Source organism: Kaistia terrae (assembly GCF_026344005.1).
GTDB classification, from domain to species: domain Bacteria; phylum Pseudomonadota; class Alphaproteobacteria; order Rhizobiales; family Kaistiaceae; genus Kaistia; species Kaistia terrae.
This window is the reverse complement of sequence record NZ_JAPKNH010000009.1, coordinates 1-57,671: the sequence shown is the minus strand read 5'-3', so window position 1 is coordinate 57,671 and position 57,671 is coordinate 1. Positions and strand designations below refer to the sequence as shown.

Sequence of the window (57,671 nt, the reverse complement as noted above, 5' to 3'; positions counted from 1 at the left end):
GGCTCGCGGATTGCCTCGCGCATGGCGAGCGCGATCGCGACCGCCTCCTCCTGCTCGGTGCGGGCGACGACCAGCGCGACATCGCCGATGGCCGAAGCGGCGACGGGCGGCGCGGTGGCCCAGTCCTCGGTCGTCTCGGCCGGGCGCATCGCCTCCGAGATCAGGCGGACGCGCTCGGCCATGTCCGGCGTCATGGCGCCGAGCGAGACGATCTCGTCACGCTCGACGCCGATCGTCTCGATCAGCTGCTTCAGCCCATATTGCGGATGGCCAGGCGCCGAACGAGCCGGCGCTGAAAGCCCGCCGATCGCCACCCAGCCATTGGCATCGAGCTCGGTATCGATGCCGGGCATAACGACGGCGCCGTTCGGCAGATGGGCGATGACGGACAAAAGCTCGGCGACGGCGGGTATCGAGCCGGTCGAGCCGGCGGCAATGACCAGGCCGCGCGGCGGCGAGGCTTCCAACCTGGCAGCGGCGGCGCGGATCAGGTGATCGCGACGGACGGAGGGATCGGCGAGGCTGCGCTCCCTAAGGAAAGCCGGCCATTGCTCGCCGACGATGCGCAGGAAATCGAGCGAGATCTGCCAGTAGCGGGCGAGATCGTCGGGGACCAGCGTCTCCAGCTTCTCCCAGGCGATGCCTGTTGTCTCGATGTCGTCGATCAGCCGTGCGAGGTCGCCGGCAAGATGGAACGCATCGGCGGCCGAGGCCGGCACCAGAACGCGATCATCTTCGGACAGCGACAGCAATTCGCGCCGGACCGCGCGGCCCCAGGCGAGCGTCAGGCGCGTCAGCACCAGCAGCCGGTCGAGCCGCGAGATCGCCTCCGGCAGGACGAGCCGGCCGTCCGGATCGTCGGCGGCGGCCTCGAGGATCTGGTCCTCCTCGTCGACATCGCCGATCGGCCGGATCGCCGGCAGGATCGCGGCGCGGCCGCCGAGACGCTCGAGGATTTCGGCATGGAGCGAACGCGCGGCGCGGCGCGTCGGCACGAGGATGGTGATATCGGCCAGCGCCAGCGGATCCTTAGCCGGATTCGGAATGGCTCCGAACCGGCCGGAGAACAGCGCGTCGACGAGGGTCGGCAGGAAGGGCGTGCCCGGCGGGATCGTGAAGACGCGCGGGTCCGACCTTGTCATCGTGCCTCAGGCTGCGCTTTCGGAAACCGACATCTCGGCCTCGCGGATCGCTTCCGGCGTGCCGACATGCAGCCAGGTGCCGTCCATGCGGATGCCGAACAGGCGGCCGGCCTCGATCGCCCGATCGAACAGCACGTTGAGCGAGAACGAGCCCTCGGGCGCGTCGGCGAACAGGCGCGGCGACAGGATAGCGGTGCCGGAATAGACGAAGGCGGCCACAGTGCGCTCGACGCGACGGGCGAGCCGGCCGTCCTTCTCCATGATGAAATCGCCGAGGCCGGGATAGCCGATCGCGGTGACCGTCGGCGCCAGCATCAGCACGGCGTCCATCTTGCTGTCGTCCCAGGCGCGGGCGAGCCAATCGAGATTGGGGCGCGGCCCCTCGATCCAGAACGAGTCCGAATTCATCACATAGAAGGGCTCGTCGCCGAGCAGCGGCAGCGCCTTGGTGATGCCGCCGCCGGTCTCCAGCAGCGCGCCGCGCTCGTCCGAGACGATGACCTTCGGGGCCTTGCGCTTCTTCACGTGGGTTTCAACGAGATCGGCGAGGTAGTGGACGTTCACCACCGCTTCCTCGACGCCAGCGGTGGCGAGGCGGTCGAGCGCGTGGTCGATCAGCGAGCGGCCGGCGATCTCGATCAGGGGTTTGGGAACCGTTGCCGTGACGGGCCGCATGCGCTTGCCGATACCGGCGGCGAGCACGATGGCGCGCTTCGGATGGATCGGCGTCTTGGAGGGGGAGGTTGGCATATCGGTCTCGGGCAATTCCGTTGTTCTTGGCTCTCGTCGGCCGCCCCGGGGGCGCGCCGTCAATCGTCGAGCGGCAGGTATCGTTCATACCAGAGTGCCAGTCCGGAAAGAACCGGATGGCGCAGGCACCGCTTCAGATAGCCCCTTACACGGGGAATGTGACGGAGATATTGGGGCTTGCCGGCGGCGACCGCCAGTCGTGCAAATCCGCCCAGCACCTTAGTCGCCCGCTGCGCGCCCGAAATCGCGTAGGCCTCGCGGAAGGCGGCTTCGTCAAACGCACCCAGCGCCCGGCGCGCCGCGACATAGCGATCGGCGAGGGCTGATTCCAAAGCCGGCTCGACCGAAACGCGGACATCCTGCAACAGCGAGGCGACATCATAGGCCGAGGCGCCGATCATCGCATCCTGATGGTCGAGGATACCGATCCGGCGCAGGCCCTCGTGCTCCGGCAGCCAGAGCAGGTTGGGCGAATGGAAATCGCGCAGCAGCCAGCTCTTTTCCGCCGCGTCGAACCGGACGAACAGTTCGCGCCAGACGGCGACGAATTCGGCTTCCGCCTCGGCCGACAGGCGCGCGTCGGTCAGATGCTTCGCGAACCAGCTTGGCAGCAGGTCGACCTCGATCATCAGCGCATCGGCATCGAAGGGCGGCACGGTATGGATCGTACCGTCCGGCAGCGGCACGTCGCGCGGACGTGGCGCGGCGTGCAGCGCCGCCAGAACATCGACGGCGACGCCGTAGCGCTCGGCATCCGGCGCGCCATCCTGAAGCACGCCCTCGTTGCCGAGATCCTCGACAAGCAGCAGCCCCGCCGGCAGGTCGGCTGCGAGGATGGCGGGCGCCGAGAAGCCGGCGGCGCGCAGGCCGTCGCTCATCGCCACGAAGGGACGGACATTGGTCGCCCGATGGGCGAGATCGTCATAGGTGCGGCCGTCGCGAACCGCCGGGCCCGGCGGCCGTTCGGCTGCGTCCATCAGCACGGCGCGAGCGCCATCCGGCGTCTCGACCCGCTCATAGGCGCGCGTCGAGGCGTCGCCCTGCAGATGGCGGCGGGAAGCCAGGGCAAAGCCGCCATGATCGAGGAAGGCGCGAATCGCCAGCGTGCGTTGCAGGCGCTGCGGCCAGTCGCCACCGCCCGAAAGCGTCGCCATCCGCCCGGCGCCATGCATGTCGAGCGCGATCTCCAGCCGGTTGGCCGGCAGATATCCCTCAGCCCGCTCCGGCCATTCGACCAGTACCACGCCCTCGCTCACCGCCTCGTCGAAGCCGATCTCCTGCATCTCGTCGATGGAGCCAAGCCGGTAGAGATCGAAATGCGCGATCGGCAGGCGGGTGTCGTAGGTCTGGACGATGGTGAAGGTCGGGCTCGGCACTTCATAGCCGGCATCCGCCGCCACGGCCCGGATCAAAGCGCGGGCGAAGCTGGTCTTACCGGCGCCGAGATCGCCCCTGAGCGCGATGACATCGCCAATGGCGAGCTTGGCCGCGACATCCTCGGCCAGTCGGATGGTCGCCTGCTCGTCGGGCAACTCGACCCGGATCGGCTCCAGCGCACTCATTCAGCGGCAACAGCCAGCTCGGTCGGCCGGATCGGCAGATGCACGCTGACCTCTGTCCCGCGTCCTTCCTCGGAGCGGATGCTGACGGTGCCGCCGTGCAATTCGACGAAGCTCTTGACGATGGCAAGGCCGAGGCCGGCGCCACCACGCGCCGAACCGGCGGCACGGCTCTCGAAGCGGTCGAACACAGAATCGAGGAATTCCGGCGCAATGCCCGGTCCCTGATCCTGGACGCTGAAGATGATCGCGTCGGCAGAGCGGCTGGCGTTCAGCACAATCGAGCTGCCATGCGAGGAGAAGCCGACGGCATTAGAGAGCAGATTGTAGAGGATCTGGCGGACGCGTTTCTCGTCGGCGACGAAGCTGCCGATGCCGCCGGGGATATTGGTTTCCAGAACCAGCTGCGATTCCTGCAGCCGGTCGCGCACGCCCTCTATTGCCGCGGCGACGGTGCGCTCGACATCCACCTCGCCGAGATCCAGCGCGATGATGCCGGCATCGACGGTCGCGAGATCGAGAATGTCGTTGACGATGGCGAGCAGCGAACCGCTCGAGGACAGGATGTAGCCGGTATATTCCTGCTGCTTGTCCGTCAGCGGACCGATCGAGACGTCGGAGAGCAGCTGGGTGAAGCCGATGATGTTGGTCAGCGGCGAGCGCAGCTCATAGGACACGTGCTGGATGAAGGCGTTCTTCAGGCCGTCCGCCGCTTCCAGCGCGTCGTTGCGCTCGGTCAGCACGCGTTCGACCTGCACCGTGTCGCTGACATCGATGAAGGTGACCATGGTCTGGCCGCCGGGCAGTGGCACCGTGGCATAATCGATGACGCGGCCGTCGGAGCGTTCCATCCGGCCCGAGGTCGGCGCCCTGCCCTCGTCGAGACCGGCCACCGAAGTGGTGAAGCGCTTCCAGGCCTCCGGCGCGTCGTGCAGGCGCCGGCAGGCGCGCTCGATCTCGCCGATATGGGGATGCGTCGCCAGGAACTTCTGATCGAGATGCCAGATCCGCGCGAAGGACGGGTTGTCGAGGCGCAGGCGGCCGTCCGAGCCGAACACCGCCACACCTTCCGCCAGATGATCGAGCGTCTCGCCCTGCACCCGCGACAGAGCATTGTAGCGGCTTTCCAGCTCCAGCTGCTCGGTGACGTTCTCGTAGATCCAGGTGATGCCGCCCTGCGGATGCGGATTGGCGAGCACCCGCAATGTCTGCCCGTCCGGCAGATGCCACCAATGCTCGCGCGCATCCAGCGATTGGTAAGCGACCAGCAGGTCGTTGCGCCAGCTCTTGAAGTCCGCCTGTTCCGGCAGCTTGCGGCCGGCGCGCATGCGCTCCAGCACGGCGCTCTCGTCCGGCAGGGTATCGAGGAAACTGGCGTCGAGGCTGAACAGCGAGCGGAACGCAGCATTGTAGGAACGCAGACGGCGATCCGGTCCGAACACAGCGACGGCGGTCGCCAGTTGGTCGAGCGTTCGCGCATGGAACTCGACCAGGCGCTTCATCTGGTTCTGGACGGTTTCCAATTCGGTCGCATCGATCGCGATGCCGGCGCTGCCGGTGCCGGAAACGACATCGACCACGTCGAAGATACGACGCGAGCCGGCGACGATCGCCGGCAGGCGGCGCTCGAATACGGGCTGGGCATCATGACCGACGCCGATCGCCTCGCGACCGGCGGTATCGAGGAATTCGAGATTGCGAGCGGCGGCGTCCGCGGAATCCTGCGCTTCGACGGCGCGCGCGAACGCGTTGTTGACCCAGGAAAGCTTGCCGTCCTTGCCGCGAATCCAGGCCGGCATCGACGTCGCCTGGAGAAGGGCGCGCATCGCCTCAACCTCTTCGGTCAGGCGATGATGCCGCGCTTCGAGCGCCGCCAGAGCGAGCCGGTCGCCAGAGAGATCGCGAAACCGCGCCACGGCGCGACCGCCAGCGGTGCGTCCCGCGGCCTCTACGAAACTGCCATTCCTGGTTTCGAGCGCGACGGCAAAGGTCTCGCCGTTCCGGCGGAGCTTCTCCAGCGCGCCATCGAGACGACCCGCTGCAGCCGGAACCAGCCAGGTTCCAAAGGCCAGGAAAGCCGCCCGCTCCTCCGGCGCACCACAGGATTCAGGCAACCGACCGATGACCAGGGGCGGTTCGCCCGGGGCGCTCCAGGCAACAAGGCGCTGATCCTCGGCGTCGACGAGCGCTTCGGCCCTATCGGCCTTGGCCTTCAGATCGGCGAGCCTGTGTTTCAGCGAGGCATTTTCGGCTTCGGCCCGGTTGCGGGCGCGCAGCAACGCCACGGCGCCCAGCACGCTGAAGGCCAGCACGCCCAACAGGGCACTCGCCATCGCGGTCTTGCCCGCGTTCAGCAAACCTACTGAGTGTTCGGCCGCTGTCGCGCGCCCCGTCATCAGCACAAGACCGGTCAGCGACGTCGCCGTGAGCATGGTTCGTCGCAGTGTCGGCAGGATGGACCTCCAGCGGCTTCCACCGCGAGTCCCATCCAAATTCCTGCGATGCCAAAGCATGCGGCAGGGCCCTTCCGCGTCAGAGAAAAGAAATCGACCCGTCCCGGCGCCGACTGGAAACTCCGGCTCTCATGCGAATCACTCCGCCAATGTAGCGGCTGAGTGAATCCGGTGTGAAGCCGATGACGACGAGAAAAAGGCCACGCGGGGGACCCGCGTGGCCTTGGATTATCAGATGATCGTGGTTAACCGGCAGTTAAGTCGGCAAGCGCTCAAAATATAGCGCTCACCCTGTTGGCTAGCCACGACGGGTAGAGACCCGCTGCGGCCGATCGTCAGACCCGAATTAATCCGTCAGTAACGATAGTGGTCCGGCTTGAACGGGCCGGCCGGCGCCACGCCGATATAGGCGGACTGCTTGTCGCTGAGCTTGGTCAGCTTGACGCCGATCTTGTCCAGGTGCAGCGCCGCGACCTTCTCGTCGAGGTGCTTGGGCAGGGTGTAGACCTTGTTCTCGTACTGGCCCGGCTTGGTCCAGAGTTCGAGCTGCGCCAGCGTCTGGTTGGTGAAGGACGCCGACATCACGAAGCTCGGGTGGCCGGTGGCGTTGCCGAGATTGACCAGGCGGCCTTCCGACAGAAGGATGATGCGGTGGCCGTCGGCGAACTCGATCTCGTCGACCTGCGGCTTCACATTGTTCCACTTCAGATTGCGAAGCGCCGAGATCTGGATCTCGCTGTCGAAGTGGCCGATGTTGCAGACGATCGCGCGGTCCTTCATGGCCCGCATATGGTCGAGGGTGATGACGTCGACATTGCCGGTAGCGGTGACGAAGATGTCGGCGCGCGGAGCGGCGTCATCCATCGTCGTGACCTCATAGCCTTCCATCGCCGCCTGCAGGGCGCAAATCGGATCGACTTCGGAAACCAGCACGCGGCAGCCGGCCTGGCGCAGCGAGGCGGCAGAACCCTTGCCGACATCGCCGAAGCCGGCGACCATGGCGACCTTGCCCGACATCATCACGTCGGTTCCGCGACGGATGCCGTCGACCAGCGACTCGCGGCAGCCATAGAGGTTGTCGAACTTCGACTTGGTGACCGAGTCGTTGACGTTGATGGCCGGGAAGAGGAGCGTGCCCTTCTTCTGCATCTCGTACAGGCGATGCACGCCCGTCGTCGTCTCTTCGGTGACGCCCTTGATCGAGCGGGCGATCTCGCCATACCAGCCGGGCTTCGAAACGAGGCGCTTCTTGATCGCGGCGAAGAGGACTTCCTCTTCCTCGTTCTCGGGCTTGTCGAGGAAGGCGGTGTCGCCGTTCTCGGCGCGCAGGCCGAGATGGACCAGGACCGTGGCGTCGCCGCCATCGTCGAGGATCATGTTCGGAACGCCGCCATCATGCCATTCGAAGATGCGATGGGTGTATTCCCAATAATCCTCGAGGCTCTCGCCCTTGATGGCGAACACCGGAACGCCCGACTGCGCGATCGCCGCGGCAGCGTGGTCCTGGGTCGAATAGATGTTGCACGAGGCCCAGCGCAGGTCGGCGCCGAGCGCCTTCAGCGTCTCGATCAGCACACCGGTCTGGATGGTCATGTGCAGGGAGCCGGCGATCCGGGCGCCCTTCAGCGGCTGCGACGGGCCGAATTCGGCGCGAACGCTCATCAGGCCGGGCATCTCGGTCTCGGCGATCGAGAGTTCCTTGCGGCCCCAGTCGGCGAGGCCGATATCCTTGATCGCGAAGTCGTTGGCGGCAACCATCTTGGCTATCTCCATGCGTTGAGTTTGTCGCGCTTATAGCCGAGACAACGCCGGGCAGCAATCAGGATATAAAGATGTCTTTATGTGCGCTCGGACCAAGCCAGCGGGCGCGGCGCTATTCTTCTTCGCCGAACCGGTCGGCGACGAGGGCAGCAATGGCATTGAGCGCCGCTTCCGCATCCGGGCCTTCGGCGGCGACGCGGATGGACGAGCCGATGCCGGCGGCCAGCATCATCAGTCCCATGATCGACGTACCGCCGACCGTATTCTGGTCCTTCGACACGGTGATCGACGCCTCGAAGGCGTCGGCGCACTGCACGAACTTGGCCGAGGCACGGGCATGCAAGCCCTTGCGATTGACGATCGGCAGGTCGCGATAGAACTCGGAAGTCTCGGTGTCGATCATGCTGCTCAATGCCCTGCCAGAACCTGGCTGGCCACATTGATGTATTTTCGGCCCGCTTCCTGCGCGCCGGTGACGGCATCTGCCAGCGGTTTCTCGATGCGGACGCTGGCAAGCTTGATCAGCATCGGCAGGTTGACGCCGGCGATGACCTCGACCCGGCCGGCTTCCATCACGGAAATCGCCAGGTTGGAGGGCGTGCCGCCGAACATATCGGTGAGCAGGATGACGCCACTGCCGTCATCGACACTGATCACAGCTTCCAGGATATCCTGGCGCCGACGCTCCATGTCGTCTTCGGGGCCGATCGCGATCGTTTCGATCTGCGTCTGCCGGCCAACAACATGCTCCAGAGCCGCGCGAAATTCGGTCGCGAGCTGGCCGTGGGTAACAAGGACGAGCCCGATCATGCCCTTCGAATACCTGCTTTTCTCAGTTCGAGCCCGACGGGAGCCCTGAAAGACGTCGAGACCGCTTTTTCCCGGCGGCCGGTCAGGATCGGCCATGGCGCCGCATCTTGACCGAACCCTACCGCAACGCAAGAAAAAAGCAGGGCGCTCTCCATACGAACAAGAACGATACTAGACAATCGCTGAACGGAACGCCAATGCGGCGCGAACCCGTATCCAACCGTCGGCCTGACCTATGGGAAGGACCAGCCGGCGGAGCGCGATGCCCTCGATCGAGGCGGTCTGATCCGCCGCGTCGGGCATGCGAAGACACTGCTCGGGTGGTTCGAAATCAACGACAAGATCGATCGAGACTGGCGACAAATACGGCACAGTTACAAGGCCCTGGCCGCGAATCTCCAAGAGCCCGGCCAGGATCTCGGGCGCGCCGGCATACAGCCGGCCGTCGGTGACGGCGAGTACGACGCGGTCGTCCGCAACCAGCCGGCTCGCCGGTCGATCGGCCATCAACAGCGCCAACAGCAGCGACGATTTTCCACACCCTGATGGCCCGCGCACCAAAACGCCGGCGCCATCGACCCAGACGGCGCCGCCATGAATGGTTGGGGAAATCTCCGTGGTCACGATGTCGCCGAAGGCAACCGCACCGTGAAGCGGGCACCGACGATCTCGGCGCGGTCCGCTTTCGTCGCCTTGCCCTTGGACCGGTTTTCCGCCCAGATCCGGCCGCGATGCGCCTCGACGATCTGCTTGGAGATTGACAGGCCGAGCCCAGAATTCTGGCCGAACGCCTCCTGCTCGGGGCGATCGGTATAAAACCGCTCGAAGATGCGCTCGATCTGTTCGGCGCGAATGCCGGGACCATCATCCTCGACCACGACATCGATGGAGCCGCCGCTCCGCCGCACCAGGACGCGCACGGCGCCATCCGGGCGGCAGAACGAGCGGGCGTTATCGATCAGATTGGTGAAGACCTGCGCCAACCGGCTGTCATGGCCGAGAGCGACAAAAGCGTCAGCCTCCTCGGCCTCGGCAATCTCGAGCGTGATGCGGGGTCCCTCCGGCGGCGTGGTGTCGCGCGCCATCGAGACGACGGCCTCGACCACGGCGGCGACATCGACCGGCGCCGAGTCCTGGCGAGCCAGTTCCGCATCCAGCCGCGACGCATCGGAAATATCGCTGATCAGGCGATCAAGACGGCGGACATCATGCTGGATGATATCGTTCAGCCGCTTCTTGGAGGCTGCCGTCTTGGCAAGCGGCAGCGTCTCGACAGCGCTGCGCAGCGAGGTCAGCGGATTCTTCAGTTCATGGCTGACATCGGCCGCAAAGCTTTCGATCGCCTCAATGCGGTTGAACAACGCGCCGGTCATCTCGCGCAGCGCCAGGGACAGGTGGCCGATCTCGTCGCGACGATTGGAGAAGTCGGGAATCTGCGGCCGGGCGGTGACACCACGCCGGACGCGGTCGGCCGCGTCGGCAAGCCGGCGCAGCGGCACGGCGATGGTGCTGGCCAGCAGGATCGACAACAGCACGACGACGCCGGCCGAGACGAGGAAGACGCGAACGATCGCCATGCGCTCGGCATGGACGATCTGATCGATGTCGCCGCCCTGCGTCGAGAGCAGCAGCACACCGAGCACCGAGCGATAGCGCTGGATCGGCACCGCGACGGAGACAATCAGCTCGCCGCCATCGGTAATGCGGACGATCGAGGACGGGCCGCCATCGAGTGCGGTGGCGACTTCGGGATAGCCGCGCCCGTTCGAGCCGCCGAGCTCCTGGTAGATCGGGAGATCATCACGTTGCAGATGGACATTGAACCACTGCCAGATGCGATCGAACAGCGCCGGCTCTTCATCCGCCGGCGGCAGATCGAAACGCAGGATCTGGCCGCGCGAATAGAGATGACGCGAATCGACGACCAGGCTGCCGTCGCGATCATAGATGCGGGCGCGCGTCCGGGTCGGCGAGATCAGACGGCGCAGCACCGGCGCGACGCGTTCGGGATTGATCGGGAAGTCGAGGCCCTCGATCGAGCTTTCGCCCGGCACCAGGCTTTCGCCGGCCTGCAGTTCCAGCAGCTTGTCCGGATCGATCGTCAGATTGTTGGTTTCGACGGTCGCGGAGGCGGCCACCGCGCCGGCGATGATTTCGCCCTGCGTCAGCAGGCTTTCCAGCCGGGCGTCGATCAGTCCGGCCCGGAACTGGTTCAGATAGAGGATACCTGAAACCAGGACGATCAACGCCGCAAGGTTGAGGATGATGATCCGGCGCGTCAGGCTGGAGAAGGCGTGCGGCCCGATCGAGCGCACCATGCGGCCGAGAAAACGACGCATCATGCGCAGGCGCAAGCGTTTCGGTCGCCGGCGCGGCGCTACTGTCGGCTCCTCGATGCTGATCGTCATGCCTCTCTACTCAGCCAGACTTCGCGTCAGGCCTCCTTGAAGCGGTAGCCGACGCCGTACAGCGTCTCGATCATGTCAAAGTCATCGTCGACGACCTTGAACTTCTTCCGCAGCCGCTTGATGTGGCTGTCGATGGTGCGATCGTCGACATAGACCTGATCGTCATAAGCGGCGTCCATCAGGGCATTGCGGCTCTTGACGACGCCCGGGCGCTGCGCGAGCGCATAGAGGATCAGGAACTCGGTGACGGTCAGCGTTACCGGCTGACCATTCCAGGTGCAGGTGTGCCGCTCCTGGTCCATCGACAGCGCACCGCGATCGAGATTGCGGGCAGCATCCGGAACCTTGCTGGTGGTGGAGGCAACGGCTTCGCGCGGCTGGAAGCGGCGCAAGACAGCCTTGACGCGCTCGACCAGCAGGCGCTGCGAGAACGGCTTCTTGATGAAATCATCCGCGCCCATCTTGAGCCCGAACAATTCATCGATCTCGTCATCCTTCGAGGTCAGGAAGATAACCGGCAGATCGGTGCGCTGGCGCAGGCGACGGAGCAGCTCCATTCCGTCCATCCGCGGCATCTTGATATCGAGAATGGCGAGGTCCGGCAGGGACTGCTGGAACCCGTCAAGGGCGGAGGCGCCGTCGGTGTAGGTCTGGACGCGATATCCCTCGGACTCCAGTGCGATCGACACGGAGGCGAGAATATTTCGATCGTCGTCGACCAATGCGATCGTCGGCATAGATGGGCTTCTCCCGAAAGCGGCCCCGGATGGGCGTTGACCGGACGGATGGCAGAGGGTGTCACGTGAGCCGCCGGCCCCGCCTAAACGTCGCAGGAATACGCAGAAAATATGGCGTGCAGCCTAACGGATTTAAACCCGCTACGCCAATGGCGCGGAAAAGTTCTATGCCATGAGAGACATAGAAACATGTAGATGGTAATCAGCTTTTCAGTTCGCCACTCTTTAGGAAGGCAAAGATGCTCGAAAATACTCCCTTCGATCCGGTCGCAACCGGTCGCGCCGTCATCCGCAGCACCATCGCAGGAAGCCTGGCGACCCTGGATGAAGCCGGCAATCCGTTCGCGACGCTGGCCACCATGGCGACCATGACCGACGGACGCCCGATTTTCAGCCTCTCCGACCTCGCCGTCCACACCCACAATCTGAAGCGCGATCCGCGCGCCTCGGTGCTGCTGGTCGCCCCCGGCGGCGAGACAGGCAACCCGCTGGCCGGCGCGCGCATCACCCTGGTCGGTACGGTCGAGCGCACCGATGACGAGCATGCCGCCTGGCGCTATGCGCTGCACCAGGGCAAGGCCGCTCGCGCTTCCGCCCTGCCCGGCTTCCATCACTATGTGATGAACGTGGTCAGCTCGCATCTCGTCGCCGGCTTCGGCAACATCGCGCAGGTGCCGGCCAAGGACCTCATTCTGGATCTCTCCGACTGCAAGGACCTTCTCGACGGCGAGAAGATGGTCGTCGAGCACATGAACGATGATCACGCCGACGCCATCGCGCTTTACGCGATCAAGTTGCTGGGCCTGCCGGGCGGCGCCTGGCGCATGACCGGCTGCGATCCGGAGGGCATCGATATCGCCACCAGCACGCAGCGCGCGCGGTTGCCCTTCCCGACCCGCGCAACCACCGTTGGCGAGGCCGGCGGCTACCTGAAATCCTTCGCAAAACAAGCGAGATCCCTGGAACAATAATACTATTTCACAAACAGTTAGAATATTCCGTTTGTTTGGACGTCAAAATATTAGCAACAACGCTCTCGTTGCTTAACGTCATGTCGATTAAATCGATTTAATCGGATCACGATAACTGGAGCGATGCGGTTTTTGTTGCAGTAGCGAAATGCGATCCTCTACGTTCCGGCCTGTCGGCAGCACTCGCTGTCGACAGAGCCGGTGCGCATCGCTGATGCGGCGCACCCTTTCCCGGAGCGAGGCCTCGCCAAGAACAGCGAGAGTCTCTCAGAGGAGAAGACCAGTGACCGAGAACGGCATTCGCAACCCTGCCCATGGCGCCGATCAGTTCGGCTTGAAGTGGCTGGCCGGTCTCTACTGGAACTATGGGGCACCGGCTCTCTATGAGGAGTCGCTTCGCCGCGGCGAAGCGAAGGTGTCGATCGATGGCGCGCTGACCGTCGAGACCGGCGTCCATACCGGCCGCTCGCCGCAGGACAAGTTCGTCGTCCGCGACGCGCTGACCGAGAACGCGGTCTGGTGGGACAACAACAAGCCGTTGTCCGCGGCCCATTTCGACACCCTTCATGCCGATATGCTCGCACATGCGTCGGGCCGCGAATTGTTCGCGCAGGATCTGCAAGGCGGCGCCGACCCGGCCGAGACCGTCGCCGTGCGCGTCTTCACCGAAAAAGCATGGCACTCGCTGTTCATCCGCAACCTGCTGATCCGCCCGGACCAGGCTGCGCTGAAATCCTTCGTGCCGAAACTCACCATCCTCGACCTGCCGAGCTTCAAGGCCAATCCGGAGCGGCACGGTTCGCGGACCGAGACGATGATTGCCTGCGATTTCAGCCGTGGCATCATCCTCATCGCTGGCACGTCCTATGCCGGCGAGATGAAGAAGGCTGTCTTCACCTACTTGAACTTCACCCTGCCGCCCAAGGGCGTCATGCCGATGCATTGCTCGGCCAATGTCGGCCCGGATGGCGACACGGCCGTATTCTTCGGCCTGTCGGGCACCGGCAAGACCACGCTCTCCGCCGATCCCAAGCGTACGCTGATCGGCGATGACGAGCATGGCTGGGGCCCGGAAGGCGTCTTCAACTTCGAAGGCGGCTGCTACGCCAAGACGATCAAGCTCTCGGCCGAGGCCGAGCCGGAGATCTTCGCCACCACCAAGCGCTTTGGCACGGTGCTGGAGAATGTCGGCATCGATCCCGTCACGCGCGAGATCGATTTCAACGACGCTTCGCGGACGGAAAACACCCGCGCCGCCTACCCGCTCGACTTCATCCCGAATGCGAGCGCAACGGGCCGGGCCGGTCACCCCAAGACGATCGTCATGCTGACCGCCGATGCCTTCGGCGTGATGCCGCCGATCGCCAAGCTGACGGCCGAGCAGGCGATGTACCACTTCCTTTCCGGCTACACCGCCAAGGTCGCCGGTACGGAGAAGGGCGTTACCGAACCGCAGGCGACGTTCTCGACCTGTTTTGGCGCGCCGTTCATGCCCCGTCATCCGGCTGAGTATGGCAATCTGCTCCGGAGCCTGATCGCCGAGCATGGCGTCTCGTGCTGGCTGGTCAACACCGGCTGGACCGGCGGCGCCTATGGCACCGGCCGTCGCATGCCGATCAAGGCGACCCGCACGCTGCTGACGGCCGCCCTGAACGGTTCGCTCGACGATGCGCGCTTCTACACGGACCGCACCTTCGGCTTCCAGGTTCCGACGGACGTGGCCGGCGTCGAGCCGCACATCCTGCACCCGCGCAAGACCTGGGCTGACAAGGCCGGCTACGACGCGCAGGCGGCAAAGCTGGTCGGCATGTTCCTGACGAACTTTGAAAAGTTCGAAGACCATGTCGACGCCACCGTGACCGCCGCGGCCCCCGGCGCGATGGTCGCCTGATCTCGTAACGTCCCTTTTCGAAGGGCGTTGCCTTCGCTACCCTCCCAGGCTGTCGCAAAGCAGCCTGGGAGCTTTTCGTGCCACAGCCGATCCCGGTCGACCTTCAGCCACACTCGCCCGCCTGGCAGCCCGCTGCCGAGCACGAGGCACAACGCCTCGCAGACGCCCTCGGCCCGCATCTGATCGTCGTCCATCACATCGGATCGACCGCGATCGCCGACATCGTCGCCAAGCCCATCCTCGACCTGATCCCCGTCGTTTTCTCGATCACCGCCTTCGACGCCTGCCGATCGATATTGCTCGACCTCGGCTATGAATGGTGGGGCGAGTACGGCATGGCCGGTCGCCGCTATGCGACCCTCACCGACGGCGCGACGGGCCAGCGCTGCATCCAGCTCCATATCTTTGAACAGGGCTCGCGGCATATCGAGCGCCATCTGGCGTTTCGCGACTACCTGCGCGCCAACCCCGAAAAGGCTCGCGAGTATGAAGCCGTGAAGCTACGCAGCCGCGACCGCCACCCTAGCGATTCACACGCCTATACCGACGCCAAGTCGGCCTGGATTCGCGCGACGGAAGTCGAGGCGGTCGAGTTCTATCGAGGCCGCTGAGCCGTCTTTTCGTCTCCAAAAGAAAAAGGCCCGGCGATTGCTCGCCGGGCCTTTCTCGTTTCGCAGAAGAAGCAGCGATTACTCGCCGGCAGCTTCCGTCTTTTCCTTGATCTCTTCGCCGGTCGTCTGGTCGACGATGCGCATCGAGAGACGGACCTTGCCGCGCTCGTCGAAGCCCAGCAGCTTGACCCAGACCTTGTCGCCTTCCTTGACGACGTCCTGGGTCTTCGCCACGCGCTGGTTGGACAGCTGCGAGATGTGGACCAGGCCGTCCTTGGCGCCGAAGAAGTTCACGAAGGCGCCGAAATCGACGGCCTTCACGACGGTGCCCTGATAGATGGCGCCAACTTCCGGCTCGGCAGCGATGCCCTTGATCCAGTTCAGCGCGGCGGTGATCGCCTTGCCGTCCGACGAAGCGACCTTGACGGTGCCGTCATCGGAGATGTCGATCTTGGCGCCGGTCTTTTCCACGATCTCGCGGATGACCTTGCCGCCCGAACCGATCACTTCACGGATCTTGTCGGTGGGGATCTGGATGACTTCGATGCGCGGAGCATGCTCGCCGAGCGACGGACGCGCGGTGGTCAGCGCCTTCGCCATCTCGTTGAGGATGTACTCGCGGCCACCCTTCGCCTGATCCAGAGCGACCTTCATGATCTCTTCGGTGATACCGGCGATCTTGATGTCCATCTGGAGCGAGGTCACGCCCGCTTCCGAACCGGCGACCTTGAAGTCCATGTCGCCGAGGTGATCCTCGTCACCGAGAATGTCGGAGAGAACCGCATAGCGGTCGCCTTCGAGGATCAGGCCCATGGCGATACCGGCCACCGGACGCTTCAGCGGCACGCCGGCATCCATCAGCGACAGCGAGGTGCCGCAAACGGTTGCCATCGACGACGAGCCATTCGATTCCGTGATCTCGGAAACGACGCGCAGCGTGTAGGGGAACTCGTGATGGTTCGGCAGAACCGGACGGACAGCGCGCCAAGCGAGCTTGCCGTGACCGATTTCGCGACGGCCGGGCGAACCCATGCGACCCGTCTCGCCAACCGAGTAGGGAGGGAAGTTGTAGTGCAGCAGGAAGGTTTCCTTGTAGGTGCCTTCCAGCGCGTCGATGAACTGCTCGTCATCGCCGGTGCCGAGGGTGGCAACTACCAGGGCCTGCGTCTCGCCACGCGTGAACACGGCCGAGCCGTGCGTACGCGGCAGAACGCCGACTTCGGAAACGATCGGACGGACCGTCTTCAGATCACGGCCGTCGATGCGGCTGCCGGTGTCGAGGATGTTCCAGCGAACGATCTTCGCCTGGAGTTCCTTGAAGACGGCGCCGATCTTTTCCTTGTCGAAGCGGGGCTCAGCACCTTCCGGGAAGAAGTGCGCCGTGACCTTCGCCTTGACGGCGTCGACAGCAGCGTAGCGCTCCTGCTTGACGGTGTTCTTGTAGGCGGCGCGCAGCTCGGTCTCGGCGATGCCGAGCATTTCCGTCTCGATCGCGGAGAGATCGGCGGGCTGGAAGTCGCGCGGCTCCTTGGCGGCCTTCTCGGCGAGCTGGATGATCGCGTCGATCACCGGCTGGAAGCCACGATGACCGAACATGACGGCGGCCAGCATCGTCTCTTCCGAGAGCTCCTGAGCCTCCGACTCGACCATCAGCACGGCATCATGCGTGCCGGCGACGACGAGATCGAGCTTGGAATTCTCATGCTGGTCGAGCAGCGGGTTGAGGACGAACTCACCCTCGATCATGCCGACGCGTGCCGCGCCGACCGGGCCCATGAAGGGAACGCCGGAGATCGTCAGGGCTGCCGAAGCGGCAACGAGCGCGACGATATCGGGATCGTTCTCGAGGTCATGGCTGAGGACGGTCGTGACAACCTGCGTCTCGCAACGGAAACCGTTGGGGAACAGCGGGCGGATCGGACGATCGATCAGGCGCGAGGTCAGCGTCTCCTTCTCGGAGGGACGGCCTTCACGCTTGAAGAAGCCGCCGGGGATCTTGCCGGCAGCGAACGTCTTTTCCTGGTAGTTGACCGTGAGCGGGAAGAAATCGATACCCGGCTTGGCCTGCTTGGCGGCGACGACGGTCGCCAGCACGGTGGTCTCGCCATACGTGGCAAGCACGGCGCCATCGGCCTGGCGGGCAATCTTGCCGGTCTCGAGGACGAGCTGACGGCCGCCCCATTCAATTTCGACGCGTTGGACATCGAACATGGCAAATTCCTTTCCTGCGCGGATGCGCCAAAAGAGCCATGAGCAAGACGGCTAGAGGCTTTCGACCAACAGGTGAAAAAGCATCCGGCGATCCTGCCATGGCTCGACCGCTGATCCGCGGGCAATTCGCGCGGCAGCCCCATGCCGCCGCGCCGTACAGGCGTCTTTGGAGGCGGGCCGAAGCCCGCCTATCTCAGCGACGCAGGCCGAGGCGCTCGATGAGCGTCTTGTAGCGCTGCTCGTTCGTCTTCTTCAGATAATCGAGCTGGCTGCGACGCTGGCTGACCATCTTGAGCAGGCCGCGACGCGAATGATTGTCCTTGGTGTGACCCTTGAAGTGTTCGGTCAGGTTGACAATCCGCTCGGTGAGCACTGCAACCTGCACTTCCGGAGATCCGGTATCGTTCTCGACGGTACCGTATTCCTTGATCAGTTCCGCCTTACGGGCAGGGGTGATCGACATCGGTTATCCCTTTCATGGGCTCTAGCTCCGGCACTGCGCCGGCAGAAAAATCAACCGGACGCCAGGTGGCGATCCGATCTCGACGTTCCCGGACAGCCGAAACCGTCGCGGTCGCCGCTCGTTCAACGGCCAGTGCCGGGATGTCGTCCAGCACGGTCGTCGCTCCAAGCGACTTCGCCCGGATGGCAGAAGACCATCCGGGAGCGCGGCCTATATGGCCGAATTGGGCTGTAATAGCCAGTGGAAACTTGAACGGCCGTTGGCTCAGCCGCCGACGAACACGCGCGAGGGATGGAATTCGCCGCGCTCAACCTCGCCGATCGCGATCAGCGTTCCGGCCACGGTGACGAACACCGTCTCGCCATTGGCGGGCGCATCACGGCCGCGCAGAAGCACGCTCTGGCCGTTGCGAAGCCTTACGGCGTCGGTCTCTGAAAGCCGAACTTCAGCCAGATCGCCCAGCGCGAGCTCAACACGGTCGAGCAGCGGGTCACAGCCCTCGACGCCGCCCTCTTCATGCGCGGCACGAAGATCGTCGAGCTTGATCATCGCGGCTTCTTCGAACGGGCCAACCAGAAGACGGCGCAAACCGACGACATGGCCACGTGTGCCAAGCGCGCGAGCCATGTCGCGGGCGATGGCCCGAACATAGGTGCCCTTGCCGCACTCGGCCGAGAAGATGGCGGTATTCTCATCCGGCATGTCGACCAGATCGAGACGGTGAACCTGGATCGGCCGGGCTTCGAGGATGACCTCCTCGCCTTCGCGCGCCAGATCATAAGCGCGCTCGCCGTCGATCTTGATCGCGGAGAATGCCGGCGGCACCTGCATGATTTCGCCGGTGAACTCGCCAAGAATTGCTTCAATTTCGTCGCGGCCCGGGCGCACGTCGGAGGTGGCGACCGGCTGGCCCTCGGCGTCGTCGGTGGTGGTTTCCTCACCCCAGCGAACCGTAAAACCGTAGATCTTGCGACCATCCATGACGAAGGGAACCGTCTTGGTCGCCTCGCCCAGCGCGATCGGCAGGCAGCCTGTCGCCAGCGGGTCGAGCGTGCCGGCATGGCCGGCCTTCTGGGCGCCGAACAGGCGCTTGACCACCGCTACGGCCGTGGTCGAGGTCATGCCCAGCGGCTTGTCGAGGTTAAGCCAGCCGGAAACCGGCCGGCCCTTCTTCTGGCGTTGGCCCATGATCTACTTCTCGTCGGTATCGTCGTCGTCGCGCGCGGTCTCGATGTCCTGACGGACGATCGGATCATGGCGCAGCAGGGCGTCGATGCGCGCAGCCTCGGCAAACGAGGTGTCGAGCACGAATTTCAGATCGACAGCGAACTTGATTTCCATCCGGCGCGAAACTTCGCCGCGCAGATACTTGCGGTGCGTGTCGAGCGCGGCGACGACCGCGTCGGCATTCTTGCCGCCAAGCGGCATGATATAGCAGGTCGCCATCTTGAGATCGTTGGAGACCCGGACTTCGGGAACCGTCACGATGATGCCGTCCAGCGCGGGATCGTTGAGATCGCCGCGCGAAAGCACTTCGGACAGGGCATGGCGGACGAGCTCGCCGACGCGCAGCTGGCGCTGGCCGGCGACGCCGATCTTCTTACCATTGGCAGCCGTTCTGGCCATTTCGGAAATACTCCATCGCGCCTTCAGGCAGCGCGTGCGGTCCGTTCGAATACCGGATCCGCCTCAGATCGCGACATAGGTCGGACCGATCCAATTGCGAACGGGATGAACACACCCGCGAGGGGCGCGTTCATCCCGCACTACATAACCCAGACGACCGCTGTTAGAGCGACCGCTTGATCTCTTCGACGCGGTAGCACTCGATGACGTCGCCAGCGCGCATGTCTTCGTATTTCTCGAAGGCCATACCGCATTCCTGGCCCGACGGCACTTCCTTGACTTCGTCCTTGAAGCGCTTGAGCGTCGACAGCTTGCCGTCGTGAACGACGACGTTGTCGCGGATGAGGCGGACATTGGCGCCGCGCTCGACCGTACCGTCGGTGACGCGGCAACCCGCGACCTTGCCGACCTTGGAGATGTTGAACACTTCCAGGATCAGGGCATTGCCCAGCATGGTCTCGCGCCGTTCCGGCGTGAGCAGGCCGGACATCGCTGCCTTCACGTCATCCACGAGGTCGTAGATGATGTTGTAGTAGCGGATCTCGATGCCTTCACGGTCGGCCACATCACGCGCCTGCTTGTTGGCACGGACGTTGAAGCCGATGATCGCCGCATTCGACGTCGCGGCGAGCGTGACATCGGACTCGGTGACACCACCAACGCCGGACAGGATGATGCGAGCCTGCACCTCATCCGTACCGAGCGCTTCCAGCGCACCGGCGATGGCCTCGACGGAGCCCTGCACGTCACCCTTGATGACGAGCGGGAATTCCTTGAGACCAGCGGTCTTGCGCTGGTTCATCATTTCGGCGAGCGAGCCGCGAGCCGTCGTCTGACGGGCCACTGCCTTCTCGCGCTTCTGACGGGCACGGTAATCCGCGATCTCGCGAGCACGGGCCTCGGTCTCGACAACCGCGAAGCGGTCACCGGCAGCCGGCGCGCCCTGGAAGCCCAGGACCTCGACCGGCGTCGACGGCTCTGCCTCGGACATCGCGACACCCCGATCGTCGAGGAGCGCGCGAACGCGGCCCCACTCCGAACCGGCGACGACGATGTCGCCCGGACGCAGCGTACCGCGCTGGACGAGGACCGTCGCGACGGGGCCACGGCCCTTGTCGAGCTTGGCTTCGATAACCGTGCCTTCAGCCGTACGATTGGGATCGGCCTTGAGGTCGAGCACTTCGGACTGCAGCAGGATGGTCTCGAGCAGCTTGTCGAGGTTCTCGCCGGTCTTGGCCGAAACTTCGACGTCCAGCGTCTCGCCGCCCATCGATTCGACGAAGATTTCGTGCTGCAGCAGTTCGGTGCGAACCCGAGTCGGATCAGCCGACGGCTTGTCGATCTTGTTGATCGCCACGATGACCGGCACCTTGGCGGCGCGGGCATGGTTGATCGCCTCGATCGTCTGCGGCATCACGCCATCGTCGGCGGCAACGACCAAGATCACGATATCGGTCGACTTGGCGCCACGGGAACGCATCGCCGTAAAGGCGGCGTGACCGGGGGTGTCGATGAAGGTGATCTTCTTGCCGTTCTGCTCGACCTGGTAAGCGCCGATATGCTGGGTGATGCCACCGGCCTCGCCCGTCTGCACATTGGTCTTGCGGATGGCGTCGAGCAGCGACGTCTTGCCGTGATCGACGTGACCCATGATCGTGACGACCGGGGCGCGCCAAACGAGTTCGCCCTGCTCCTCAGCCGTATCGAACAGGCCTTCCTCGACGTCGGAATCGGCGACGCGGCGAACCGTGTGGCCCATGTCCTCGGCGATGATCTGCGCCATATCGGCGTCGATCACGTCGGTAGCCTTGAGCAACTGGCCCTGCTTCATCAGGAACTTGATCACGTCGACGGCGCGTTCCGCCATACGATTGGCGAGATCGCCGATCGAGATCGTCTCCGGCAGGATGACTTCGCGAGAAACCTTCTCGCGGGGAGCCTGCGACAGGTGACGATTGCGTTCACGCTCACGGCGACGGCGAACCGACGCCAGCGAACGCTCGCGCTCGGAATCGTTCAGCGCGTTGGAAAGCGTCAGGCGGCCGCGCGGGCTACCTTCTTCCTTCTTGACGGGCTTCGGATCGACGGCCTTGGGACGCTTGGCGGTCGACGGACGGAGACCGCCGGAGCGATCCTCCTCGTCGGGCCGGCCAGCGGCAGGACGGGCACCCGGAGCCGAAGTGCGCTGCACCGGCTTTTCGGTTGCGTTGGGATCGCGCTGCGTCGGAGCCGCGGGACGTCCGCCACCAGCCGGCTGAGCGGCTGCGGGCTTGCGCTCTGCGGCCGCCGGGGCGGCCTCGTTGAGGCGACGGCGCGCCGTGTCCTCGGTCTTTTCGCGCAGGGCGTTCTCAGCGGCACGACGAGCATCTTCCTCGACCTGGCGCTTGGCAGCCTCTTCCCGCTCCTTGGCGAGACGCACTTCCTCTTCGGCGCGACGGATCGCGTCGATTTCGGCCTGGCGGCGCTCCTCGGCGTCGCGAACGACAGCATCGGCCAGCGCTTTGGCGCGGGCGCCGAGCTCGTCGGTCGAGAGCTGACGCAACACCATGCCGGAACGACCGCCTTGCGGACGAGGCGCCTGTGTCGGAGCCGCCGGTCCCTGCCGCGTCGGCGCGGAGGACTGGATCGGCTTCACGGATGAGGTCGGAGCCGGAGCAGGCGACGGGCGCGCGACAACCGGCGCAGCCGAAGTCGGCTCGCCCTTGCCATGCACCAGAACCCGCTTCTTCTTCTCGACGACAACGGTGTTGGTCCGGCCATGCGAAAAGCTCTGGCGCACAGTACCGCGCTCCGGATCGCGGGCCTTGAGGCTCAGTGTCTTCTTCGCGCCGCCAAGATCCTTGTCGCCGCTATTGTTCGTATCGTTCATTCGGTGGTCTTCTGTCCTGCGGGGTCTTCGGCCATTGCCGACACGTTCGGTTCACGCACTTGCGGCGCATCGATCGCGCCAACGTCATCGCCGAGAGCAACGAGCCCGTCTTCACCCAGAAAACAGGCGAGCGCGGCGACACGCTCTATCACATTTTCGCTCGCCCGGCCCACGAGCAGAGCAGCATGTATCACATTTGACCGTCCCAATGCCAAATCCAATTGCTCCGATCGGAACATACGGATGATTGGGACTGCGCCAGGCTTGCCAAAGCGGCGTTTCAGGGCCGCCTCGATTTTCGCGCGGCCGTCGTCGGCCGCCTCTTTCGCCTGCACGATTCCGCAAACGCCTTTGGCAATCGCGGATTCGACCTTGGCGAAACCGGTGACGATTTCACCGGCCTTGCGAGCGAAGGACAAAGCCGAAAGGGCCTGGTCCTCCAACAAATTCTCAACGCGGCCGGCCATACCGGGCTCGACCACAACCTCTTCCTTGAAGGCGCGGGCAAAAAGCCGCTTCTTCTCGGCCAGCGCCACCAAATCGGCGCGGGCCTTGATCCAAACACCCCGGCCCGGGAGACGGCGCCGGAGATCCGGAACCACCTTTCCTTCCGGGTCGATGACAAACCGGATCAGTTCTTCGGTCGGCAACGTCTCTCTGGTGACGATGCAAGTTCGTTCCGTCGGTTCGCTCTTACGCGGCAAATCTCTACTCTCCGCGGTCCGAACGCCCTCAGGCCTCGGCCTCTTCACCTTCGACATCCGCTTCGGCGCTCGCTTCGAGCTCTGCCTCAGCTTCGTCCGCTGTGATCCAGCCTGCCTTGACGCGGGCTGTCATGATCATGTTCTCGGCGTCGGTGCGGGTCAGGCTGAAGCCGTCGAGCACGCCACCGTGACGGGTGGTCTCGCCTTCGTTCCGCTCGGCCCAGCCGACCAGGTCATCCGGCACGTAGCCGGCAAAATCCTCGATCGTCTTGACGTTGTCCTTGCCGAGCGCGACGAGCATGGAGCTCGTGAGACCCGGAATTTCCTTGAGCTCGTCGGCGACGCCAAGCGTCTTGCGCTCCTCGTCATGCTCGGTTTCGAGCTTGTCGAGATAGTCGCGCGCACGCTGCTGCAGCTCGGCGGCGGTCTCTTCATCGAAGCCTTCGATCGAAGCCAGTTCTTCCGGCTCGACAAAAGCGATTTCTTCGAGCGAGGCAAAACCTTCGGAGGCGAGAAGCTGGCCAACGACTTCGTCGGCATCAAGCGCCGTGTTGAACAGCGCCGAACGCTCCTGGAATTCCTTCTGGCGACGCTCGGATTCTTCCTGCTCGGTCAGGATATCGATATCCCAACCGGTCAACTGAGAGGCGAGGCGGACATTCTGGCCGCGACGACCGATCGCAAGAGATAATTGGTCATCCGGGACGACGACTTCAATACGCGACGCGTCTTCGTCGAGCACGACCTTGGCGACTTCCGCCGGCTGCAGTGCGTTGACGATGAAGGTGGCGGCGTCCTGCGACCACGGAATGATGTCGATCTTCTCGCCCTGAAGCTCGTTGACGACGGCCTGAACACGGCTGCCGCGCATACCGACGCAGGCACCGACCGGATCGATCGAGCTGTCGCGCGAGATCACGGCCATCTTGGCGCGCGAACCCGGGTCACGGGCAACCGACTTCACTTCGATGATGCCGTCGTAGATCTCCGGCACTTCCTGGGCAAACAGCTTCGCCATGAACTGCGGATGCGTACGCGACAGGAAGATCTGCGGGCCGCGCTGTTCGCGACGCACGTCATAGACATATGCGCGGATGCGGTCGCCATAGCGGAACGCTTCGCGCGGGATCATCTCGTCGCGACGGACGATGCCTTCGCCACGGCCGAGATCGACGATCACATTGCCGTATTCGACGCGCTTGACCGAGCCGTTGATGATCTCGCCGATGCGATCCTTGAATTCGTCGAACTGGCGATCGCGCTCGGCCTCGCGGACCTTCTGCACGATCACCTGCTTGGCCGACTGCGCCGCGATGCGGCCGAAATCCATCGGCGGAAGCGGCTCGGCGATGTAATCGCCGACGCGGGCTGCCGGGTTCTGGTCGGTCGCGAGTTCAAGCGAGATCTCGATGGCCGGATTCTCGACCTGCTCGACGACCTGCAAAAGGCGCTGCAGCCGGATCTCGCCCGTCTTCGGGTTGATCTCGGCGCGCACGTCGGTTTCCGAACCGTACCGCGAGCGAGCGGCCTTCTGGATCGCATCCTCCATGGCGGCGATCACGATCTGCCGGTCGATAACCTTCTCTCGGGCTACCGCGTCGGCGATCTGCAGAAGTTCGAGGCGGTTGGCGCTGACTGCCATCGTCCTGTCTCCGTTAACCTGAACCTGATGACGGCGTCGCGATCAAGCGTCGCTGGTCTCGTCTGTTATGTCGTTCTCGTCGATGACTTGCGCATCGGCGTCTTCGATATCGTCGGGACGCTGGCGCTTCGCATCGCGCAGGGTCTCGGCGACCAAGGCGTCGGTCATGACAAGCCTAGCATCGGCAATCGTGTCGAGCGGCAGCCAAACCCGGTCCGGCGCGCCTTCCGGCGCATCGGCGAGCTTGACACCCGTCGTCTCGCCATCGAGGCCGATCAGAATGCCACGATAGCGCTTACGCCCTTCGATCGGCACGCTGAGCTCGATCCTGGCTTCATGGCCCGCCCAACGCACGAAATCCGCGCGGCGAACCAGTGGCCGGTCGATGCCGGGCGAGGAAACTTCAAGATGATAGGCGCTCGAGACCGGGTCCTCGACGTCGAGAGCCGGCGAAATGTTGCGGCTGATGACGCCGCAATCTTCCACCGTCATCGTGCCGTCGGGCCGCTCGGCCATGATCTGCAGCGTCTGGCCGTTCCGCGTAGAAATCTTGACGCGCACCAGCCGGTAGCCGAGCCCCTCGATGATGGGTTCGACAATCGCAGCGACGCGGGCGTCGAGCCCCGTCTCGGTGACGATGCGTGCTTCGTTTTCCAGGGCGACGTCCGCCAAAGGCATGCTCCGTTCAAGATATCGTAAGGTGCGTTCCACCGGAGCGGGCCCGGGGGTCCACTCTCTCTTACGAACCGATCGTTTGAGATGAATGATTGGCGTATAGGCCTACAGCCGCGTGAATGCAAGCAAAACTGGCTTGAACAGCGGTTGAACCGCGTTCGCATCGACCGCCGGAGCCCGCCAGGGGCAGCTCCGACGCCGATCAGCGACGCTGGAAGGTCAGATAGCTGCCCTGCCGGCCCTCGCGAAACGCCTTCTGCTCGTAGCGGGTGCCCGGCCATCCGGCCCACGGCTGCCGCCAGTCGTTGGCATCGCGCGCTTCCCACGTAAAATCAGCGTGATCGCGCACATGCAGAAGCGTCCACTCGACATAGGATTCGATGTCGGAGGCAAAGCGGAACTGGCCGCCGGGACGAAGCACGCGGGCAAAGCGGGTCAGGTTCTTTTCCGACACGAAGCGCCGCTTCCAATGACGGAATTTCGGCCATGGATCGGGATAAAGCAGGTCGATCGCCGCGAGGCTTGCCGTCGGCAGCCAATCGAGCAGTTCGGCCGCGTCGCGGTCGAACAGGCGGACATTGGCCAGTTCACCCGTATCGATTGCCGAGGCCGCCTTGGCCATGCCGTTGACGAAGGGTTCGACGCCGATGCGGCCGACATCCGGCTCGGTCGTGGCGCGATGGATAAGATGCTCGCCGCCGCCGAAACCGATCTCCAGCACGACATCGCCGACGGGCGCTTCGAACAGAGACGGAAGGGCGTCGGGCGTCGGTCCGGAGACGTCGACGCTCAGCCGCGCCAGAATCTCGGCGAGGGTTTCGGCCTGACCGGCGCGCAGGGTGTGTCCCTTGCGCCGGCCATAGAAGGAATCGCGCCGCAGCGCGTGCTCAGCAGAGGTCACAGTGATTTACGGATCGCTTCCACGAGGTCGGTCCGCTCCCAGGAGAAGCCGCCATCTGCTTCCGGCGCACGGCCGAAATGACCATAGGCCGAAGTCCGGGCGTAGATCGGCCGGTTCAGGCTCAAATGCTCGCGAATGCCGCGCGGCGACAGGTCCATGACCTGGGCCAGCACCTGCTCGACCCGAGCTTCCTCGACCTTGCCCGTTCCATGCAGGTCGACATAGATCGACAGCGGCTGCGACACGCCGATGGCGTAGGCAAGCTGGATCGTGCAGCGATCGGCGGCGCCAGAGGCGACGACGTTCTTGGCGAGGTAGCGCGCCGCATAGGCAGCGGAACGGTCGACCTTGGTCGGATCCTTGCCGGAGAAGGCGCCGCCGCCATGCGGGGCTGCGCCACCATAGGTGTCGACGATGATCTTGCGGCCGGTAAGGCCAGCGTCGCCATCAGGTCCGCCAATGACAAACTTGCCGGTCGGATTGACGTGCCAGATCGTGTCAGGGCTGATCCAGCCCTCGGGAAGGGATTCGCGGATGTAGGGCTCGACGATGGCGCGAACATCCTGCGAGCTCAGGTGCTCGTCCAGATGCTGGGTCGAAAGCACGATCTGCGTGACTTCGACGGGCTTGCCATTCTCGTAGCGAACCGTGACCTGGCTCTTCGCGTCCGGGCCGAGCGCTTCCGTCTCGCCCGACCGACGTGCATCGGACAGGCGCTTCAGGATGCGATGCGCGTAGAAGATCGGCGCCGGCATCAGTTCCGGCGTCTCCGAGCAGGCATAGCCGAACATGATGCCCTGATCGCCGGCACCCTCGTCCTTGTTGCCGGCGGAATCGACACCCTGGGCAATATCGACCGACTGCGCATGAAGATGCACGTCGACATCGGCGGTTTCCCAATGGAAGCCGTCCTGCTCGTAGCCGATATCCTTGATCGCCAGACGGGCGACATGGGAAACGAGATCCCGCGTGATCGTCGCCGGGCCGCGCGTCTCGCCGGCGATCACCACCCGATTGGTGGTGGCCAGCGTTTCACACGCGACGCGGAGATGGCTGGGATCCCAACCCTGCTCCGGTCCGATGCGGAAGAAGGCATCGACGATTTCGTCGGAGATACGGTCACAGACCTTATCCGGATGGCCTTCGGAGACTGATTCACTCGTGAACAGATAAGACGTTCTCGACACCGCAACGGACCCCGTGCAGAAAATGGCCGGAGCAGGTGCTCCGGCAATACCAAAGAGCTTTTTAGCCAGTCGAGCCAGTGGGTCAAGCCGCAAAGGACATGTTGGCGCGGAACTGCCAATGAACTGGCTTGACGGAGAACAAAGTTCTCCATCAGGCCAGATCGGCGCAAGACGCCGCTAGTCGGTCGACGCCTCTTGCGGGCTTAACCGGCAAAACGGTTTAGTCGTCCGTTTCCTCACCGGCAACCGCCCGCACCAGGTCGACGATGCGACGACGCAGCTTGGTGTCCTTGATCCGAACGAAGGCCTTGTTCAGTTGCAGGCCTTCGGTGCTGGTCAGGAAGTCGGTTACGAAAGCGGCCGGGCGGGATTCTGCGAAGCCGGTTTCGGTCGAGGATCCGGGGGCATCCTCGAAGAAAAAGGAAACCGGCACTTCCAGGGCCTGCGCGATGTTCTGCAAACGGCTGGCACCAATCCGGTTGGTGCCCTTTTCGTATTTCTGGATCTGCTGGAAAGTGATGCCGAGGCTTTCGCCCAACTTTTCCTGGCTCATGCCCTGCATCATGCGGCGGAGCCGTACGCGCCCACCCACATGGGTATCGACGGGATTGGGCTGCTTCTTATTCGCCATCAAGGGCTTTCTCTCCTAGACATGCGGAACCGATCGGCCTGGCCTAATCGCTGGTGCCGGCATCCGCATTCGGCGGCATTGCCGCCGATCCAATAAACCCACCCCTCGCGCAAAATGCAGCCGCGCAATCTGCCTGTCAATTGCGTTGTTTAGTTTGAGTGAAAACCGCAGTAAAGGCGACAACGCCGGCGAGTATGATCAACACGAAATAAAGACTGTCTCGATACTTCGAATAGATTGTGCCCCTTATTGCGGCAGGAAGCGGGCCGTCGACAACCCCGGCAGAATCGACGCCGAGCCGTGTCAAAATGCGGCCATACGGGTCGATGATTGCGGACACACCGGAATTTGCCGCGCGGGCCACCGGAAGTCCCTCCTCGACAGCGCGGATAACCGCCTGATGCAGGTGTTGCCAGGGGCCGGGCGTATCGCCAAACCAGGCATCATTGGTCACATTTACAAGCCAACCGGGCCGATTTGCGGCATCAATGGCGCTGCCTGCGAAAATAATCTCATAGCAGATGAGTGGGCCGAAAGCGGGCGCTCCGGCGATGGCAAGCGTGCGGCGGCGGTCGCCGGCGTCAAAACCACCGGGCAGCGCCACCAGCTGGCGCAGGCCTAGACCGCGCAGAAAATGCTCGAAGGGCAGATACTCTCCGAACGGTACCAGATCAACCTTATCGTAGGTATTAACAACTAACCCATCCGCGTCGATAGTATAGAGGCTATTGAAGACACGAGCTTCGACGTCTTCGTCGGGGTCTGCCTCGGCACGGGCGGCGCCGGTGATCAGCGTTGTGCCCTCCGGCAGCAAGGCACCGATCGAGGCGAGCGCGTTCGGTCGTTCAGCCAGAAGAAACGGAAATGCCGTCTCCGGCCAGATCAAATGGGTGAACGGAGCCGGCTTTCCGTCCTCCATGCCGGTGGCGCTCAGGCTTAGATAGCGGCCGAGGATCTCGTCGTCCTGGCCCGATGCCCATTTCTCATCCTGCGCAATCATCGGCTGAACCAGCCGCAAGCGAACATCCGGCACCATCGCGCCGTCCGCCGTTGCGAGACGCACCGCCCCGAAACCGAGATCGGCCGCAAACAAGGCCACCAGCACGAAGAACGCCACGCGATCCGCAAAGCGGGCACGGGGCTCGCGGCTGAACAACAGGATGGGCGCGGCGGCGACGAGAAAGGCGAAGAAGGTGACGCCCCAGATGCCGATCAGCGACGCGACCTGCATCATCAGCGGCACGGGCATCATGGTGTAGCCGAAGGCATTCCAGGGGAAGCCAGTCAACACATGGCCGCGCAACCATTCGGCCAGGCTCAGGGCAATGGCCAGCACCACGATGCGGGGCCATCCCCTCGACCAGAAGATCCGCGCGACACCGGCGCCGAGCCCCCAAAACAGCGCCAACCCTGCCGGCAAGGCGAGCACGGCGGCCGGCATCATCCAGGCAAAAGCCGCAGCATCGACCAGGAAGGCTGCGCCGATCCACCAGAGGCCACCGACGAAATAGCCGAAGCCGAAACTCCAGCCGACGCGAAAGCCTGGCCAAAATCGGGCAAGACGGGATTTTTCCGCGCGAACCGGGGCTCGGTCCAGGAGGAGGACGAGGACGGGCAGCGTAATCCAGAGAACCGGAAACCAGCCGAGCGGCGGCAAAGCCAGCGCCGAACCGGCGCCGGCGAGAATGGCGATCGCGACCCGCCGCCAGCCGCGCGCCAGATGGCTGGTGCGCGGCAGATCGGGAACCGCCAGACGGTTCGAACGAAAGGCCATAATCCCCCGAAGCGTGAATCGACGTGCAAAAGCACGGTAGCGAGGGATGCGGGAGGCCGGCCCGGCGGTCAAGCCGCCGCGGCGTCGGGCCGGCGAATCCGGAGTCGCTTCACGCGGCGCGGGTCCGATTCAAGGATTTCGAATTCCAGGCCGCCCGGGACATCGATGCGCTCGCCGCTGGCCGGAATCCGGCCAAGCAGGGTGAACACCACGCCACCCAGCGTGTCGACATCGTCATGCTCGGAGCCAAGGTCGAGCCTGGTGCCGAGCGAAGCCTCGAGGTCGTCGAGATCGGCGCGCGCATCGGCGAGATACGAACCATCCGCTTCGCGCGTGATCATTGGCGCTTCGTCGTCATGCTCGTCCTCGATATCGCCAAAGACCACTTCAACGACATCCTCGAGCGAGGCCAGTCCATCCGTGCCGCCATACTCGTCGATGACGACCGCCATCTGGACGCGCTTCGCCTGCATGGTCGCGAGCAAGGTCGCGGCCGGCATGGAGGACGGAACGAACAGCACCTCGCGGACCACCGTCGTCTCGCCAAGGCGAACCTGGAGGTCGATCCGGGTGAGGTCGAGTCCTGCCTCGGCCGAGGCGGCCGACATCATGTAGTCCATCAGGTCCTTGATGTGGACCATGCCGATCGGATCATCGAGGGTTTCGCGATAGACCGGCATCCGGGAATGCCCTGAATCGCGAAAGGCAATGACGGCCTCGCCGATCGTCTGTTCGACGTCGAGGGCCAGAATGTCGGCGCGCGGGATCATCACGTCATCGACGCGAACTTCGCGCAATTTCAAGATGTTGCGCAGCATGCGGCGCTCTTCGGCCGAGAAGGTGTCGTCGGCTTCGCCTGCGTCGAGGGCATCCTCGATATCGTCACGGAGCGAACCGGATACCTTCAGGCCGACGGCATGGCGGATACGATCCAGCCAGCTTTCCGGCGCACGTTCAACCTCGCGCGGATCCGGCGCGGAGGCCTGACTACTCGGGGGTTCGGGGTTCGATTCAGCGCTCGAACCAGGCGTCTCAGTGTCACTCATCGTCCGTCGTTTGTCAGTGTCCATGGGGCGCCGGCGCCATCAGAGCGGAGGCTCGGCGTAGGGGTCGGCGATGCCGAGGCGGGCCAAAATCTCTGTTTCGAGAGATTCCATGCGTTCCGCTTCGTCATCCTCCAGATGATCATGCCCGAACAGGTGAAGCAAGCCGTGCACGACCAGATGGGTCAGATGGTCCTCGAATGCCAGTCCCAGCTCGGCGGCTTCCGCGACCACTGTTTCACGTGCAACGACGATATCGCCGAGCAGCGGCCCGAAGAGCTTCGAGTCCGGCGGGCAGCCGGGGAAGGACAGGACGTTTGTCGCCTTGTCCTTTTCGCGATAGTCGGCATTCAGCTGACGAACATGTTCGTCGTCGGTGAAAACAACCGACAGTTCCGATCCCTTGAGGGCAGGCAGTTGGCCGACCGCGAAGCTCGCCTCGACCGCCTGCGCCACAAGACGGGCAAGCTGGCCTTCATCAGGCCAGTCACCCGCCTCGACCAGAAGGTCGATCGCGATCGGCAGCGTGTCAACGCTCATGCCTGAACTCCGGAACGAGGGCCGCGCGACGACGGCTGAACCGGGCGGGGCGGTGCCTTGTCATAGGCGCGCACGATGCGGCCGACGAGCGGATGGCGCACGACATCGACATCGGTGAACTTGATCTGGACGATGCCGGGGACGTCGCGCAGAAGCTCGCTCGCCTCGGCAAGGCCGGAAATCTGGCCCGGGGGCAGATCGACCTGCGTCGGATCGCCGGTGACGATCATGCGCGAGCCCTCGCCCAGACGGGTCAGGAACATCTTCATCTGCATCGATGTCGTGTTCTGCGCCTCGTCGAGAATGACGACGGCATTGGCCAGCGTCCGGCCGCGCATGAATGCGAGCGGGGCGACTTCGATCATGCCGGAGGTCAGGCCGCGCTCGACCTTGTCGGGCGGCATCATGTCGTAAAGCGCGTCATAGAGCGGGCGGAGATAGGGATCGACCTTCTCCTTCATGTCACCCGGCAGGAAGCCGAGCCGCTCGCCCGCCTCGACGGCCGGCCGCGACAGGATCAGGCGGGAAACGTCGCCGCGCTCGATCAGGGCGGCGGCATAGGCAACCGCGAGATAGGTCTTGCCGGTGCCGGCCGGACCCATGCCGAACACCAGCTCGGCCCGGTCCATGGCGCGGATATAGGCGTCCTGGGCCGGGTTGCGGGCCATGACGGTGCGGCGGCGGGTCGAGATTTGCGCCATCGCCAGCCTGCCCTTCGGCTCGAGGCTCGGCAGGCTCATCTGCTCGTCGTCGGCAATGGCCATCCGGATCGCGCCCTCGACATCGGCGGGACCGACTTCGTGGCCCTGCTGCAAACGAACATAGAGAAGGTCCAGCGCGAGGCGGGCTTGCGCACAGGCTTCCGGACGGCCCCGGACTGTCACCTGATTGCCGCGCGCGACCGCCTCGACACCGAGCTTCTGCTCGATGATGGCGAGGTTCTGGTCGAACTGGCCAAGGAGCTCACTCGCCAACCGATTGTCGTCGAAGGCGATCACGACATGGGTAATGTCGGATGCGTGCGACATGTCAGCGGCGCGACCGACCGGCGAACCGGGCGGCGTATGGGAGCGTGCATTCACGTAATGACCTCCACGGTGCTTGTTGTCGCGGCCGGCCGGACATCCGGATCGACCAAGTTGCCAAACAGGGAATTGGAACCAAGCTTATCGATGCTGACCCGGCCGATCGTGCCGATGCGGCTGGTGTCCGCATCGACCAGGACGGGCTGCAGATAGGGCGAGCGGCCCATCAGCTGGCCGGGCATCCGGCCCGCCTTCTCGAACAGGACATCCATCACCGTGCCGACCCGCGAACGATTGAACGCCGTCTGCTGGTCGAGGATCAGGGCCTGAAGGCGAAGCAGCCTTTCCGACATCCGCCGGTCGTCGACCTGGCCGCCATGACCGGCGGCCGGCGTGCCGGGACGCGGGCTGTACTTGAAGGAATAGGCGGCGGCATAGCCAACCGTCTCGACCAGCCGCATCGTTGCCTCGAAATCCGCATCCGTCTCGCCGGGAAAACCGACGATGAAATCGGACGAAAGGGCGATATCGGAGCGTGTGGTACGGATGCGGTCGACGAGGCGGAGGTAATCGTCCGCCGTGTGCTTGCGGTTCATCGCCGCGAGAATACGGTCGGAACCGGATTGCACCGGCAGATGCAGATAGGGCATCAGCGCCGGCAGGTCGCGGTGCGCCTCGATCAAGGCGTCGTCCATGTCGCGCGGATGGCTGGTGGTATAGCGCAGCCGGTCGAGGCCGGGGATCTCGGCCAGCCGATAGAGCAGCTGACCCAGCCCCCATTCACGGCCATCGGTGCCGACACCGTGCCAGGCATTGACGTTCTGGCCGAGCAGCGTCACCTCGCGCACGCCGGCATCCGCCAGGCGGGCCGCTTCGGCGACGATCATGTCGACGGGACGCGAAACCTCGGCGCCTCGCGTGTACGGCACGACGCAGAAGGTGCAGAACTTGTCGCAGCCTTCCTGGATCGTGAGAAAGGCCGTCACGCCACGGGCGCGCGTCCGCTCCCTGGTGGCGGGAGGCAGACGCTCGAACTTCTCGGCGAGTGCGAATTCGGTCTCGACCGCCCGCTTGCCGTCGGCGACATCGCGCAGCAGCTGCGGCAAATGCTGATAGGATTGCGGCCCGACGACCAGATCAACCACCGGCGCGCGCCGCGCGATCTCGGCGCCTTCCGCCTGGGCGACGCAGCCCGTCACGCCGACGGTCAGCTTCCTGCCGTTGCGGGCAGCCTCTTCCTTCATCACGCGCAGGCGTCCGAGTTCGGAATACACCTTCTCGGCCGCTTTCTCGCGGATATGGCAGGTATTGAGGAGGATGAGGTCGGCGTTATCGACCCGGTCGGTCGCTTCGTAGCCATCGCTTGCCAGGGAATCCGCCATACGATCGGAATCGTAGACGTTCATCTGGCAACCATAGGTCTTGATGAAGACGCGCTTCTTTTCTTGGGTTCCGGTCATTGATCCGGTTATCTACCGCCACGGTTCGGCTTGGCACGATCGCTTCCGGTGGATGACCCACCGTCGCCTGTCTCTTCCTATCCGTTTTCTGCCTCGCTGAGAATAGCCGCGTCCGGTGACGTTGTGGTGACCGTGATGTTCTTGAGGCCGCGCGAACGGATCGAGCGTACCAACGCGCGAACCTCAGCCTCGGCCACAGCCGTCACCTGCTTGCGGTCGGCGTCCGGGCCGAAGACGATCGGCGCGCCGAATGCGACCACCGCGTCGACCGCGCCGATCTCGATCAGCGAAACCAGATGCGGCGCCAGATCCATGTGTCCATGCCAGGCGATCTCGGCCATGCGCGAACGATCGATCGGCAGGCCCTGGAAGCCAACATAGGAGATTGCGACCGGCTGGATGGTGATCGGCTGGTCGGCACCGCTGGCCTCGCGCGCCGCGCCCACCAGCGCGCTGCGGAACGGCAGCACGGTGATGCCGTCGCCGGTAGTCCCTTCCGCGAACAGCACCAGCGCCTCGGCGCCGGCCAGCCGCGCCGCGATGGCGCTGTTGGAGGCGGCGGTCGCCGTGCGACGGGTGCGATCGATGAAGACGCTACGCTGCAGCCTGGCCAGCCATTTGACCACCGGCCAGCCGCCGACCTCGCTCTTGGCGATGAAGGAGACCGGCAGGATGCTGCCGAGGGTGACGATGTCGACCCAGGAAACGTGATTGGAAACGATCAGCAGCGGACGGTCGGTGACGGGCGTGCCCTCGATCCGGACCCGAAGCCCGAGACAGCGCGCCGCGACACGCTGCCACCACATCGGCACGCGGGCTGCGAGCGAAGGGCGGAAGCGAATGGCGAAAAGCTGGACCGGCAACAGGATCAGCGTTGTCAGCAGCAGGCCCACCAGGATGGCGGCGAGCCGGAGCCGCCGCATCAAGAACGAGCCTTCGGCGTCTTGTCGTCGATCGGCACGGCATAGAGTTCAAGCCGGTGATCCACCAGGCGATAGCCGAGCCGCCGGGCGATCAGTTCCTGCAGCGCCTCGATCTCTTCGCTGCGGAATTCGATGACATCACCGCTGCGCAGGTCGATCAGGTGATCGTGGTGCTCTTCGGAAACCGCCTCGTAGCGGCTGCGGCCATCGCGAAAATCATGGCGCTCGATCATGCCGGCATCTTCAAACAGCTTCACTGTCCGGTAGACCGTTGAAATCGAGATACGCGGATCGATCTCCGAGGCGCGGCGATAGACTTCCTCGACATCGGGATGATCGGTGGCGGCATCCAGCACGCGCGCGATAACGCGGCGCTGCTCGGTCATGCGCATGCCCTTTTCGACGCAAGCATCTTCGAGGCTCGTTTGATGCTGCAGTTCTGGCGTCACGCTCATCTCCTGCCCCCTTCAACCCAAACCATGGCCATCAACGAAGCTGCAACCGCAGCACCAGCGCGGTGCCGCCCGGCCCGTGTTCCTCGCCATAGTAACCTTTTCGGCGTCCCACTTCGACAAATCCCAACGATCGGTAGAGGGATACCGCGCTCGCATTGTTCTCATCGACCTCGAGGAAGATTTCCGGCACCAGGTCGCGATAGAGCGATCGAAGCGCTTCTTCCATCAGCGCACGACCATGTCCGCGTCCGCGCGCGGCGGGCGCTACCGCGATGGTCAGGACTTCGGCCTGGCCGGCGACCGTGCGGATCAGGATGAACCCCTGCGGGCGGCGGGCGCCAAACAGCGATTCGCGCCGCAACACGTGGCTCGTCACCGTCTCGTCGACGATCAACTCCTCGATCTCGTCGGCGCTCCAGCCCCGGCGGAAGCCGGCGGCGTGGATCTCGACCAGGGCGTCGATATCGGCCGGATCAACGGCGTTGATGATGGTGCGGGGTCTCAGCAAGAGATCCATCATTGGCGCGCAATTCCCTTGTGAAGCTGCGGCTTGGCGTCAGGCGGCTTGATGTAAAGCGGTTTTGGCGGGTGCGCGGCTGGATCCAGCCTCGCGCCCAACTCGAGCAGGATCCCAATATCCGGGGCCGACCGCGCATGAATGACCCGGTCCGGCCGATCGAGGCGCGTCGCGCCGGCGCCTGCCAGATCGGCGTCGGACTGCGCCGCGATCTCCGAGAAATGTTCGATGGAAGCGAGAACCGCCTCACCGACCGGCTCGAGCGCGGCGGTAAAGAGCTGGCCGTAGAGCTCGTCGCCACGCGCCGGCAGCAGCGCCAGGATCGGTCGGTCGCGCCCGGCCTGTCGCTCGCTTGCAGCCAGGGCTGCATGGCTCAACAGCGTGGTAACACCCACGACGGGGATCCGATTGACCAGCGCCAGACCCCGGGCGGCAGCGATGCCGACGCGCAGGCCGGTAAACGAGCCGGGCCCGACCGAGACGGCAAGGCGGGTAATCGCGGCAGCCGGCAGGCCAGCCTCGGCCAACAGCGCGGCGATCTCCGGCATCAGCAATTCGGCGTGGCCCTTGCCGATGGTCTGCGCGCGCAAAAAGACAGCCCCGCCGGTCGAAAGACCAACGGAGCAATTTTCAAGGGCGGTATCGATGGCAAGCAGGGTCATGAGACCCGGATAGAGCCAGAAAGCGGGCCTGTCGAGCGCTGCGGATCAGGAAACCGCTTCAACTTCACGAACTTCCGGCACGAAATGACGCAGGAGGTTCTGGATGCCGTGCTTGAGCGTCGCCGTCGAGGACGGGCAGCCCGCGCAAGAACCGCGCATGTTGAGGTAGACAACGCCATCCCGGAAACCCTGGAAGGTGATGTCGCCACCATCCTGCGCCACGGCGGGGCGAACGCGCGTCTCGATCAGTTCCTTGATCGTTTCGACCAGCTCGGCGTCGCCTTCATCGAAGAATTCACCCTCATCCGCCGTATGCGGCTTCAGGGTTGCCAGCACCGGCACGCCGGCCATGAAATGCTCCATGATCGCGCCGAGGATAGCGGGCTTCATGTGCTGCCACTCGCCCTCTTTCTTCGTCACGCTGATGAAGTCGTGGCCGAGGAACACGCCGGCGACGCCGTTGACGGCGAACAGGCGCTCGGCCAAGGGCGAACGTCCAGCTTCGCTCGAGTCGCGGAAATCCGCCGTGCTTTCCGGCAGCACGAGGCGGCCAGGCAGGAATTTCAAGGTCGACGGATTCGGCGTCGCTTCGGTTTGGATGAACATGATGCGGGCTCCGTGCGATCTTGTTTAGAATATTTCTAGAAACGCATATTAGTCATTGTCGCGGGTCCGTCCAAGCGGAATCACGACCTGACGCCTAAAATCGTAGTCTCAGGGTCAAGTTTCAAGCGATGGCGGCGATGTCTTCGTCGGAAAGCGTGCCGGGGACGATGGTGATCGGTACCGGGAAGGTCGCTGCAAGCTTGCCGGCGATGGAGGATACGAGCGGACCCGGCCCTTCCTTATCGGTGCCGGCAGCCAGGACGAGGATGGCGATATCCTCGTCATCCTCGATCAGCGCGGTGATCTGCTCGGCGCGGGTGCCTTCGCGAATCACCATTTCCGGCTCGATCGAGGAATGTCGGCGGGCAAGATCGGCGAAGCGGCCAAGCGTCGTCTCGGCTTCGTCCATCGCCTCGGCGCGCATAATGTTTTCGACGCCGATCCAATGCTGGAAGCCGGTCGGCTCGATCACATAAAGCAGGACAAGGCCACCGCTGGTGCGGTCGGCGCGGCGAGCGCCATAGATGACGGCGCGCGAGCATTCGGGCGTGTCATCGATCACCGCCAAAAACTTGCGGCGGTGACCTGTTTCCGTACTCTTGCGCTTCATCAGCATGGTGCAATGCTGCCATTCGGCGGCCTGCGCTGCAAGCCGCCGAAAAGCTTGCTACTTGCGGCGGATGAAGCCGACGACGTCCTTGACGCCATCGAGGATCGGCCGGGCGATCGCATCGGCGCGCGAAGCGCCATCGGCGAGGATCGCGTCGATGTGCGAGGGGTCGGCCATCAGGCGGCGCATTTCGCCACCGACGGGACCGAGCTTCTCCACCGCCAGGTCGGCGAGCGCCGGCTTGAATCCCGAGAACTGCTGGCCGCCGAATTCGCGCAGCACGTCGTCCTTGGTGAGGCCGGACAGCGCGGCATAGATGCCGACGAGATTGTCGGCCTCGGGACGGCCCTTCAGGCCCTCGACCTCGCCGGGCAGCGGCTCGGCATCGGTCTTGGCCTTGCGGATCTTCTGGGCGATGCCGTCGGCGTCATCGGTCAGGTTGATGCGCGAATAATCGGACGGATCCGACTTCGACATCTTCTTGGTGCCGTCGCGCAGCGACATGATGCGGGTGGCGGGACCGGTGATGACCGGCTCGGTGATCGGGAAGTAAGCGTCGCCAAAACCATGCGCCGCGATCGATTCCGAGTAGTCATTGTTGAACTTCTGCGCGATGTCGCGCGTCAGTTCGAGATGCTGCTTCTGGTCCTCGCCGACCGGAACATGCGTCGCCTGATAGGCGAGGATGTCGGCGGCCATCAGGCTCGGATAGGCGAGAAGGCCGAGCGAGGCGTTCTCCTTGTCCTTGCCGGCCTTGTCCTTGAACTGCGTCATGCGGTTCATCCAGCCGATGCGCGCGACACAGTTGAAGATCCAGGCCAATTCCGCATGCGCGGAAACCTGGCTCTGGTTGAAGACGATGTGCTTCACCGGATCGATGCCGGCGGCGACGAAGGCAGCCGTGACTTCGCGGATCTGACGCGTCAGCTCGGTCGGGTCCTGCCAGACGGTGATCGCGTGCATGTCGACGACGCAATAGATGCACTCATTGGCTTCCTGCAGCGCGACGAAATTGACAATCGCGCCGAGATAGTTGCCAAGGTGCAGATTGCCGGTCGGCTGGACGCCGGAAAAGATGCGCGTCTTGAATTCGGTCATCAGAAACCCCGTTTTTCCGGCGCGTTATCGCGCGGTGCGCCGTAGCGCGCAAGTATTCGATCAGCGGCTATTCAGCGGCGGCCACGATTGCGCAGCTTTCCGATCATGGCGCCGAAATGAACGACGCCCGCCAGCTGGCAGAAAAGTGCGAACAGCATCAGGCCGATGCCGCAGATGGTCCCCATCGCCACGGCGCGGAACAGGATCCGCTGGTCGGCGAAATAGGGCTCGGCCCACCAGGCCGCGAGAAAGACGGAAAGCCCCATCGCCGCCGCCGCGACCAGCACCAGCGGCATGTTGCGCTTCACCTTGTCGTCGAACAGGAAATGGCCGCGACGGTGCAGCGCCCAACCAAGCAGCAGCGCATTGACCCAGCCCGAGAGGCTCGTGGCGATGGCGATGCCGACATAGGTCAAGGACGGGAACAGCGCCAGCGAGCCGACGATATTGACGACGACACTTACGCCCGCGAACCACATCGGCGTCTTGGTGTCCTCGCGGGCGAAAAAGCCTGGCGAAAGCACCTTGATCAGCACGAAAGCCGGCAGGCCGACGGCAAAGCCCATCAGCGTGTGGGCCGTTGCCAGCGTATCGTCGAGCCCGAACTCGCCGCGCTGGAACAAGACCTGGACGATCGGCTTCGCCAGCACGAACAGCGCGATCGCCGCCGGCAGCGTCAGCGTCATGGCGAATTCGAGGCTGCGGTTCTGCGTGTAATGGACGAGATCCGTCCGGCCGGCGCGGACCTGGCGCGACAGATCCGGCAGCATGACGACGGCAATGGTCGCGCCGACGATACCGAGCGGCAGCTGATACAGGCGGTCGGCATAGCCGAGGATGGCGATGGCGCCGGGCGCGAAGGAGGCAATCATCGTGCCGATGACGATGTTGATCTGGGTGACGCCACCGGCGATCAGCCCCGGTACGGCGAGCTTGGTCAGGCGGCGAACGCCGGCCGTCAGGCGCGGCCAGCGCAGCTTCAGCAGCAGGCCGCTGCGCCACGCGTCGAAGATGACGACAGCCAACTGAAACACGCCGCCGATCAACGTTGCCCAGGAAAGCAGGATGCCGGCCTCGGCGGTATTCTCGAGCTTGTTGAACAGGATATAGGCGAGCGCCGCCACCAGCACGACGTTGAGCAGGCCCGGCGCCATCGCCGCCGCCATGAAACGACCTTGCGCGTTCAGCACGCCGCTATAGAGCGCGAGTAGCGAGATCAGCGTCAGATAGGGGAAGGAGATCCGCGTCAACAGCACGGCAAGATCGAATTTCGACGGGTCCGAAACGAAGCCGGGCGCCATCACATACATGAGCGGCACCATCGCGATCAGCGCGACGACCGTCAGCAGGATAAGAAAGGCGAACAGCGCCGACAGCGCCTCGGAGCCAAACTGCTTGGCTTCGTCGAGACCCTCAGCTTCCAGCTTGCCGGCGAAGAGCGGGATGAAGGCCGAGGAGAATGCGCCCTCAGCGAACAACCGGCGGAACAGATTGGGAAAGCGGAAAGCGACCATGAACGCGTCCGCCACCGGCCCGGTGCCGAGCGCCGCCGCCATGAACATGTCGCGGACGAAGCCGAGAAGCCGGCTCGATGTCGTCGAACCGCCGACGGTGACAAAGTTTTTCAGAAGAGACATTGCCACCTGGAAGGATCGGGATGAAGCAAAGGAACGCCCGCGTCCGCGAGCGGGCCGAGTTAGACCTTTGGTTGCTTCAAAATCAAGGCCAAGCGAAGGCCACCAGCCGAACACCACAACCCGCCGGCAACCTGTATCGAGAACGAACGATCAGCAACACGGCGTTCCAGCCCGGGGCCGCGTCAGCCGGCCTTGCGGGCCGGCGTCTTGTCCACCGGCGGGGCGCCCTCGAAGGCCTGGCGCAAGCGGCGGCGGATGCTCGCCTCGCGATTGGCGTTCATCACCTTCCGGCCGGTCAGGTCGGTTACGTAGAAAACATCGACCGCGCGCTCGCCGAAGGTCACGACATGCGCCGAAGCGATGTTGAGATTGAGGTCCGAGAGCGAGCGCGTCAGGTCGTAAAGCAAGCCCGGCCGGTCGAGCCCCGAAGCCTCGATCGCCGTGAACTGGTTCGACCAGGAATTGTCGAGCAGGATGCGCGTCTCGACCGTGAACGCCTTGATCTTGGCGCGCGGCTTCGCTTTCTTGGCGATCGCCTCGGGCAGCGCAACGGTGCCGGACAGGGCCTGCTCGATCAGCGAGCCGACCTTCAGCGCGCGGGTCATCTCTTCCTCGTCGGTATCGAATTCCCGGGCGATGAAGATCGTGTCGATGGCGAGCCCGTCCGTCGTCGTGAAAATCTGCGCGTCGACGATGTTGCCGCCAGCCGCCGTGCAGGCGCCCGCGATCATCGACAGAAGGCGCGGATGATCCGGCGCCAGCACGGTGATTTCGGTGATCGCCTCGAAGGCGTGCGTGGAGACGGCCGTCGCCAGCGTCTGGCCGGACCGATCAGCATTCCGGATCAGCGACGCATGGGCGATCTTGCGCGGGAGATCGACTCGCAGCCAATAGGCCGGGTAATGCCGGTCGCGATAGGCGTCGAGGTCGGCCTGCGGCCAATCCTTCAGCGCATCGATCAATTCGGCCTTGGCGGCGCCGACGCGCTGATCGCGCGAGACCTGGCTATGGCCGCCGGTCAGAAGCGGCTCGGTCTCATAATAGAGCGTGCGCAGAAGCTGGCCTTTCCAGCCGTTCCACACGCCAGGCCCGACCGCCGTGATATCGGCGATGGTGAGGACGAGCAGCATCTTCAGCCGTTCGAGGCTTTGCACAACAGCGGCAAAATCCTGGATCGTCTTGCGGTCGCCGAGATCGCGCGATTGCGCGGTCATGCTCATCAGCAGGTGGTGCTCGATCAGCCAGGCCACGGTTTCGGTCTGCGCCGGCGTCAGACCAAGCCTCGGTCCGAGCTTGCGCGCCGCTCTTGCGCCAGCGATCGAGTGATCCTCCGGCCTGCCCTTGGCGACATCGTGCAGGAACATCGCCACGTAGAGCGCCGTGCGATCCTGGATTGTCGGCATCACCAGATCGGCGAGCGGATGTTCCTCGCTGCGCCCCCCGGCATCGATCTCGGCCAGAACGCCGACGGAGCGGATCAAATGCTCGTCCACCGTATAGTGGTGGTACATGTTGAACTGCATCATCGCCACGACCTTGCCGAAATCCGGCACGAAGCGGCCAAGCACACCCGCCTCGTTCATGCGGCGGATGACAGTCTCCGGCTGGTTGCGCGAGGCCAGCAGTTCGAGAAAGAGCCGGTTCGCCTCGGGATCGTCACGCAACTTGCCATCGATCAGCTTCAGCGAGCGCGTCACCTGCTTCATCGCGTCGGGATGAAAGGCAAGGTTGTTCTTGTCGGCGAGATGGAAGATGCGGATCAAATTGACGGGATCGCGCCGGAAAACATCGGGATCCGCCATGTTGATGCGGTCATGCTCGACGATGAAATCGCTCGATCCTGTGATCTTGCGATGTCGGCGGCGCGAGCCGAAATTGAAAAAGCGGTTGAGCAGTGGCGCCGGCTTGGCGTTCTCCTCCTCCAGCCCGGCGCAGAAGATCATCGTCAGGTCGCCGACATCCTTGGCGACCAGAAAATAGTGCTTCATGAAGCGCTCGACATCCTTCAGGCCAGGATGCGAGGTGTAGCCGAGGCGAACCGCCATTTCCCGCTGGACGTCGAAGAAGAGCCGCTCCTCCGGCCGTCCTGTCAGGAAATGGAGATGGCAGCGTACCGACCAGAGAAAGTCCTCGGCCTTGCGGAACAGCGCCAGCTCGGAGCGCGAGAACAGGCCGGCCTCGACCAGCGCGTCGCCCGTGCCAACATGGTAGAAATACTTGGCGATCCAGAACAGCGTGTGCAGATCGCGCAGGCCGCCCTTGCCTTCCTTGACGTTGGGCTCGACCAGATAACGCGAGGCGCCCTGCCGGCGATGGCGCTCGTCGCGCTCGGCCAGCTTCGCCGCGATGAACTCAGGACCCGTGCCCTTGACCACCTCGGTATCGAAGCGCCGGGTCAGGTCATTGAACAGCCCCTCGTCGCCCCAGAGATAGCGGGCTTCGAGGATGGACGTACGGATGGTCATGTCGCTGCGCGACAGACGGATGCATTCGTCGAGATTGCGGGTCGCGTGGCCGACCTTGAGGCCGAGATCCCACAGCATGTAGAGCACGAATTCGACGACACTCTCGCCCCAGGGCGTCTGCTTGTAGGGCAGCACGAACAGCAGATCGATGTCGGATCCCGGCGCCAGCATGCCGCGGCCATAGCCGCCGACCGCGACCAGCGCCATCCGCTCGGCCGCGGTCGGGTTTTCGGCCGGGTAGATATGCCGGATGGCAACCGTGTAGATCGCACCGATCACCTCGTCCTGCAGCGCAGAGAGGGTTCGGGCGCAAGCGCTACCGAGACCATCGGCGATCAGCTGCGCCTCGGCGCTCGCGCGGCCCTCGCGCAGAACCTGCTTGAGATGGGCGAGCACGGCCGAGCGCAAAGCCGACTTGTCCCGCCCCGGCGCCAGCGCGTGCAACTCCGCCGCGAGGGAGGAGCGGTCGAGGAGCGTGGAGTCGGATCGGGTCATGGAGGCAGCGGCCTTGGGCGTGACGGTATGGCCGGACCGTAAACCGCTTTTTATGGGCGCGCCAATAGAGGGCGCCGCGTCATGCGGGACGCGGCCGCAGCCCCTTGAGCCGGTATAGCGCCTCCAGCGCTTCGCGCGGGGTCATTTCGTCCGGCTGCAGACCATCCAGGGCGGGGCCGAGGGGATCTTCCGCTACGACAGGCTGCGGTTTTGCCACCAAAGCGGCAAAAAGCGGCAAATCGTCAATCAGCGTCGCCGCAGGAGATTTCCGGTCGGTTTCCTCCAGATGCGAGAGCACGTCGCGCGCCCGCGCCACCACGGAGGCTGGCAGGCCGGCGAGCTTCGCCACCTGGATGCCATAGGAGCGATCGGCGGCACCGGCGACGATCTCATGCAGGAAGACGACGTCGCCATTCCATTCCTTGACGCGCACGGTGGCGTTTTCGAGCCGGTCGAGGCGCTGCGACAGCGCCGTCAGCTCGTGATAGTGGGTCGCGAACAAGCCGCGCGCGCGATTGACCTCGTGCAGGTGCTCGATGGCCGCCCAGGCGATCGAAAGGCCGTCGAAGGTCGCGGTGCCGCGCCCGATCTCGTCGAGGATGACCAGCGAGCGATCCGTCGCCTGGTTGAGGATTGCCGCCGTCTCGACCATCTCGACCATGAAGGTCGAGCGCCCGCGCGCGAGATCGTCGGCGGCGCCGACGCGGCTGAACAGTCGGTCGACAATACCGAGATGGGCGCTTTCCGCCGGCACGTAGGAGCCGATCTGGGCGAGGATGGCGATGAGGCCGTTCTGGCGCAGGAAGGTCGATTTACCCGCCATGTTCGGGCCGGTGATCAGCCAGATCAGGCCGGGCTTGCCATCGGTGCGGGCGCCCAGTGCGCAGCCATTGGCGACGAAGGCGACGCTGCCCTCGCGCTTCAGCGCCTGTTCGACGACGGGATGGCGACCGCCCTTGATGGCAAAGGCGAGCGAATGATCGACGACCGGCCGTGCATAATTGTCCGTCTCGGCCAAGGTCGCCAAAGCCGCCGTCACGTCGATGACAGCCAGCGCCGCCGCCACTGCCCGGAGTGCATCCGAGACCCCGACGACATGCGCCAGCAGCGCGTCGAAGGTTGCCTGCTCGATTGCCAGCGCCCGGTCGCCGGCCGAGGCGATCTTCGCCTCCAGATCGGCGAGTTCGGTCGTGATGAAACGCATCGCCCCCGCCATGGTCTGGCGGTGGATGTAGCGGCCGGCATAATCAGCGCCGAGCAGGCGCTCGCCATATTGCTGCGGGACCTCGATGAAGTAGCCGAGCACATTGTTGTGCTTGATCTTCAGCGGCTTGATATCGGTCTCTACAGCATAGGTCGCCTGTAGCCCGGCAATCACCTGCCGGCTCTCGTCGCGCAGCGCCCGCGTGGTGTCGAGATCGACGTCATAGCCTGGACGAACGAAGCCGCCGTCGCGCTTCAGGAGCGGCAGCTCATCGGCAAGCGCTCCCATCAGTTCGGCGGCGAGGTCGTGCGGCGCATCGACGAGCGCGGCATGGGCCGAGACGAGTTCATCCGGCAGGGCAGCTCCGTCCTCGCCCAGCACCGCGGCGAGCCGCGCGGCCGCGTCGAGGCCGTAGCGGATGCCGGCGAGATCGCGCGGTCCGCCGCGATTGAGCGACAGCCGCGACAACGCACGAGCCAGATCGGGGCTGGCGCCCAGCGCCTCGCGAATAATGGTGCGGCGGCGACCGAGCTTCAGCATGTGATCGAGCGCGTCGAGGCGACGTTCGATCAGTTCCGGGTCCGTCGAAGGGCTGGAAAGCCGCTCGGCCAGGAGACGAGATCCGGCGCCGGTGACGGTGCGATCAATGGCGGCGAGCAGGCTGCCGCGTCGCTCGCCCGACAGCGTGCGGGTCAATTCGAGATTGGCGCGCGTCGCCGCGTCGATCAGCATGACCGCGCCGTCGCTCTCGCGGATCGGTCGGGAAAGCGGCGGGCGTTCGCTGATCTGCGTCTTCTCGACATAGGCGAGCGCCGCCGCCGCCGCCGAAAGCTCCACACGAGAGAACGAACCCAGACCGTCCAGCGTGTTGACGCCGAAATAGGCGGCAAGCCGCGCGCCGGCGGTCGAACCGTCGAAAAAGGCGCCCGGCAAGGGCGTCACGGCGACGGAGAGTTCGCGAACGAAGGGCCCCAAAGCGTCATCGGCAAAGAAGCTGTCGGGAACCAGAAGCTCGCGCGGGTCGACGCGGGCGATATCGGCCGAAAGGCGGAGCTGGTCGGTTTCCGCCAGCCGGAAGTCGCCGGTCGAAATGTCGATCCAGGCAATGGCGAACCGGTCGCTGCCATCGGCGGCCGCGCCGCGAAGACGAGCCACGGCGGCGAGGTAGTTGTTGCGGCCGGCATCGAGCAGCGTGTCCTCGGTCAGCGTGCCGGGCGTGACCAGGCGCACGACGCCGCGCTTGACCACCGACTTGCCGCCGCGCTTCTTCGCCTCGGCCGGATCTTCCTGCTGCTCGCAAACCGCGACCCGATGCCCCAGCGAGATCAGCTTCTGCAGATAGTCATTGGCGGCATGCACCGGCACGCCGCACATCGGAATGTCGTCGCCCAGATGCTTGCCGCGCTTGGTCAAGGTGATGCCGAGCGCCCGCGAGGCGATCTCGGCGTCCTCGAAGAACATCTCGTAGAAATCGCCCATCCTGTAGAAAAGCAGGCTGCCCGGATTGGCTTCCTTGATCTCAAGGAATTGCTCCATCATGGGCGTCGGACGAGGAGCGGCGGCATCGGGGGCGGGGTGAGGATCAAGCATGGAGAGACGCTAGCAAAACGTTGAAGGTGTTTCACCCTCGCGTCGGCGATCGGCATGCTTGAGATCACAGAAACCGGTGATATCGTCCGCATCCGCAATCGAGATGGCAAATGCCATCCGCCTTGGAAACGCCCCTGACCGAGCCCTCATCCATGACAGACACCAAACCTCCCGCCAAAAGCGGCCCCGCGCTGACCGACAAGGAGGCGCTGGACTTCCACGCCATGGGACGGCCGGGCAAGCTCGAAATCACGCCGACGAAGCCGATGGCGACCCAACGCGACCTGTCGCTCGCCTATTCGCCCGGCGTCGCCGTGCCGGTACACGCGATCGCCGCCGACCCGTCCAAGGCTTATGACTATACGACCCGCGGCAACATGGTCGCCGTGATCTCGAACGGCACGGCCATCCTCGGCCTCGGCAATCTCGGCCCCCTCGCCTCGAAGCCGGTGATGGAAGGCAAGGCGGTGCTGTTCAAGCGCTTCGCCGATATCGATTCGATCGATCTGGAGATCGATACCGAGGACGTCGACGCCTTCGTCAATTCCGTCCGCTATCTCGGCCCCTCCTTCGGCGGCATCAATCTCGAGGACATCAAGGCGCCGGACTGCTTCATCATCGAAAGCCGCCTGCGCGAACTGATGGACATTCCCGTCTTCCATGATGACCAGCACGGCACCGCGATCATCGCCGTCGCCGGCATGATCAACGCGCTGCATCTGACCGGGCGAGACATCAAGACCACCCGCCTGGTCTGCAACGGCGCCGGTGCCGCCGGCATCGCCTGCATCGAGCTGGTCAAGGCGATGGGCGTCCCGGCTGAAAACGTGCTGCTCTGCGACACCAAGGGCGTGGTCTATCAGGGCCGCACCGAGGGCATGAACCAGTGGAAGACGGCGCATGCCTCACCCACCGATGCCCGCACGCTCGAAGACGCCATGAAGGGCGCCGACATCTTCTTCGGCGTTTCGGCCAAGGGGGCGCTGACGCCGGACATGGTCCGCTCGATGGCGCCGCATCCGATCATCTTCGCCATGGCCAATCCCGATCCGGAAATCACGCCGGAAGAAGTCGCCGAAATCCGCGACGACGCGATCATGGCAACCGGCCGGTCGGATTATCCCAACCAGGTCAATAACGTTCTCGGCTTCCCCTACATCTTCCGCGGCGCCCTCGATGTGCGCGCCACGACGATCAACGAGGACATGAAGATCGCCGCCGCGCAGGCGCTGGCCGCCCTTGCCCGCAAGGACGTGCCCGACGAGGTTGCCGCCGCCTATCAGGGCGTCCGTCCGCGCTTTGGTCCGAACTACATCATCCCGGTGCCGTTCGACCCGCGGCTTCTGTCGGAAATCCCGGCCGCCGTCGCCCAGGCGGCGATGGACAGCGGCGTCGCAGGCAAGCCGATCGAGGACATGGCCGCCTACAAGATCGAGCTTTCGGCACGCCGCGACCCGATCGTCGGCACGCTGGCCCGGATCTATGAGCGGGTTCGCCGCAATCCGAAGCGGGTCGTCTTCGCCGAGGGCGAAGAAGAACAGGTGATCCGCGCCGCCGCGAGCTTTGTCGCCCAGGAATTGGGCACCGCCATCCTGATCGGCCGCGAGGACATCATCCGCGAGACGGCCGCCAATGCCGGCATCGAGCTCGCGGAAGGCATGGAAATCCACAACGCCCGTCTGTCGAGGCGCAATCCGGCCTATATCGACTTCCTCTATGCCCGGATGCAGCGGCAGGGCTACCTGCATCGTGACAGCCAGCGCCTGATCAACACGGACCGCAATTATTTCGGCGCCACCATGGTGGCGCTGGGCGATGCCGACGCGATGGTCTCGGGCGTGACGCGCAACTATTCGACCGTGCTCAACGATGTCCGCAAGGTGATCGACACGCGCCCCGGTCACCGCGTCATCGGCGTCTCGATCGCGTTGGTGCGCGGCCGCACCGTCGTCGTGGCCGACACGGCCGTGCACGACATGCCGTCGGGCGAGGAACTGGCCGAGATCGCGATCGAGGCGGCCGGCGTCGCCAAGCGTCTCGGCTACGAGCCGCGCGTCGCCATGCTGGCCTATTCCACCTTTGGCCAGCCCGAAGGCGAGCGTTCGCGCCATGTGCGCGAAGCGGTGCAGATCCTGGAGCAGCGCCGCGTCAGCTTTGAGTTTGACGGCGAAATGGCGGCGGACGTCGCGCTGAATTCGAAGGCGATGGCAGCCTATCCGTTCTGCCGCCTGTCGGGCCCGGCCAATGTGCTGGTGATGCCGGCGTTCCACTCAGCCTCGATCTCGACCAAGATGCTGCAGGAACTCGGTGGTGCAACGGTCATTGGCCCGATGCTTGTCGGTCTCGACAAGCCGGTGCAGATCCTGTCACTCGGCGCTCGCGACAGCGATATCGTCAACATGGCGGCGCTGGCCGCCTTTAATGTCGGCGGCTGAGTACGATCTGCGACACCTGCCCCAAGACCACAGAGTGATGAATGCCGCGAGTTTTTGACTGCTTCACCTTCTTCAACGAACTCGACCTGCTGGAGGTGCGTCTGAACGAACTCGACGCCGTCGTCGACCGCTTTGTGCTGTGCGAATCCCCCTACACATTCAGGGGACAGCCAAAGCCTCTGGTCTTTCAAGAGAACCGCGCGCGCTTCGCGCGGTTCCTACCCAAGATCGAGCATGTCGTCGTCGACGATCTGCCGCTCGGCGGTGGCAACAAGGAGCGGGACTACTTCAAGAAGGAGCGCTTTCAGCGTAACGCGCTGAAACGCGGCCTGCGCGATGCCGCACCCGACGATTTCGTCATCCTCTGCGATATCGACGAGATCCCGCGTGCCAGTACGATCGAGGCCATCGTTCGGGCCGATGGACCGAAATGCGTTCATCTGCTGGAGATGGACTACTACATCTTCCTTCTAAACCTTGCCGTCGCGTCTGGTTGGGACAAGCCGCGGATGGCGCGCTACGGCGACGTGCGCAAGCTCCAGGCGCTCCGCGCCGGCGGACCGGGATGGGCGCCGAAGGAGCGGCGCATCCTTTCCGTGCTGCGGCAGTGGAAGCGGATGACGCTTGGCGTACGTCCACGTCCCTGGGTACGCGTTCCCAATGCGGGTTGGCACTTCACGTCGATGAACGGCCCCGCGGCCGTCCGCGAGAAGATGATGGCCTATTCGCACATAAACCCGGACATGGAGTCCGTGCCTGCGATCGCCAAGCAGATCGACGATTTGTTGCAAAAGGCCAGCCTCAACAAGGCTCCGCAATTTCCGCGCCTGGAGACGCTGCAGAACCTGCCGGATTTCGTGAGAGACAACCCGGACCGTTTCGCCGGCTTGATCGCCACGCCAGACGCAGCAGGCGACCTTCCCCAGACTTCGTCACGCTGATCGCGGTGTAGCCGGTGCCGAACCGGCTTCCACTTGCTCAGACGCGGCGCGGAAGCCAGGCGGCTCCGCGCTCGTCGTTTCAGAGCGAGAGTGTCGTCGAATGAACGCGGCGTACGCCAATTCGGTCCATGATCGCATTGGCGGCGGCCAGCGAACCCTCGGTATCGATGGCCCGGCAGGCGTCCTCGATCATCGTCGTCTCGAAGCCATGGGCGCGAGCATCCTGCGCCGTCCAGGAGACGCAGAAATCCGTGGCGAGGCCGACGACGAAGACCCGATCGATGCTGCGCTCGAACAGATAGCCGGTGAGACCTGTCGGCGTCTTGCGATCCGCTTCGAAGAAGGCGGAATAGCTGTCGGTGTGGGCGTGGTAGCCTTTGCGGAGGATCATCTGCGCGTGGGGAATGTCGAGGCCTGAAGCAAGCGCGGCCCCTGCCGAGCCCTGGATACAGTGGTCTGGCCAGAGCACTTGCGGCCCGTAGCGCAGGCCGATGGTCTCGAACGGGTTGCGCCCGGCATGACTGGACGCGAACGAGATGTGACCCGCCGGATGCCAATCCTGCGTTATTACGACGTTCTGGAAGCTCCGTGCCAGTTCATTGACCAGAGGGATGATCGCATCGCCGTCCGACACGGCCAACGCGCCGCCCGGCAGAAAATCGTTCTGAATATCGGTAACGATCAGAACACTGTTCGATTCAGCCACGACATTTCCTTCTCAGGCACAACAACGTCCTTTTGGCACAACAACGCCTTTGGGCGCCTAAGAACGTTTGACGGCCTTAGTTAACCAAGAAAAGCGGAGCGGGGAATAGCATCCGTCGGTTTCGTGACCCGGCGCAGGGTGAGATTGATCCGACCGCCCTGCGACAGCAACGTCGAAGTACCGGGGTAGATTCGGTCGACTCCGTGGAAGGCGAGCCTTGCCTCGCCGCCGAGCAGCACCACATCCCCCGAAGCAAGCCGGAGCGACCGGGTCGGATCGCCTCGCTTCGTACCGCCGATGCGGAACAGGCAGGTGTCACCGAGGGACACGGAAAGCACGGGCGCCAAGAACTCTTTTTCGTCAAGATCCTGATGCAACCCCATGCGAGCATCCGGCTCGTAGAAATTGACCAGGCACGCTTCGGGCGGATCTTGATATCCAGCCACCTCTTGCCAGAGATCGACTAACATCGGAGGAATGTCCGGCCACGGTGCGCCGGTCAGCGGATGGGTCGGCTGGTAGCGATAGCCGGTCTGGTCCGAGACCCAGCCGAGGATTCCGCAATTGGTCATCCGGACCGAAAACGGCTTGCCGGTTCGCGGCATGCTGGGACGATAGAGAGGGGCCACCGCGACAACCGACCGGATCGCATCGCGCAACGTTTCCTGCGCCGCGCGATCGAAGCGGCCGGGCAGCAGACGAAAACCTTCCAAGGGCGCCGAGCGCGGTTCGATTACCGGCATTCCTTGCATTGTCTCCCCTGGAAACGTAGATCGACCGCAATCCAGCAAAGAGCCGCCTTGCGACCGTTTAGGCATCTTCTTATATACGCGCAGAACCTGCGTAGGCCGGCACGTTTTGCCGATACCGCGCAAATCACAGTGTTCATGGGGGCCGTACGGGCACCTGCCCGGCACGGCGGAAGCCTCGATGAGGGTCCGCACGGCCCGCCAAAAGGAGAGAGAATATGGCTAAGGTCATCGGTATCGACCTCGGAACAACGAATTCATGCCTCAGCGTGATGGACGGCAAGACGCCGAAAGTCATCGAGAACGCCGAGGGCGCGCGCACGACGCCGTCCATGGTCGCGTTCACGGATGACGGCGAAAAGCTGGTCGGCCAGCCGGCCAAGCGCCAGGCCGTCACCAATCCCGAGCACACCTTCTTCGCGGTAAAGCGCCTGATCGGCCGCCGCTATGACGATCCGATGGTCGAGAAGGACAAGCACCTCGTCCCCTACAACATCGTCAAGGGTCCGAACGGCGACGCCTGGGTCGAAGTCGAGGGTGAGAAGTACTCCCCCGCCCAGATCTCCGCCTTCATCCTCATGAAGATGAAGGAGACGGCGGAAGCCTTCCTCGGCACGCCGGTCGAGCAGGCCGTCATCACGGTTCCGGCCTACTTCAACGACGCCCAGCGTCAGGCGACCAAGGACGCCGGCAAGATTGCCGGTCTCGAAGTCCTGCGCATCATCAACGAGCCGACGGCGGCAGCGCTCGCCTACGGCCTCGACAAGAACGACGGCAAGACGATCGCGGTCTATGACCTCGGCGGCGGCACGTTCGACATCTCGATTCTCGAGATCGGCGACGGCGTCTTCGAAGTGAAGTCGACCAATGGCGACACGTTCCTTGGCGGCGAAGACTTCGACATGCGCCTCGTCAGCTATCTCGCCGACGAGTTCAAGCGCGAGCAGGGCATCGACCTTCGCGGCGACAAGCTCGCCTTGCAGCGCCTGAAGGAAGCCGCCGAAAAGGCCAAAATCGAGCTTTCCTCGGCCCAGCAGACCGAAATCAATCTGCCCTTCATCACGGCAGACGCCAAGGGCCCGAAGCACCTTGCGATCAAGCTGACCCGCTCCAAGTTCGAGGCGCTGGTCGACGATCTGGTGCAGCGGACCGTTGCGCCGTGCAAGGCAGCGCTCAAGGATGCCGGCCTGTCGGCAGCCGAGATCGACGAAGTGGTCCTGGTCGGCGGCATGACCCGCATGCCGAAGATCCAGGAAATCGTGAAGCAGTTCTTCGGCAAGGAACCCCACAAGGGCGTCAACCCGGATGAAGTCGTCGCCATGGGCGCCGCGATCCAGGCCGGCGTTCTGCAGGGCGACGTCAAGGACGTTCTGCTGCTCGACGTGACCCCGCTGTCGCTCGGCATCGAGACGCTCGGCGGCGTGTTCACGCGCCTGATCGAACGCAACACGACGATCCCGACGAAGAAGAGCCAGGTGTTCTCGACGGCTGAGGATAGTCAGTCGGCCGTGACCATCCGCGTCTTCCAGGGCGAGCGCGAAATGGCCGCCGACAACAAGATGCTCGGCCAGTTCGACCTCGTCGGCCTGCCGCCGGCGCCGCGTGGCGTGCCGCAGATCGAAGTCACCTTCGACATCGACGCCAACGGTATCGTCAACGTGTCGGCCAAGGACAAGGGCACGGGCAAGGAGCAGCAGATCCGCATCCAGGCCTCGGGCGGCCTGACCGACGCCGACATCGAGCAGATGGTCAAGGACGCCGAGAGCCACGCGGCTGAAGACAAGAAGCGTCGTGCCGTCGTCGAGGCGAAGAACCAGGGCGAAGCGCTGGTCCATTCGACCGAGAAGTCGCTCGGCGAGTTCGGCTCCAAGATCTCGGCCGCCGACAAGTCGACGATCGAGACCGCCATCGCCGATCTGAAGACCGCGCTCGAGGGCGACGATCCGGAAGCGATCCAGCAGAAGACCAACACGCTGGCCCAGGCTTCGATGAAGCTCGGCGAGGCGATGTACGCCAATGCTGAAGGCGCCCCGACAGACGGCAACGCCGAAGCTGCCGGATCTGACGACGTCGTCGACGCCGACTTCGAGGAAGTCGACGACAAGAAGAAGTCGTCCTAAGGCACGTTTGGACTGAACCAAGAGGCCCGGCGCGGCGCGCCGGGCCTCTAAACTATAGGGCACAGGCTTGTGCCCTTCACCTGAAGGCCCGACTCAGATCCTTGAGTTCCGGCTCGCTGCACCACGGGCACCGCATGGCAAAAGTCGATTATTATGAGTTGCTGGGCGTCGCGCGCGATTGCGACGACAAGGGCCTGAAGGTCGCCTTTCGCAAGCTCGCGATGCAGTTTCATCCGGACAAGAATCCGGGCGATCACACTGCCGAAGGCAAGTTCAAGGAAATCAACGAAGCCTACGAGATGCTCAAGGACCCGCAGAAGCGCGCGGCCTATGATCGTTTCGGCCATGCTGCCTTCGAGAATGGCGGCGGCGGCCCCGGCTTCTCCGGCGATTTCTCTTCCTCGATGTCCGATATTTTCGACGACATCTTCGGCGAGTTCATGGGCGGCGGTCGTCGCGGCGGTGGCGGCGGCCAGCGTTCCGGCGGCGGTGGTGGGCGCGAGCGCGGCGCCGATCTGCGCTACAACATGGAAATCACGCTGGAAGAAGCCTTCGCCGGCAAAACGGCGGAAGTGCACGTTCCCACCAAGGTCGCCTGCGACGCCTGCAATGGCTCCGGCGCCAAGCCCGGATCGCACCCCAAGGTCTGCACGACGTGCGAAGGCCATGGCCGCGTGCGCGCGGCGCAGGGCTTCTTCTCGATCGAACGCACCTGCCCGACCTGCCAGGGTCGCGGCGAGATCATCTCCGACCCCTGCGACAAATGCGCTGGCTCCGGCCGCAAGACGCAGGAGCGCACCCTTTCGGTCAACATCCCGGCCGGCATCGAGGATGGCACCCGCATCCGCCTTTCCGGCGAGGGCGAGGCCGGACTTCGCGGTGGCCCGACCGGCGACCTCTACCTGTTTCTGTCGGTCAAGCCGCACAGCCTGTTCCAGCGCGAAGGCGCCGATATCTTCTGTCGCGTGCCGATTTCGCTGACAACAGCGGCGCTTGGCGGCCAATTCGACGTGCCGACGGTCGATGGCGGCAAGACGCGCGTCAAGGTTCCCGAAGGCACCCAGACCGGCAAGCAGTTCCGCCTGAAGAGCAAGGGCATGCCGGTTCTGCGCTCCAGCCAGATGGGCGACATGTACATCCAGGTTGTGGTGGAAACGCCGCGCAACCTGTCTCGCCGCCAGCGCGAGCTGCTGGAAGAATTCGAGAAGGCGTCTTCGGAAGACACCAACCCGGAATCGGCAGGTTTCTTCGCCCGGATCCGAGACTTTTTCGGTGGCACCTGACACGATAGGAAGTCACAGGATTGCCGCGAAGGCGCGTGCATAATCCGCTGTCTCAACGATCGGGTGCTGAATGTCCTCAATCCAGAAGCGAAAGTTCAAAGCGCTTGTGGCGGACGAAGTCCGCTTCTTTCGAAGCTGGATGGGCAAGCCCCTGTCGATGGGTTCCGTCACCCCTTCCGGCAAGGCGCTGACCAAGCTGATGGCCAGCTTCGTCGACCCGGACGACACGCTGCCGATCATCGAGCTGGGCCCCGGCACCGGCGTGGTGACCCAGGCGTTGCTGGAGCGCGGCGTGGCGCCCGAGCGGATCGTTTCGATCGAATACAGCCCCGATTTCTGCCGGCTTCTGGAAAAGCGATTCACCGGCATTCGGATCATTCAGGGCGACGCCTATGCCCTCGACCAGGCCTTGGCAGGATGCGTCGAAGGGCCGGTTGCAGCCGTCATTTCCAGCCTGCCGCTCCTGACTCAGCCGCCCCAGCGCCGCAGCACGCTGATCAGCGACGCATTTGCCCGCCTGTCTCCGGGCCGTCCGTTCATCCAGTTTTCCTACGGGCTCAATTCCCCTGTTCCGCCCGATCCCGCGCTGTTTTCGACCTCTCATACCGGCTGGGTCATGAAAAACGTGCCGCCGGCCCGCGTCTGGGTCTATCGCCGGACCCATTGACCGGCTTCCTCGCAGCAGCCTCTTGCCCTTTTCGCCGACCTGCCTAAAACCGGCCAGCATCGCCTCGTCGCGCGAACGTGCGCAACGCGACGTGTGCCGATCCTTGCCAAGCTGGCGCTGCCGCACGAATTGATCCGACAAGCCGCGCATAGCGGCGGAACCATAAGGCCCGACCCATGCCCCTGCTCGATATTCGCGACCGCCTGATCGTCGGCCTCGACGTTCCCACCGTGGACGCGGCAGAAGAGATGGTCGCGACGCTGGGCGATACGGTGACCTTCTACAAAGTCGGGCTGCAGCTTTCCTTTGCCGGCGGGCTGACCTTTGCCGAGCGGCTGGTCGAACGCGGCAAGAAGGTGTTCCTCGACGTAAAGCTGCTCGACATCGACAATACGGTCGAGCACGCCGTCCAGAACATCGCCAAGCTCGGCATGCATTTCTGCACCATCCACGCCTACCCGAAGGCGATGCGCGCCGCTGTGCAGGGCAAGGGCAGCAGCGACCTGCGCCTGCTCGCCGTGACGGTCCTGACGTCGATGGACGACAGCGACCTCGCCGCGGCCGGCTATGCCGTCGGACCGGCCGAGCTGGTCGCCCGCCGCGCCGCCGATGCGCGCGCCGCCGGCATGGACGGCATCGTCTGCTCGCCGGAAGAAGCTGGTGCCATGCGCGCCGTGGTGGGCGCCGGGATGGCCATCGTCACGCCGGGCATCCGGCCGGCTGGCTCCATGGTCGGCGACCAGAAGCGGATCGCCACGCCGGCGGCCGCTATTCGCGCCGGTGCCGACCATCTGGTCGTCGCCCGGCCGATCATCGAAGCGGCCGATCCGAAGGCGGCCGCCAAGGCCATTCTCTCGGAAATCGAGACCGCCTCGGCAATCTAGTCTCCCCCATCCGTCATCCGCCTGCTATATGCGCTCTGAAACCGGGGGAAACTCGCCATGACCGATATGGGTCTCGTCATCGTCGGCGCCGCCGGCCGCATGGGCCGGACGCTGATCCGGATGGTCACAGAAACCGAAGGCGTCACCGTCGCCGGCGCGATCGAACGCGAGGGCTCGCCCTTCGTCGGCCAGGACGCCGGCGTGGTCGCCGGCCTGCCGGCGCTTGGCATCACCATCACGGACGATCCGCTGCCCGTCTTCGCCAAGGCGCAGGGCGTGCTCGATTTCACCACGCCGGCTGCGACGCTCGCCTTTGCCGAAATCGCCGCGCAGGCACGCATCGTCCATGTCATCGGCACCACCGGCCTTTCGGTCGAGGACCACGCCGCGATCGACGCCGCCGCGCGCCATGCCGTCATCATGCAGTCCGGCAATATGAGCCTTGGCGTCAATCTGCTGGCGCAACTCGTGCGGCAGGCGGCGCGCGCGCTCGACGCCGATTTCGATATCGAAGTGCTCGAGATGCACCATCGCCACAAGGTCGACGCACCTTCCGGCACCGCGCTGATGCTCGGCCAGGCCGCCGCCGAGGGTCGCGATATCAACCTCGCCGAAAACTCTGTCCGCGTGCGCGACGGCATCACCGGTCCGCGCGAGCGCGGCACCATCGGTTTCGCGAGCCTGCGTGGCGGCAGCGTCATCGGCGACCATTCCGTCATGCTTGCCGGCGAGGGCGAGATGATCACCCTGTCGCATCACGCCTCCGACCGCGCCCTCTTCGCCCGCGGCGCCATCAAGGCGGCGCTCTGGGCCCACGGCCGCAAACCCGGTCGCTATTCCATGGCCGACGTGCTCGGCTTCACCGACTGACCCCAAAAGGAGCCTTCCGTATGGATCGCCTTCTCGTGCTTGTGCGCCATGGCCAGAGTGACTGGAACCTGAAGAACCTCTTCACCGGCTGGCGCGACCCGGAACTGACCGAGCAGGGCATCGCCGAGGCGACCGCCGCCGGCAAGCGCCTAAAGGCGCTCGACCTCTCCTTCGGCCTCGCGTTCACTTCGGAACTGAGCCGCGCCCAGCACACGCTGAAGCTCATGCTCGGCGAGCTTGGCCAGCCGGAGCTGCCGACGATCCGCGACGTCGCGCTGAACGAGCGCGACTATGGCGATCTCTCGGGCCTCAACAAGGATGACGCCCGCGCAAAATGGGGCGAGGAGCAGGTGAAGATCTGGCGCCGTTCCTATGACGTACCGCCGCCCGGCGGCGAGTCGCTCAAGGATACCGGCGCCCGCGTCTGGCCCTACTACATCTTCAACATTCTGCCTCCCGTCATGCGCGGCGAAAAGGTGATCGTCGCGGCGCACGGCAATTCGCTGCGCGCCCTGATCATGGCGCTGGAAGGTTTGACGCCGGCCGAGATCCTCGAGCGCGAGCTGGAGACCGGTGTGCCGATCGTCTACCGCCTCAATGCCGACTCGACGGTTGCCGAGAAGAAAGTCCTGAAGGGCTGATCCCATGAGCCGGCGGCTGGAACGCATGCGGTAGCATCCGGCCGCCAACTGAACCATGACGGATGTCGAAGCGCTTTGCCGCGAATTCGACATCCCGAGTGTCGGGTCCATAGTGTTTGGACCGCGCCGATCCGCACGTGAAGCGCCCACATTCAGAAGAACCTTCCAAACTCGATCCTCATCCTGAGGTGCCCGGCGAAGCCGGGCCTCGAAGGAGGGTTCAGGAGGCTCCTCTTGGGCAAGATCCATCTGGGTCGATTCCGACTTTT

The 57,671-nt window shown here is 64.4% G+C and carries 50 protein-coding genes (1 of these 50 running past the window's edge); 11 read left to right on the top strand and 39 right to left on the bottom strand.

Annotation, left to right across the window (positions count from 1 at the left end; genetic code table 11):
- The 10 genes from addB to OSH12_RS20775 all read right to left on the bottom strand — a co-directional run.
- Positions 1–1,142 carry the 5' end (the start) of a double-strand break repair protein AddB gene (gene addB / locus OSH12_RS20820; protein ID WP_266345545.1) on the bottom strand. The gene continues 1,978 nt to the left of window position 1, outside the view, so 1,142 of the gene's 3,120 nt are visible here — the first part of the coding sequence; its start codon is at positions 1,140–1,142; its stop codon lies off the left edge, out of view.
- A 6-nt stretch (positions 1,143–1,148) separates the two neighbouring features.
- Positions 1,149–1,892 (bottom strand): nucleotidyltransferase family protein, encoded by a 744-nt coding sequence (locus OSH12_RS20815; RefSeq protein ID WP_266345544.1) that lies wholly within the window; start codon positions 1,890–1,892, stop codon positions 1,149–1,151.
- Positions 1,893–1,951: 59 nt separating this feature from the next.
- Positions 1,952–3,454, bottom strand: coding sequence for a tRNA (adenosine(37)-N6)-threonylcarbamoyltransferase complex ATPase subunit type 1 TsaE (gene tsaE / locus OSH12_RS20810; protein ID WP_266345543.1), 1,503 nt, complete (start codon positions 3,452–3,454; stop codon positions 1,952–1,954).
- Positions 3,451–5,883 (bottom strand): PAS domain-containing sensor histidine kinase, encoded by a 2,433-nt coding sequence (locus OSH12_RS20805; protein ID WP_266345542.1) that lies wholly within the window; start codon positions 5,881–5,883, stop codon positions 3,451–3,453. The genes tsaE and OSH12_RS20805 overlap by 4 nt, the downstream gene beginning before the upstream one ends.
- 375 nt (positions 5,884–6,258) lie before the next feature.
- Positions 6,259–7,662, bottom strand: coding sequence for an adenosylhomocysteinase (gene ahcY, locus OSH12_RS20800; protein WP_266345541.1), 1,404 nt, complete (start codon positions 7,660–7,662; stop codon positions 6,259–6,261).
- Positions 7,663–7,777: 115 nt separating this feature from the next.
- Positions 7,778–8,068, bottom strand: coding sequence for an HPr family phosphocarrier protein (locus OSH12_RS20795; RefSeq protein WP_266345540.1), 291 nt, complete (start codon positions 8,066–8,068; stop codon positions 7,778–7,780).
- 5 nt (positions 8,069–8,073) lie between these two features.
- Positions 8,074–8,475, bottom strand: coding sequence for a PTS sugar transporter subunit IIA (locus OSH12_RS20790; protein WP_266345539.1), 402 nt, complete (start codon positions 8,473–8,475; stop codon positions 8,074–8,076).
- A gap of 171 nt (positions 8,476–8,646) precedes the next feature.
- Positions 8,647–9,099: an HPr kinase/phosphorylase gene (locus tag OSH12_RS20785; protein ID WP_266345538.1), complete on the bottom strand. Its 453-nt coding sequence runs from the start codon at positions 9,097–9,099 to the stop codon at positions 8,647–8,649.
- The gene (locus OSH12_RS20780) at positions 9,096–10,883 is read right to left on the bottom strand and encodes a sensor histidine kinase (RefSeq protein ID WP_323180704.1); all 1,788 of its coding nucleotides are present in this window, start codon (positions 10,881–10,883) and stop codon (positions 9,096–9,098) included. Before OSH12_RS20780 ends, OSH12_RS20785 begins: the two co-directional genes overlap by 4 nt.
- Positions 10,884–10,909: 26 nt before the next feature.
- Positions 10,910–11,620, bottom strand: a complete 711-nt coding sequence (locus OSH12_RS20775) for a response regulator transcription factor (protein ID WP_266345537.1) — start codon at positions 11,618–11,620, stop codon at positions 10,910–10,912.
- 239 nt (positions 11,621–11,859) lie between these two features.
- Here OSH12_RS20775 and OSH12_RS20770 point away from each other — a divergent pair, with 239 nt between their 5' ends.
- The 3 genes from OSH12_RS20770 to OSH12_RS20760 all read left to right on the top strand — a co-directional run bounded on the left by OSH12_RS20770 (position 11,860) and on the right by OSH12_RS20760 (position 15,093).
- Positions 11,860–12,591, top strand: a complete 732-nt coding sequence (locus tag OSH12_RS20770; protein WP_266345536.1) for a HugZ family pyridoxamine 5'-phosphate oxidase — start codon at positions 11,860–11,862, stop codon at positions 12,589–12,591.
- A gap of 283 nt (positions 12,592–12,874) precedes the next feature.
- Positions 12,875–14,482, top strand: coding sequence for a phosphoenolpyruvate carboxykinase (locus OSH12_RS20765; protein ID WP_266345535.1), 1,608 nt, complete (start codon positions 12,875–12,877; stop codon positions 14,480–14,482).
- 77 nt (positions 14,483–14,559) lie between these two features.
- A complete protein-coding gene (locus tag OSH12_RS20760) occupies positions 14,560–15,093 on the top strand; it encodes a GrpB family protein (RefSeq protein WP_266345534.1) in 534 nt (177 codons plus the stop codon).
- A gap of 78 nt (positions 15,094–15,171) precedes the next feature.
- Here OSH12_RS20760 and pnp read toward each other — a convergent pair whose 3' ends face one another.
- From pnp to mutS, 27 genes are all read right to left on the bottom strand, one after another.
- Positions 15,172–17,304, bottom strand: coding sequence for a polyribonucleotide nucleotidyltransferase (gene pnp, locus OSH12_RS20755; protein ID WP_266345533.1), 2,133 nt, complete (start codon positions 17,302–17,304; stop codon positions 15,172–15,174).
- A 193-nt stretch (positions 17,305–17,497) separates the two neighbouring features.
- Positions 17,498–17,767, bottom strand: a complete 270-nt coding sequence (gene rpsO / locus OSH12_RS20750; RefSeq protein WP_266345532.1) for a 30S ribosomal protein S15 — start codon at positions 17,765–17,767, stop codon at positions 17,498–17,500.
- A complete protein-coding gene (locus OSH12_RS20745; protein ID WP_266345531.1) occupies positions 17,745–17,921 on the bottom strand; it encodes a hypothetical protein in 177 nt (58 codons plus the stop codon). The genes rpsO and OSH12_RS20745 overlap by 23 nt, the downstream gene beginning before the upstream one ends.
- Before the next feature lie 110 nt (positions 17,922–18,031).
- The gene (gene truB, locus OSH12_RS20740) at positions 18,032–18,955 is read right to left on the bottom strand and encodes a tRNA pseudouridine(55) synthase TruB (RefSeq protein WP_266345530.1); all 924 of its coding nucleotides are present in this window, start codon (positions 18,953–18,955) and stop codon (positions 18,032–18,034) included.
- A gap of 3 nt (positions 18,956–18,958) precedes the next feature.
- A complete protein-coding gene (rbfA, locus tag OSH12_RS20735; protein ID WP_266345529.1) occupies positions 18,959–19,393 on the bottom strand; it encodes a 30S ribosome-binding factor RbfA in 435 nt (144 codons plus the stop codon).
- 163 nt (positions 19,394–19,556) lie between these two features.
- Positions 19,557–22,262: a translation initiation factor IF-2 gene (gene infB / locus OSH12_RS20730; protein WP_266345528.1), complete on the bottom strand. Its 2,706-nt coding sequence runs from the start codon at positions 22,260–22,262 to the stop codon at positions 19,557–19,559.
- Entirely contained in the window at positions 22,259–22,966 is a 708-nt protein-coding gene (locus OSH12_RS20725; RefSeq protein WP_266345527.1) for an RNA-binding protein, read from the bottom strand. The genes infB and OSH12_RS20725 overlap by 4 nt, the downstream gene beginning before the upstream one ends.
- A 28-nt stretch (positions 22,967–22,994) precedes the next feature.
- Positions 22,995–24,608, bottom strand: a complete 1,614-nt coding sequence (nusA, locus tag OSH12_RS20720) for a transcription termination factor NusA (RefSeq protein ID WP_266345526.1) — start codon at positions 24,606–24,608, stop codon at positions 22,995–22,997.
- Between the two features lie 42 nt (positions 24,609–24,650).
- Positions 24,651–25,286: a ribosome maturation factor RimP gene (rimP, locus tag OSH12_RS20715; protein ID WP_266345525.1), complete on the bottom strand. Its 636-nt coding sequence runs from the start codon at positions 25,284–25,286 to the stop codon at positions 24,651–24,653.
- Between the two features lie 199 nt (positions 25,287–25,485).
- A complete protein-coding gene (trmB, locus tag OSH12_RS20710; RefSeq protein ID WP_266345524.1) occupies positions 25,486–26,184 on the bottom strand; it encodes a tRNA (guanine(46)-N(7))-methyltransferase TrmB in 699 nt (232 codons plus the stop codon).
- Complete coding sequence (gene metK / locus OSH12_RS20705; protein WP_266345523.1) at positions 26,181–27,371, bottom strand: methionine adenosyltransferase; 1,191 nt, start codon at positions 27,369–27,371, stop codon at positions 26,181–26,183. Before metK ends, trmB begins: the two co-directional genes overlap by 4 nt.
- A gap of 220 nt (positions 27,372–27,591) precedes the next feature.
- Positions 27,592–28,005, bottom strand: coding sequence for a helix-turn-helix domain-containing protein (locus tag OSH12_RS20700; protein ID WP_266345522.1), 414 nt, complete (start codon positions 28,003–28,005; stop codon positions 27,592–27,594).
- A gap of 133 nt (positions 28,006–28,138) precedes the next feature.
- The gene (lnt, locus tag OSH12_RS20695; protein ID WP_266345521.1) at positions 28,139–29,776 is read right to left on the bottom strand and encodes an apolipoprotein N-acyltransferase; all 1,638 of its coding nucleotides are present in this window, start codon (positions 29,774–29,776) and stop codon (positions 28,139–28,141) included.
- 68 nt (positions 29,777–29,844) lie between these two features.
- The gene (locus tag OSH12_RS20690) at positions 29,845–30,822 is read right to left on the bottom strand and encodes a hemolysin family protein (protein ID WP_266345520.1); all 978 of its coding nucleotides are present in this window, start codon (positions 30,820–30,822) and stop codon (positions 29,845–29,847) included.
- Between the two features lie 39 nt (positions 30,823–30,861).
- On the bottom strand, positions 30,862–31,359 hold the full coding sequence (ybeY, locus tag OSH12_RS20685; protein WP_266345519.1) for an rRNA maturation RNase YbeY: 498 nt from the start codon (positions 31,357–31,359) through the stop codon (positions 30,862–30,864).
- The gene (locus OSH12_RS20680) at positions 31,356–32,387 is read right to left on the bottom strand and encodes a PhoH family protein (protein ID WP_266345639.1); all 1,032 of its coding nucleotides are present in this window, start codon (positions 32,385–32,387) and stop codon (positions 31,356–31,358) included. The genes ybeY and OSH12_RS20680 overlap by 4 nt, the downstream gene beginning before the upstream one ends.
- A gap of 50 nt (positions 32,388–32,437) precedes the next feature.
- A complete protein-coding gene (gene miaB / locus OSH12_RS20675; RefSeq protein WP_266345518.1) occupies positions 32,438–33,844 on the bottom strand; it encodes a tRNA (N6-isopentenyl adenosine(37)-C2)-methylthiotransferase MiaB in 1,407 nt (468 codons plus the stop codon).
- 77 nt (positions 33,845–33,921) lie between these two features.
- The gene (locus tag OSH12_RS20670; RefSeq protein WP_266345517.1) at positions 33,922–34,767 is read right to left on the bottom strand and encodes a lysophospholipid acyltransferase family protein; all 846 of its coding nucleotides are present in this window, start codon (positions 34,765–34,767) and stop codon (positions 33,922–33,924) included.
- On the bottom strand, positions 34,767–35,222 hold the full coding sequence (locus OSH12_RS20665) for a Fur family transcriptional regulator (protein ID WP_266345516.1): 456 nt from the start codon (positions 35,220–35,222) through the stop codon (positions 34,767–34,769). The genes OSH12_RS20670 and OSH12_RS20665 overlap by 1 nt, the downstream gene beginning before the upstream one ends.
- 31 nt (positions 35,223–35,253) lie before the next feature.
- Complete coding sequence (locus tag OSH12_RS20660) at positions 35,254–35,742, bottom strand: GNAT family N-acetyltransferase (protein ID WP_266345515.1); 489 nt, start codon at positions 35,740–35,742, stop codon at positions 35,254–35,256.
- Positions 35,739–36,401 (bottom strand): tRNA (adenosine(37)-N6)-threonylcarbamoyltransferase complex dimerization subunit type 1 TsaB, encoded by a 663-nt coding sequence (tsaB, locus tag OSH12_RS20655; RefSeq protein ID WP_266345514.1) that lies wholly within the window; start codon positions 36,399–36,401, stop codon positions 35,739–35,741. Before tsaB ends, OSH12_RS20660 begins: the two co-directional genes overlap by 4 nt.
- 45 nt (positions 36,402–36,446) lie before the next feature.
- On the bottom strand, positions 36,447–37,007 hold the full coding sequence (locus OSH12_RS20650) for a NifU family protein (protein ID WP_266345513.1): 561 nt from the start codon (positions 37,005–37,007) through the stop codon (positions 36,447–36,449).
- 121 nt (positions 37,008–37,128) lie between these two features.
- A complete protein-coding gene (locus OSH12_RS20645; RefSeq protein ID WP_266345512.1) occupies positions 37,129–37,623 on the bottom strand; it encodes a universal stress protein in 495 nt (164 codons plus the stop codon).
- Positions 37,624–37,674: 51 nt separating this feature from the next.
- Positions 37,675–38,715 (bottom strand): tryptophan--tRNA ligase, encoded by a 1,041-nt coding sequence (gene trpS / locus OSH12_RS20640; RefSeq protein WP_266345511.1) that lies wholly within the window; start codon positions 38,713–38,715, stop codon positions 37,675–37,677.
- Positions 38,716–38,786: 71 nt separating this feature from the next.
- Positions 38,787–40,352 (bottom strand): murein biosynthesis integral membrane protein MurJ, encoded by a 1,566-nt coding sequence (gene murJ / locus OSH12_RS20635; protein WP_266345510.1) that lies wholly within the window; start codon positions 40,350–40,352, stop codon positions 38,787–38,789.
- A gap of 182 nt (positions 40,353–40,534) precedes the next feature.
- Positions 40,535–43,366 carry a [protein-PII] uridylyltransferase gene (locus tag OSH12_RS20630; RefSeq protein WP_266345638.1) on the bottom strand — a complete coding sequence of 944 codons (2,832 nt, stop codon included), beginning with the start codon at positions 43,364–43,366 and terminating at the stop codon, positions 40,535–40,537.
- A 25-nt stretch (positions 43,367–43,391) separates the two neighbouring features.
- Positions 43,392–46,106: a DNA mismatch repair protein MutS gene (gene mutS / locus OSH12_RS20625; protein WP_407660765.1), complete on the bottom strand. Its 2,715-nt coding sequence runs from the start codon at positions 46,104–46,106 to the stop codon at positions 43,392–43,394.
- Positions 46,107–46,258: 152 nt separating this feature from the next.
- Between mutS and OSH12_RS20620 the strand changes: the two genes are divergently transcribed.
- The gene (locus OSH12_RS20620) at positions 46,259–48,541 is read left to right on the top strand and encodes an NADP-dependent malic enzyme (RefSeq protein ID WP_266345509.1); all 2,283 of its coding nucleotides are present in this window, start codon (positions 46,259–46,261) and stop codon (positions 48,539–48,541) included.
- 41 nt (positions 48,542–48,582) lie between these two features.
- Positions 48,583–49,482: a glycosyltransferase family 17 protein gene (locus OSH12_RS20615; RefSeq protein ID WP_266345508.1), complete on the top strand. Its 900-nt coding sequence runs from the start codon at positions 48,583–48,585 to the stop codon at positions 49,480–49,482.
- Positions 49,483–49,561: 79 nt separating this feature from the next.
- Here OSH12_RS20615 and pncA read toward each other — a convergent pair whose 3' ends face one another.
- Entirely contained in the window at positions 49,562–50,188 is a 627-nt protein-coding gene (gene pncA / locus OSH12_RS20610) for a bifunctional nicotinamidase/pyrazinamidase (RefSeq protein WP_266345507.1), read from the bottom strand.
- Positions 50,189–50,268: 80 nt separating this feature from the next.
- A complete protein-coding gene (locus OSH12_RS20605; RefSeq protein WP_266345506.1) occupies positions 50,269–50,931 on the bottom strand; it encodes an alpha-ketoglutarate-dependent dioxygenase AlkB family protein in 663 nt (220 codons plus the stop codon).
- Between the two features lie 224 nt (positions 50,932–51,155).
- Between OSH12_RS20605 and dnaK the strand changes: the two genes are divergently transcribed.
- From dnaK to OSH12_RS20575, 6 genes are all read left to right on the top strand, one after another.
- Positions 51,156–53,057, top strand: coding sequence for a molecular chaperone DnaK (gene dnaK / locus OSH12_RS20600; RefSeq protein WP_266345505.1), 1,902 nt, complete (start codon positions 51,156–51,158; stop codon positions 53,055–53,057).
- Between the two features lie 134 nt (positions 53,058–53,191).
- Positions 53,192–54,340: a molecular chaperone DnaJ gene (dnaJ, locus tag OSH12_RS20595; protein WP_266345504.1), complete on the top strand. Its 1,149-nt coding sequence runs from the start codon at positions 53,192–53,194 to the stop codon at positions 54,338–54,340.
- A 70-nt stretch (positions 54,341–54,410) separates the two neighbouring features.
- On the top strand, positions 54,411–55,007 hold the full coding sequence (locus OSH12_RS20590; RefSeq protein WP_266345503.1) for a class I SAM-dependent methyltransferase: 597 nt from the start codon (positions 54,411–54,413) through the stop codon (positions 55,005–55,007).
- A 176-nt stretch (positions 55,008–55,183) separates the two neighbouring features.
- Complete coding sequence (gene pyrF, locus OSH12_RS20585) at positions 55,184–55,891, top strand: orotidine-5'-phosphate decarboxylase (RefSeq protein WP_266345502.1); 708 nt, start codon at positions 55,184–55,186, stop codon at positions 55,889–55,891.
- 57 nt (positions 55,892–55,948) lie between these two features.
- Positions 55,949–56,761, top strand: a complete 813-nt coding sequence (dapB, locus tag OSH12_RS20580; RefSeq protein ID WP_266345501.1) for a 4-hydroxy-tetrahydrodipicolinate reductase — start codon at positions 55,949–55,951, stop codon at positions 56,759–56,761.
- Positions 56,762–56,781: 20 nt separating this feature from the next.
- A complete protein-coding gene (locus OSH12_RS20575) occupies positions 56,782–57,402 on the top strand; it encodes a 2,3-bisphosphoglycerate-dependent phosphoglycerate mutase (protein WP_266345500.1) in 621 nt (206 codons plus the stop codon).
- Positions 57,403–57,671: the final 269 nt, after the last annotated feature.

Excerpts from the sequence above, each read along its gene's own strand:
- OSH12_RS20770 (WP_266345536.1), top strand. The coding sequence starts at position 11,860 with ATGCTCGAAAATACTCCCTTCGATCCGGTCGCAACCGGTCGCGCCGTC.
- OSH12_RS20665 (WP_266345516.1), bottom strand. The coding sequence starts at position 35,222 with ATGAGCGTGACGCCAGAACTGCAGCATCAAACGAGCCTCGAAGATGCT.
- mutS (WP_407660765.1), bottom strand. The coding sequence starts at position 46,106 with ATGCTTGATCCTCACCCCGCCCCCGATGCCGCCGCTCCTCGTCCGACG.
- OSH12_RS20805 (WP_266345542.1), bottom strand. The coding sequence starts at position 5,883 with ATGCTCACGGCGACGTCGCTGACCGGTCTTGTGCTGATGACGGGGCGC.
- OSH12_RS20680 (WP_266345639.1), bottom strand. The coding sequence starts at position 32,387 with ATGTCGCACGCATCCGACATTACCCATGTCGTGATCGCCTTCGACGAC.
- OSH12_RS20615 (WP_266345508.1), top strand. The coding sequence starts at position 48,583 with ATGCCGCGAGTTTTTGACTGCTTCACCTTCTTCAACGAACTCGACCTG.
- rpsO (WP_266345532.1), bottom strand. The coding sequence starts at position 17,767 with ATGTCGATCACCCCTGCCCGTAAGGCGGAACTGATCAAGGAATACGGT.
- tsaB (WP_266345514.1), bottom strand. The coding sequence starts at position 36,401 with ATGACCCTGCTTGCCATCGATACCGCCCTTGAAAATTGCTCCGTTGGT.
- OSH12_RS20620 (WP_266345509.1), top strand. The coding sequence starts at position 46,259 with ATGACAGACACCAAACCTCCCGCCAAAAGCGGCCCCGCGCTGACCGAC.
- miaB (WP_266345518.1), bottom strand. The coding sequence starts at position 33,844 with ATGACCGGAACCCAAGAAAAGAAGCGCGTCTTCATCAAGACCTATGGT.
- OSH12_RS20780 (WP_323180704.1), bottom strand. The coding sequence starts at position 10,883 with ATGACGATCAGCATCGAGGAGCCGACAGTAGCGCCGCGCCGGCGACCG.
- OSH12_RS20690 (WP_266345520.1), bottom strand. The coding sequence starts at position 30,822 with ATGAGTGACACTGAGACGCCTGGTTCGAGCGCTGAATCGAACCCCGAA.
- rimP (WP_266345525.1), bottom strand. The coding sequence starts at position 25,286 with ATGCCTTTGGCGGACGTCGCCCTGGAAAACGAAGCACGCATCGTCACC.
- truB (WP_266345530.1), bottom strand. The coding sequence starts at position 18,955 with ATGGGCCAACGCCAGAAGAAGGGCCGGCCGGTTTCCGGCTGGCTTAAC.
- pnp (WP_266345533.1), bottom strand. The coding sequence starts at position 17,304 with ATGTTCGATGTCCAACGCGTCGAAATTGAATGGGGCGGCCGTCAGCTC.
- tsaE (WP_266345543.1), bottom strand. The coding sequence starts at position 3,454 with ATGAGTGCGCTGGAGCCGATCCGGGTCGAGTTGCCCGACGAGCAGGCG.
- trpS (WP_266345511.1), bottom strand. The coding sequence starts at position 38,715 with ATGACCGAATTCAAGACGCGCATCTTTTCCGGCGTCCAGCCGACCGGC.
- OSH12_RS20815 (WP_266345544.1), bottom strand. The coding sequence starts at position 1,892 with ATGCCAACCTCCCCCTCCAAGACGCCGATCCATCCGAAGCGCGCCATC.
- infB (WP_266345528.1), bottom strand. The coding sequence starts at position 22,262 with ATGAACGATACGAACAATAGCGGCGACAAGGATCTTGGCGGCGCGAAG.
- OSH12_RS20795 (WP_266345540.1), bottom strand. The coding sequence starts at position 8,068 with ATGATCGACACCGAGACTTCCGAGTTCTATCGCGACCTGCCGATCGTC.
- OSH12_RS20575 (WP_266345500.1), top strand. The coding sequence starts at position 56,782 with ATGGATCGCCTTCTCGTGCTTGTGCGCCATGGCCAGAGTGACTGGAAC.
- ybeY (WP_266345519.1), bottom strand. The coding sequence starts at position 31,359 with ATGAGCGTTGACACGCTGCCGATCGCGATCGACCTTCTGGTCGAGGCG.
- OSH12_RS20605 (WP_266345506.1), bottom strand. The coding sequence starts at position 50,931 with ATGCCGGTAATCGAACCGCGCTCGGCGCCCTTGGAAGGTTTTCGTCTG.
- OSH12_RS20670 (WP_266345517.1), bottom strand. The coding sequence starts at position 34,767 with ATGCGGCGGCTCCGGCTCGCCGCCATCCTGGTGGGCCTGCTGCTGACA.
- ahcY (WP_266345541.1), bottom strand. The coding sequence starts at position 7,662 with ATGGTTGCCGCCAACGACTTCGCGATCAAGGATATCGGCCTCGCCGAC.
- OSH12_RS20775 (WP_266345537.1), bottom strand. The coding sequence starts at position 11,620 with ATGCCGACGATCGCATTGGTCGACGACGATCGAAATATTCTCGCCTCC.
- dnaJ (WP_266345504.1), top strand. The coding sequence starts at position 53,192 with ATGGCAAAAGTCGATTATTATGAGTTGCTGGGCGTCGCGCGCGATTGC.
- OSH12_RS20790 (WP_266345539.1), bottom strand. The coding sequence starts at position 8,475 with ATGATCGGGCTCGTCCTTGTTACCCACGGCCAGCTCGCGACCGAATTT.
- nusA (WP_266345526.1), bottom strand. The coding sequence starts at position 24,608 with ATGGCAGTCAGCGCCAACCGCCTCGAACTTCTGCAGATCGCCGACGCG.
- lnt (WP_266345521.1), bottom strand. The coding sequence starts at position 29,776 with ATGGCCTTTCGTTCGAACCGTCTGGCGGTTCCCGATCTGCCGCGCACC.
- OSH12_RS20650 (WP_266345513.1), bottom strand. The coding sequence starts at position 37,007 with ATGTTCATCCAAACCGAAGCGACGCCGAATCCGTCGACCTTGAAATTC.
- OSH12_RS20590 (WP_266345503.1), top strand. The coding sequence starts at position 54,411 with ATGTCCTCAATCCAGAAGCGAAAGTTCAAAGCGCTTGTGGCGGACGAA.
- OSH12_RS20645 (WP_266345512.1), bottom strand. The coding sequence starts at position 37,623 with ATGCTGATGAAGCGCAAGAGTACGGAAACAGGTCACCGCCGCAAGTTT.
- rbfA (WP_266345529.1), bottom strand. The coding sequence starts at position 19,393 with ATGGCCAGAACGGCTGCCAATGGTAAGAAGATCGGCGTCGCCGGCCAG.
- dnaK (WP_266345505.1), top strand. The coding sequence starts at position 51,156 with ATGGCTAAGGTCATCGGTATCGACCTCGGAACAACGAATTCATGCCTC.
- pyrF (WP_266345502.1), top strand. The coding sequence starts at position 55,184 with ATGCCCCTGCTCGATATTCGCGACCGCCTGATCGTCGGCCTCGACGTT.
- dapB (WP_266345501.1), top strand. The coding sequence starts at position 55,949 with ATGACCGATATGGGTCTCGTCATCGTCGGCGCCGCCGGCCGCATGGGC.
- murJ (WP_266345510.1), bottom strand. The coding sequence starts at position 40,352 with ATGTCTCTTCTGAAAAACTTTGTCACCGTCGGCGGTTCGACGACATCG.
- OSH12_RS20660 (WP_266345515.1), bottom strand. The coding sequence starts at position 35,742 with ATGATGGATCTCTTGCTGAGACCCCGCACCATCATCAACGCCGTTGAT.